At 60.3% G+C, this 56862-nt stretch carries 48 protein-coding genes and 2 tRNA genes (1 of these 50 only partly in view); 23 read left to right on the top strand and 27 right to left on the bottom strand.

Annotated elements, in window-relative coordinates; genetic code table 11:
* Window positions 1-995: the 5' portion of an acyl-CoA dehydrogenase gene (locus Q7C20_RS08000; protein ID WP_375066670.1), read on the bottom strand. 235 nt of this gene lie to the left of the window's left edge; only the first 995 of its 1230 coding nucleotides appear in the window; the start codon lies at window positions 993-995; its stop codon lies beyond the left edge, outside the window.
* Between the two features lie 151 nt (window positions 996-1146).
* Between Q7C20_RS08000 and Q7C20_RS07995 the strand changes: the two genes are divergently transcribed.
* The 3 genes from Q7C20_RS07995 (at window position 1147) to Q7C20_RS07985 (ending at window position 3756) form a co-directional block, all read left to right on the top strand.
* The gene (locus Q7C20_RS07995) at window positions 1147-2082 is read left to right on the top strand and encodes a LysR family transcriptional regulator (RefSeq protein WP_017136514.1); all 936 of its coding nucleotides are present in this window, start codon (window positions 1147-1149) and stop codon (window positions 2080-2082) included.
* Between the two features lie 365 nt (window positions 2083-2447).
* Window positions 2448-2840, top strand: coding sequence for a MerR family DNA-binding transcriptional regulator (locus tag Q7C20_RS07990; RefSeq protein WP_375066669.1), 393 nt, complete (start codon window positions 2448-2450; stop codon window positions 2838-2840).
* 16 nt (window positions 2841-2856) lie between these two features.
* Window positions 2857-3756 (top strand): hydroxymethylglutaryl-CoA lyase, encoded by a 900-nt coding sequence (locus Q7C20_RS07985; RefSeq protein ID WP_375066668.1) that lies wholly within the window; start codon window positions 2857-2859, stop codon window positions 3754-3756.
* 576 nt (window positions 3757-4332) lie between these two features.
* Here Q7C20_RS07985 and Q7C20_RS07980 read toward each other — a convergent pair.
* Window positions 4333-5970 (bottom strand): AMP-binding protein, encoded by a 1638-nt coding sequence (locus Q7C20_RS07980; RefSeq protein ID WP_375066667.1) that lies wholly within the window; start codon window positions 5968-5970, stop codon window positions 4333-4335.
* Between the two features lie 164 nt (window positions 5971-6134).
* On the opposite strand from Q7C20_RS07980, the gene Q7C20_RS07975 reads away from it, so the two are divergent.
* From Q7C20_RS07975 to Q7C20_RS07960, 4 genes are read left to right on the top strand one after another with little or no spacing between them, the layout of a single operon-like run.
* Window positions 6135-7298, top strand: coding sequence for an isovaleryl-CoA dehydrogenase (locus Q7C20_RS07975; protein WP_375066666.1), 1164 nt, complete (start codon window positions 6135-6137; stop codon window positions 7296-7298).
* A gap of 11 nt (window positions 7299-7309) precedes the next feature.
* The gene (locus tag Q7C20_RS07970) at window positions 7310-8917 is read left to right on the top strand and encodes a carboxyl transferase domain-containing protein (protein ID WP_375066665.1); all 1608 of its coding nucleotides are present in this window, start codon (window positions 7310-7312) and stop codon (window positions 8915-8917) included.
* A gap of 14 nt (window positions 8918-8931) precedes the next feature.
* Window positions 8932-9738: a gamma-carboxygeranoyl-CoA hydratase gene (locus Q7C20_RS07965; RefSeq protein ID WP_375066664.1), complete on the top strand. Its 807-nt coding sequence runs from the start codon at window positions 8932-8934 to the stop codon at window positions 9736-9738.
* Entirely contained in the window at window positions 9735-11663 is a 1929-nt protein-coding gene (locus tag Q7C20_RS07960) for an acetyl/propionyl/methylcrotonyl-CoA carboxylase subunit alpha (protein WP_375066663.1), read from the top strand. The genes Q7C20_RS07965 and Q7C20_RS07960 overlap by 4 nt, the downstream gene beginning before the upstream one ends.
* Here the strand turns inward: Q7C20_RS07960 and Q7C20_RS07955 are convergent.
* Window positions 11660-12295 carry a LexA family protein gene (locus tag Q7C20_RS07955; RefSeq protein WP_375066662.1) on the bottom strand — a complete coding sequence of 212 codons (636 nt, stop codon included), beginning with the start codon at window positions 12293-12295 and terminating at the stop codon, window positions 11660-11662. The two genes, Q7C20_RS07960 and Q7C20_RS07955, sit on opposite strands and share 4 nt — an antisense overlap.
* Window positions 12296-12426: 131 nt before the next feature.
* On the opposite strand from Q7C20_RS07955, the gene Q7C20_RS07950 reads away from it, so the two are divergent.
* Together Q7C20_RS07950 and Q7C20_RS07945 are read left to right on the top strand one after the other, a co-directional pair.
* A complete protein-coding gene (locus tag Q7C20_RS07950; protein WP_375066661.1) occupies window positions 12427-12780 on the top strand; it encodes a DUF6124 family protein in 354 nt (117 codons plus the stop codon).
* A gap of 464 nt (window positions 12781-13244) precedes the next feature.
* The gene (locus Q7C20_RS07945) at window positions 13245-14396 is read left to right on the top strand and encodes a M14-type cytosolic carboxypeptidase (RefSeq protein ID WP_375066660.1); all 1152 of its coding nucleotides are present in this window, start codon (window positions 13245-13247) and stop codon (window positions 14394-14396) included.
* A 65-nt stretch (window positions 14397-14461) separates the two neighbouring features.
* On the opposite strand, the gene Q7C20_RS07940 is transcribed toward Q7C20_RS07945, so the two are convergent.
* Together Q7C20_RS07940 and Q7C20_RS07935 are read right to left on the bottom strand one after the other, a co-directional pair.
* Window positions 14462-15001, bottom strand: coding sequence for a cytochrome b (locus Q7C20_RS07940; protein WP_348057099.1), 540 nt, complete (start codon window positions 14999-15001; stop codon window positions 14462-14464).
* Window positions 14998-16080 carry a catalase family peroxidase gene (locus tag Q7C20_RS07935; RefSeq protein WP_375066659.1) on the bottom strand — a complete coding sequence of 361 codons (1083 nt, stop codon included), beginning with the start codon at window positions 16078-16080 and terminating at the stop codon, window positions 14998-15000. The genes Q7C20_RS07940 and Q7C20_RS07935 overlap by 4 nt, the downstream gene beginning before the upstream one ends.
* Window positions 16081-16248: 168 nt before the next feature.
* Here Q7C20_RS07935 and Q7C20_RS07930 point away from each other — a divergent pair, with 168 nt between their 5' ends.
* Together Q7C20_RS07930 and Q7C20_RS07925 are read left to right on the top strand one after the other, a co-directional pair.
* A complete protein-coding gene (locus Q7C20_RS07930; protein ID WP_348057101.1) occupies window positions 16249-16755 on the top strand; it encodes a sigma-70 family RNA polymerase sigma factor in 507 nt (168 codons plus the stop codon).
* Window positions 16752-17489 carry an anti-sigma factor gene (locus Q7C20_RS07925; RefSeq protein ID WP_348057103.1) on the top strand — a complete coding sequence of 246 codons (738 nt, stop codon included), beginning with the start codon at window positions 16752-16754 and terminating at the stop codon, window positions 17487-17489. Before Q7C20_RS07930 ends, Q7C20_RS07925 begins: the two co-directional genes overlap by 4 nt.
* Here Q7C20_RS07925 and Q7C20_RS07920 read toward each other — a convergent pair.
* The 7 genes from Q7C20_RS07920 to Q7C20_RS07890 form a co-directional block, all read right to left on the bottom strand.
* Window positions 17486-18409: a spore coat U domain-containing protein gene (locus tag Q7C20_RS07920; protein ID WP_348057143.1), complete on the bottom strand. Its 924-nt coding sequence runs from the start codon at window positions 18407-18409 to the stop codon at window positions 17486-17488. The two genes, Q7C20_RS07925 and Q7C20_RS07920, sit on opposite strands and share 4 nt — an antisense overlap.
* Window positions 18410-18486: 77 nt before the next feature.
* On the bottom strand, window positions 18487-20781 hold the full coding sequence (locus Q7C20_RS07915; protein WP_375066658.1) for a fimbria/pilus outer membrane usher protein: 2295 nt from the start codon (window positions 20779-20781) through the stop codon (window positions 18487-18489).
* Between the two features lie 140 nt (window positions 20782-20921).
* A complete protein-coding gene (locus tag Q7C20_RS07910) occupies window positions 20922-21710 on the bottom strand; it encodes a molecular chaperone (protein ID WP_348057107.1) in 789 nt (262 codons plus the stop codon).
* 25 nt (window positions 21711-21735) lie between these two features.
* Window positions 21736-22233, bottom strand: a complete 498-nt coding sequence (locus tag Q7C20_RS07905) for a spore coat U domain-containing protein (protein ID WP_375066657.1) — start codon at window positions 22231-22233, stop codon at window positions 21736-21738.
* A gap of 4 nt (window positions 22234-22237) precedes the next feature.
* Window positions 22238-22780 carry a spore coat protein U domain-containing protein gene (locus Q7C20_RS07900; RefSeq protein WP_348057111.1) on the bottom strand — a complete coding sequence of 181 codons (543 nt, stop codon included), beginning with the start codon at window positions 22778-22780 and terminating at the stop codon, window positions 22238-22240.
* Between the two features lie 18 nt (window positions 22781-22798).
* On the bottom strand, window positions 22799-23341 hold the full coding sequence (locus Q7C20_RS07895; protein ID WP_348057113.1) for a spore coat protein U domain-containing protein: 543 nt from the start codon (window positions 23339-23341) through the stop codon (window positions 22799-22801).
* Entirely contained in the window at window positions 23335-23826 is a 492-nt protein-coding gene (locus Q7C20_RS07890; RefSeq protein ID WP_348057144.1) for a spore coat U domain-containing protein, read from the bottom strand. The genes Q7C20_RS07895 and Q7C20_RS07890 overlap by 7 nt, the downstream gene beginning before the upstream one ends.
* A 224-nt stretch (window positions 23827-24050) precedes the next feature.
* Here Q7C20_RS07890 and zapE point away from each other — a divergent pair, with 224 nt between their 5' ends.
* Entirely contained in the window at window positions 24051-25145 is a 1095-nt protein-coding gene (gene zapE, locus Q7C20_RS07885; RefSeq protein ID WP_375066656.1) for a cell division protein ZapE, read from the top strand.
* Between the two features lie 39 nt (window positions 25146-25184).
* Window positions 25185-26486: a protein kinase gene (locus Q7C20_RS07880; protein ID WP_375066655.1), complete on the top strand. Its 1302-nt coding sequence runs from the start codon at window positions 25185-25187 to the stop codon at window positions 26484-26486.
* A 229-nt stretch (window positions 26487-26715) separates the two neighbouring features.
* On the opposite strand, the gene Q7C20_RS07875 is transcribed toward Q7C20_RS07880, so the two are convergent.
* Both Q7C20_RS07875 and Q7C20_RS07870 read right to left on the bottom strand, forming a co-directional pair.
* Entirely contained in the window at window positions 26716-27423 is a 708-nt protein-coding gene (locus tag Q7C20_RS07875; protein ID WP_375066654.1) for a YebC/PmpR family DNA-binding transcriptional regulator, read from the bottom strand.
* Window positions 27424-27523: 100 nt separating this feature from the next.
* On the bottom strand, window positions 27524-28381 hold the full coding sequence (locus Q7C20_RS07870) for a LysR substrate-binding domain-containing protein (RefSeq protein ID WP_375066653.1): 858 nt from the start codon (window positions 28379-28381) through the stop codon (window positions 27524-27526).
* A gap of 112 nt (window positions 28382-28493) precedes the next feature.
* Here Q7C20_RS07870 and Q7C20_RS07865 point away from each other — a divergent pair, with 112 nt between their 5' ends.
* The 3 genes from Q7C20_RS07865 (at window position 28494) to Q7C20_RS07855 (ending at window position 31159) form a co-directional block, all read left to right on the top strand.
* The gene (locus tag Q7C20_RS07865) at window positions 28494-29603 is read left to right on the top strand and encodes a 2-aminoethylphosphonate--pyruvate transaminase (protein WP_375066652.1); all 1110 of its coding nucleotides are present in this window, start codon (window positions 28494-28496) and stop codon (window positions 29601-29603) included.
* A gap of 28 nt (window positions 29604-29631) precedes the next feature.
* Window positions 29632-30459 (top strand): phosphonoacetaldehyde hydrolase, encoded by an 828-nt coding sequence (gene phnX / locus Q7C20_RS07860; protein WP_375066651.1) that lies wholly within the window; start codon window positions 29632-29634, stop codon window positions 30457-30459.
* A gap of 112 nt (window positions 30460-30571) precedes the next feature.
* Window positions 30572-31159, top strand: coding sequence for a cytochrome b (locus tag Q7C20_RS07855; RefSeq protein ID WP_348057127.1), 588 nt, complete (start codon window positions 30572-30574; stop codon window positions 31157-31159).
* Window positions 31160-31202: 43 nt separating this feature from the next.
* Here the strand turns inward: Q7C20_RS07855 and Q7C20_RS07850 are convergent, their stop codons facing one another.
* Together Q7C20_RS07850 and Q7C20_RS07845 are read right to left on the bottom strand one after the other, a co-directional pair.
* Window positions 31203-32087 carry a 1-aminocyclopropane-1-carboxylate deaminase/D-cysteine desulfhydrase gene (locus Q7C20_RS07850; RefSeq protein ID WP_375066650.1) on the bottom strand — a complete coding sequence of 295 codons (885 nt, stop codon included), beginning with the start codon at window positions 32085-32087 and terminating at the stop codon, window positions 31203-31205.
* Between the two features lie 286 nt (window positions 32088-32373).
* Entirely contained in the window at window positions 32374-34413 is a 2040-nt protein-coding gene (locus Q7C20_RS07845) for an FAD-dependent oxidoreductase (protein WP_375066649.1), read from the bottom strand.
* 340 nt (window positions 34414-34753) lie between these two features.
* On the opposite strand from Q7C20_RS07845, the gene Q7C20_RS07840 reads away from it, so the two are divergent.
* The 5 genes from Q7C20_RS07840 (at window position 34754) to Q7C20_RS07820 (ending at window position 40783) form a co-directional block, all read left to right on the top strand.
* Window positions 34754-35194: a hypothetical protein gene (locus Q7C20_RS07840; protein ID WP_375066648.1), complete on the top strand. Its 441-nt coding sequence runs from the start codon at window positions 34754-34756 to the stop codon at window positions 35192-35194.
* 62 nt (window positions 35195-35256) lie between these two features.
* A complete protein-coding gene (locus Q7C20_RS07835; protein ID WP_375066647.1) occupies window positions 35257-37068 on the top strand; it encodes an EAL domain-containing protein in 1812 nt (603 codons plus the stop codon).
* A gap of 208 nt (window positions 37069-37276) precedes the next feature.
* Complete coding sequence (locus Q7C20_RS07830; protein WP_375066646.1) at window positions 37277-38407, top strand: carbon-nitrogen hydrolase family protein; 1131 nt, start codon at window positions 37277-37279, stop codon at window positions 38405-38407.
* A 4-nt stretch (window positions 38408-38411) separates the two neighbouring features.
* The gene (locus Q7C20_RS07825; protein WP_375066645.1) at window positions 38412-39446 is read left to right on the top strand and encodes an AraC family transcriptional regulator; all 1035 of its coding nucleotides are present in this window, start codon (window positions 38412-38414) and stop codon (window positions 39444-39446) included.
* Window positions 39447-39778: 332 nt separating this feature from the next.
* The gene (locus Q7C20_RS07820; RefSeq protein WP_375066644.1) at window positions 39779-40783 is read left to right on the top strand and encodes a pyruvate dehydrogenase; all 1005 of its coding nucleotides are present in this window, start codon (window positions 39779-39781) and stop codon (window positions 40781-40783) included.
* 125 nt (window positions 40784-40908) lie between these two features.
* Here Q7C20_RS07820 and Q7C20_RS07815 read toward each other — a convergent pair whose 3' ends face one another.
* Window positions 40909-41379: a MarR family winged helix-turn-helix transcriptional regulator gene (locus Q7C20_RS07815; RefSeq protein WP_375066643.1), complete on the bottom strand. Its 471-nt coding sequence runs from the start codon at window positions 41377-41379 to the stop codon at window positions 40909-40911.
* A gap of 146 nt (window positions 41380-41525) precedes the next feature.
* On the opposite strand from Q7C20_RS07815, the gene aceE reads away from it, so the two are divergent.
* On the top strand, window positions 41526-44186 hold the full coding sequence (gene aceE / locus Q7C20_RS07810) for a pyruvate dehydrogenase (acetyl-transferring), homodimeric type (protein WP_375066642.1): 2661 nt from the start codon (window positions 41526-41528) through the stop codon (window positions 44184-44186).
* A 1-nt stretch (window position 44187) separates the two neighbouring features.
* On the opposite strand, the gene Q7C20_RS07805 is transcribed toward aceE, so the two are convergent.
* Complete coding sequence (locus Q7C20_RS07805; RefSeq protein ID WP_375066641.1) at window positions 44188-44982, bottom strand: DUF2242 domain-containing protein; 795 nt, start codon at window positions 44980-44982, stop codon at window positions 44188-44190.
* A gap of 89 nt (window positions 44983-45071) precedes the next feature.
* On the bottom strand, window positions 45072-45971 hold the full coding sequence (locus tag Q7C20_RS07800) for a LysR family transcriptional regulator (protein WP_375066640.1): 900 nt from the start codon (window positions 45969-45971) through the stop codon (window positions 45072-45074).
* Window positions 45972-46088: 117 nt separating this feature from the next.
* On the opposite strand from Q7C20_RS07800, the gene Q7C20_RS07795 reads away from it, so the two are divergent.
* Window positions 46089-47273 carry an MFS transporter gene (locus tag Q7C20_RS07795; protein WP_375066639.1) on the top strand — a complete coding sequence of 395 codons (1185 nt, stop codon included), beginning with the start codon at window positions 46089-46091 and terminating at the stop codon, window positions 47271-47273.
* Window positions 47274-47387: 114 nt separating this feature from the next.
* Here the strand turns inward: Q7C20_RS07795 and Q7C20_RS07790 are convergent, their stop codons facing one another.
* The 8 genes from Q7C20_RS07790 to Q7C20_RS07755 form a co-directional block, all read right to left on the bottom strand.
* Entirely contained in the window at window positions 47388-49262 is a 1875-nt protein-coding gene (locus Q7C20_RS07790) for a SurA N-terminal domain-containing protein (protein ID WP_375066638.1), read from the bottom strand.
* A gap of 232 nt (window positions 49263-49494) precedes the next feature.
* Window positions 49495-49767 (bottom strand): HU family DNA-binding protein, encoded by a 273-nt coding sequence (locus tag Q7C20_RS07785; protein WP_003174819.1) that lies wholly within the window; start codon window positions 49765-49767, stop codon window positions 49495-49497.
* 148 nt (window positions 49768-49915) lie between these two features.
* On the bottom strand, window positions 49916-52312 hold the full coding sequence (lon, locus tag Q7C20_RS07780; RefSeq protein ID WP_375066637.1) for an endopeptidase La: 2397 nt from the start codon (window positions 52310-52312) through the stop codon (window positions 49916-49918).
* A 188-nt stretch (window positions 52313-52500) separates the two neighbouring features.
* Entirely contained in the window at window positions 52501-53784 is a 1284-nt protein-coding gene (gene clpX, locus Q7C20_RS07775) for an ATP-dependent Clp protease ATP-binding subunit ClpX (RefSeq protein ID WP_348061873.1), read from the bottom strand.
* Window positions 53785-53895: 111 nt separating this feature from the next.
* Complete coding sequence (gene clpP, locus Q7C20_RS07770) at window positions 53896-54531, bottom strand: ATP-dependent Clp endopeptidase proteolytic subunit ClpP (protein WP_348061872.1); 636 nt, start codon at window positions 54529-54531, stop codon at window positions 53896-53898.
* 91 nt (window positions 54532-54622) lie between these two features.
* Window positions 54623-55933: a trigger factor gene (tig, locus tag Q7C20_RS07765; protein ID WP_375066636.1), complete on the bottom strand. Its 1311-nt coding sequence runs from the start codon at window positions 55931-55933 to the stop codon at window positions 54623-54625.
* A gap of 563 nt (window positions 55934-56496) precedes the next feature.
* Window positions 56497-56572, bottom strand: a tRNA-His gene (locus Q7C20_RS07760).
* Window positions 56573-56648: 76 nt separating this feature from the next.
* Window positions 56649-56733 (bottom strand) — tRNA-Leu (locus Q7C20_RS07755).
* Between the last annotated feature and the right edge of the window lie 129 nt (window positions 56734-56862).

Here is a 56862-nt window from a genome sequence, read left to right as displayed (position 1 = left end):
CTTTTTGCGACTTTGTTACCCACGGTGTCCATCATGTACGCCGCTTTCAGGGTCAGCAGGCGCGCCATGTCGATTTCCATCCGCGAGTCGGCGATCTTGTCGATATTGCCGCCCAAGCGGGCCAACGGTTTGCCGAATGCGGTACGGCTGACGGCGCGTTTGCACATCAGTTCCAATGCCCGTTCGGCCATGCCGACCGAGCGCATGCAGTGGTGAATCCGGCCTGGGCCGAGGCGCCCTTGAGCGATTTCAAAGCCACGGCCTTCGCCGAGCAGGACGTTTTCGTAGGGCACGCGTACGTTGTCGAACAGCACTTCGGCGTGGCCGTGGGGTGCGTCGTCATAGCCAAATACTGGTAAGGGCCGCACGATTTTCACGCCGGGGGTGTCCACCGGCACCAGGATCATCGAGTGTTGCTGGTGGCGCGGCGCGTCCGGGTTGCTCAGGCCCATGAAGATCAGGATCTTGCAGCGCGGGTCGCAGGCGCCGGAGGTCCACCACTTTTTACCGTTGATCACCCATTCGTCGCCCTGGCGCTCGGCGCTGGCGGCCATGTTGGTGGCATCCGATGACGCCACGTCCGGCTCGGTCATGGCGAACGCCGAGCGGATCTCGCCGCGCAGCAGCGGTTCGAGCCAGCGTTGTTTCTGTTCTTCGTTGGCGTAGCGCACCAGCACTTCCATATTGCCGGTGTCGGGGGCGGAGCAGTTGAACGGCTCAGGGCCGAGCAAGGAGCGACCCATGATTTCGGCCAGCGGCGCGTATTCGAGGTTGGTCAGGCCGGCGCCCAGCTCGGATTCCGGCAGGAACAGGTTCCACAGGCCCTCGGCTTTGGCGCGGGCTTTAAGCTCCTCCATGATAGCGGTGGGCTGCCAGCGATCACCTTCGTTGACCTGGCGTTCAAACACCGGCTCGGCCGGGTAAACGTAAGCGTCCATGAATGCGGTGACGCGTTCACGCAGTTGCTGAACCTTGGGCGAATAGGCGAAATCCATGAGCAGCTCCCTTCTCTGAGAGGTTGTTTAGGTCATGCAATCGATGCTAGAACAGCGTTAACCATTTACCTAGCCTATTCTCGGCGTGTATTAACATTCATCACCGATATATGATCGGCGCATGGGCACCTAACAATAAGAGCGCAACGAAATGAATCTGAGCAAGGTCGACCTCAACCTCTTCATCGTCTTTGACGCGATCTATACCGAAGCCAACTTGACCCGCGCCGGGCAGATCGTCGGCATCACCCAGCCTGCCGTGTCGAATGCCCTGGCGCGTCTGCGCGAAACCTTCAACGACCCGCTGTTCGTGCGCACCGCCCAAGGCATGGTGCCCACGCCGATGGCGCAGAACATCATTGGCCCGGTGCGCAACGCCTTGTCGCTGCTGCGCGTGTCGGTGCAGGAAAGCCGGATTTTCAACCCGCAACAGGCGGCCAAGACCTACCGCATCAGCATGACCGACCTCACCGAGGCGGTGATTTTGCCGCTGCTGTTCCAGCGCCTGCGCCGCCTGGCGCCGACGGTAGTGATCGAGAGTTTCCTGTCCAAACGCCGTGAAACCACCAAGGAACTCGCCGCCGGGCGCCTGGATTTTGCCGTGGACGCGCCGCTCAATACCGACCCGCAGGTACGCCACGTCAAGCTGATGGAAGACCGCTACGTCTGCGCCATGCGCAAAGGCCACCCGATGGCGGGCAAGGACAAGTTCACCCTGGATGACTACCTGTCGCTGACCCATATCCATATCTCCAGCCGCCGCAATGGCCTGGGCCATGTCGACCTGGCGCTGGGCAAGATGGGCATTCAGCGCAAGATCGCCCTGCGTTCCCAGCATTACCTGATGGCGTCGCAAGTGTTGCAACAGACCGACATGGTGATGACCGTGCCCGAGCGCTTCGCCCGCCGTCATGAACTGCACTGGTTCAACCTGCCCGTCAACGACGTGCCGCCGGTGGAAACCCATTTGTACTGGCACGAAAGCACCGATCAAGACCCCGCGAACCGCTGGATGCGTGAGCAGATGATTGAGTTATGCCAACAGGTAACGGCGCACGAGAAGAAGCTGGACGGCAAACAGGCCTGAGCCGTGGTGAGCGGGCCAGTTGTGGCGAGACGGCTTTGCGTGGCGAGCGGGCCTGTTGTGCTGACCCGGCTTGTCGTGGCGAGCGGGCTTGTTGTGGCGAGCGGGCTTGCCCCGCGTTGGGCTGCGTAGCGGCCCCAAAACCAGGCTCCGCGTTCTTGTCTGGAAAAATGAGTTGTTTTTATTGGGGCTGCTGCGCAGCCCAACGCGGGGCAAGCCTGCTCGCCACAATAGGCCGTCTCGCCACAATAAGCCTGCTCGCCAGCCGTCTTGCCACAACAAGCCATCGACCCTCAAATACGGCCATGAGCTTGACGTTCACGTCAACCTGCCATTAGCTTAGCGCCAAGACCTTCTTGAGCGCCCCCATGAGCACGACCTACAGCATTTCCGACCTCGCCCGCGAGCTCGATATCACCACCCGCGCCATACGCTTTTATGAAGAACAAGGCCTGCTGGCGCCGGAGCGTCGGGGCCAGGAGCGCATTTACTCGGCGCGGGACAAGGTCAGCCTCAAGCTGATATTGCGCGGTAAGCGCATCGGTTTTTCCCTGGCCGAGTGCCGCGAGCTGATCGAACTCTACGACCCCACCAGCGGCAACCACATCCAGCTCAACAGCATGCTGGCAAAAATCACCGAGCGCCGTGCGCAGCTTGAGCAGCAGTTGCTGGACATCGAACAGATGAAACTCGAACTGGACACCGCCGAAGAGCGATGCACCCAGGCCCTCGCCCACACCATGAGCCAGGTTGGCGATTAATCAGAAGGTAACTGCCATGTCCCTCCCCTCACACGTACGCCTGGTGGAAGTCGGCCCGCGCGACGGTTTGCAGAACGAAGCCCAACCTATCAGCGTGGTTGACAAGGTGCAGTTGGTGGACGCCTTGAGCGCTGCGGGCTTGAGTTATATCGAAGTGGGCAGCTTTGTCTCGCCCAAATGGGTGCCGCAAATGGCCGGCTCCGCTGAGGTGTTTGCGCAGATTCAGCGCAAGCCCGGCGTGACCTACGGCGCACTGGCCCCCAACCTGCGCGGTTTTGAAGATGCGCTGGCGGCCGGGGTGAAGGAAGTGGCGGTGTTCGCGGCGGCGTCCGAGGCGTTTTCCCGGCGCAATATCAACTGCTCCATCAGCGAAAGCCTGGAGCGTTTTGCGCCAATCATGGCGGCGGCCAAGCAACACGGCATCAGCGTGCGCGGCTATGTGTCGTGTGTGTTGGGTTGCCCTTACGAAGGTGAGATTGCGCCGGAACAAGTCGCCGCCGTCGCGCGCGAGCTGTATGCCATGGGCTGCTATGAGGTTTCCCTGGGCGACACCATTGGCACCGGCACGCCGGGCGCCACGCGACGGTTGTTTGAGGTGGTTGGGGCGCAGGTACCACGGGCAAAGTTGGCCGGTCATTTCCATGACACGTATGGGCAAGCGATCGCCAATATCTACGCCAGCCTGCTCGAAGGCATCAACGTGTTCGACAGCTCTATTGCGGGCCTTGGCGGCTGCCCTTATGCCAAGGGCGCCAGCGGTAACGTCGCCACCGAAGATGTGCTGTACCTGCTGAACGGCCTGGGGATCGACACGGGTATCGATCTGGACGCCTTGATTCGTGCGGGCCAGCAAATCAGCCAGGTGCTCGGCCGCCCGACCGGATCACGCGTCGCCAAAGCGCGTAACGCGGTTTGAGTAGCGCGGCTGTGACAATGTGTTACCGCACGCTTACGTTTCGAGTAACACGGGAACATATTTTGTCGAATTTGCTGAAGGCCGTGACCCGCTAAAAACCCAAGCATCTGATTTTTAAGGGATTTAAAAAGTTGGCACGGCTTATGCTATCTCTATTGCATAACAAGAATAAAAAGCACCAAGCCTAATAAAAATAAGACGAAACGACTCTGACATAACAAAAACAACACGGCAGAGACGCAGCTAACAGATTTTTTTGAAGAAGATGTGCTTCGCAGGGTACGGCGTGCCGAAACCCGCAACCGGTTAGAGAAAAATAAAACTACCTCAGGTAGCTACCACGGGTTGGATCGTTAACGAAGTTGCAGATCAGCGTTCAAAAAAATACGTTTGCTCTTGACCCCGGATGGGGGTCGCCAAAAACAGCGGTAAAGGGTAACGGTTGCCAAAAACAACAATAGACCGCCCCTCAATAATAAAAAAAGAGCACGCAACGACACATTAAAGGGGACCTTCGGGTCCCCTTTGTGCTTTCTGCCTGACACTCAGCTGTTCAAACTGTGGGAGCTGGTGTTGTTAGTCGGATTGGGTTCGCAACTCCTCAATAGAAATCTCGCGCATGCGAAATTTCTGAATCTTGCCCGTCACCGTCATCGGAAACTCTTCCACAAATTTGAAATGCTTGGGCGTCTTGAAGTGCGAAATGCGGCCCTTGCACCAGGTTTGCAGGTCCAGCTCATTCGCCGCGTGCCCCGGGTGAAACTTGACCCAGGCGACGATCTCTTCGCCATAACGCGCGTCGGGAATGCCGATGATCTGCACATCCGCCACCGCCGGGTGGGTGAAGAAAAACTCCTCGAGTTCACGCGGGTACACGTTCTCGCCGCCACGAATAATCATGTCCTTGTTGCGCCCGGCAATGCACACGTAGCCGTGCGCATCCATGGTCGCCAAGTCGCCGGTGTGCATCCAGCCGGCGTCGTCGATAGCGTCGCGGGTGCCTTCGGGGTTGTTCCAGTAGCCGAGCATCACGCTGTAGCCACGGGTGCACAACTCGCCGATTTCACCCCGCGCCACGGTATTGCCGTCGGTATCGACGATCTTGTTTTCCAACTGCGGCTGGGTGCGCCCGACGGTGGTGACGCGGCGTTCAAGGTCGTCATCCGCGCCGGTTTGCAGTGACACCGGGCTGGTTTCGGTCATGCCATAGGCGATCTGCACTTCGCCCATGTGCAACTCGCTGATGACCCGGCGCATCACTTCGATGGGGCACGTGGCGCCGGCCATGATGCCGGTGCGCAGGGTGGCGAGGTCGAACTCGCCGCGCCGCGGGTGATCAAGCATCGCGATAAACATGGTCGGTACGCCGTACAGGCCGGTGGCGCGCTCTTCGGCGACGGCGGTGAGGGTCAGCAGCGGGTCGAATCCGTCATTCGGATAAATCATGGTGGTGCCGTGGGTAATGCAACCCAGGTTGCCCATCACCATGCCAAAACAGTGGTAGAGCGGCACTGGAATCACTAGCCGGTCCTGCGCGGTGAGGCCCAGGCTTTCGCCGACCATGTAACCGTTGTTGAGGATGTTGTGGTGACTGAGGGTGGCGCCCTTGGGGAAACCGGTGGTGCCGGAGGTGTACTGAATGTTGACGGCTTGATCGAAATGCAGGCTGGTTTCGCGGCGATGCAATTGCTCGGGCGGGACGCCTGCACCGAGAGCCGCGAGTTCCGACCAGGGCAAGAATCCGGCTGGCGGGCTGGGGTCGAGGCTGACGATGGCGCGCAGGTCGGGCTTCAGCTCCTGCAACATGGCGTGGTAGTCCGAGGTCTTGAATGAACCGGCACACACCAGCCACTGGCAACCCGACTGTTTGAGCACGTATTCCAGCTCACTGCTGCGATAGGCCGGGTTGATGTTGACCAGAATCACCCCGAGCTTGGCGCTGGCGATCTGGCTGATACACCACTCGGCGCAGTTGGGTGCCCAGATACCCAGGCGGTCACCGGCTTGCATCCCAATGGCCAGAAACGCACGGGCGTGCAGGTCAACGGCCTCGGCCAGTTGCCGCCAGGTATAACGAAGGTGCTGATGGCGCACCACCAGGGCCTCGCCATCCGGGACTTGCGCGACGGTTTTATTGAAGGCTTGGCCGATGGTCATGGCCAGCAAGGTCTTGTCCTGAGAGCCACGACTGTAGCTCTGATTCGGTTGATCCATAACGACCCCTTTTGTCTTTTTTGTAAGGTGGACGGCGGTTGCTTGACGTAAACGTAAACTACGATTGACAGCCTCGCAACGCAAGCTTACGTTAACGTAAAGGTGAGCGCCCTCCTCCGGCGCCGTCCACACAAAAACAAAAGCTCACATTAAGGTGCCTGTCCATGAGTTACCCGTCCCTGAACTTCGCCCTCGGCGAAACCATCGACATGCTGCGCGACCAGGTGCAGCACTTCGTGGCCAAGGAAATTGCCCCGCGCGCGGCACAAATCGACATCGACAACCTGTTCCCCGCCGACCTGTGGCGCAAGTTCGGTGACATGGGACTGCTCGGCATCACCGTGCCGGAAGAATACGGCGGCGCGGGTCTGGGCTACCTGGCCCACGTGGTGGCGATGGAAGAAATCAGCTGCGGTTCGGCGTCAGTGGCGTTGTCCTACGGCGCTCACTCCAACCTTTGTGTGAACCAGATCAACCGCAACGGCAGCCACGAACAGAAACTCAAGTACTTGCCGAAGTTGATCAGCGGCGAGCATGTCGGCGCCCTGGCCATGAGCGAACCGAATGCCGGTTCCGATGTGGTGTCGATGAAATTGCGCGCCGACAAGCGCGGCGACTGCTACGTGCTCAACGGCAGCAAAACCTGGATCACCAACGGCCCCGACGCCAGCACCTATGTGATTTACGCCAAGACTGACCTGGAAAAAGGCGCCCACGGCATCACCGCATTTATCGTCGAGCGCGACTGGAAAGGCTTCAGCCGCAGCAACAAGTTCGACAAGCTGGGCATGCGCGGCTCCAACACCTGCGAGCTGTTTTTCGATGACGTTGAAGTACCCGAAGAAAACATCCTCGGCCTGCTCAACGGCGGCGTGAAAGTGTTGATGAGCGGCCTCGATTACGAGCGCGTGGTGCTCTCCGGCGGCCCGACCGGCATCATGCAGGCCTGTATGGACCTCATCGTGCCCTACATCCACGACCGTAAGCAGTTCGGCCAGAGCATCGGCGAATTTCAGCTGATCCAGGGCAAAGTCGCCGACATGTACACCCAACTCAATGCCAGCCGCGCCTACCTGTATGCGGTGGCCCAAGCCTGTGAGCGTGGCGAAACCACGCGCAAAGACGCGGCCGGGGTGATTCTTTACAGCGCCGAACGCGCCACACAAATGGCCCTTGACGCCATTCAGATTCTCGGCGGCAACGGCTACATCAACGAATTCCCCGCCGGGCGCCTGCTGCGTGATGCCAAGCTGTATGAAATTGGCGCCGGTACCAGTGAGATTCGCCGGATGCTGATCGGTCGCGAACTCTTCAACGAAACCCGCTGAAGGAGCGCGCTATGGCCACCTTGCACACCCAACTCAACCCGCGCTCGGCGGAGTTTGCCGCCAACAGCGCGGCCATGCGCCAGCAGGTCGACGCCCTGCACACGCTGCTCGCCCATGTGGCGCAAGGCGGCGGCACGAAAGCTCAGGAGCGCCACACCTCGCGCGGCAAACTGCTGCCCCGCGAGCGCATCAACCGCCTGCTCGACCCGGGCTCGGCGTTCCTTGAACTCAGCCAATTGGCGGCTTATCAGGTGTACGGCGAAGACGTGCCCGCTGCCGGTGTGATCGCCGGGATCGGCCGTGTGGAAGGCATCGAATGCATGATCGTCGCCAACGACGCCACGGTGAAAGGCGGTTCCTACTACCCGCTCACGGTGAAAAAACACCTGCGCGCCCAGACCATCGCCGAGCAGAACCGCCTGCCGTGCATCTACCTGGTGGACTCCGGCGGCGCCAACCTGCCGCGTCAGGATGAGGTGTTCCCGGACCGCGAGCACTTTGGGCGGATCTTCTTCAACCAAGCCAACATGAGCGCCCAGGGCATTCCGCAGATTGCCGTGGTGATGGGCTCGTGCACCGCCGGTGGCGCCTATGTTCCGGCCATGGCGGACGAGGCGATCATGGTGCGCGAGCAAGCCACCATCTTTCTCGCCGGGCCGCCCCTGGTGAAAGCCGCAACCGGCGAAGTGGTCAGCGCCGAAGACCTCGGCGGTGCCGACGTGCACTGCAAAATCTCCGGCGTGGCCGACCACTATGCCGACAGCGACGAACACGCCCTGGCACTGGCCCGGCGCAGTGTGGCCAACCTTAATTGGCGCAAACGAGGTGAGTTGCTGCAACGCGCGCCCGTCGCGCCGCTGTACGGCAGTGAAGAGCTTTACGGGGTGATCCCGGCCGATGCCAAGCAGCCGTTTGATGTGCGCGAAGTGATCGCGCGGCTGGTGGACGGTTCGGTGTTCGATGAGTTCAAGGCGCTGTTTGGCACCACGCTGGTGTGTGGGTTTGCGCACTTGCACGGCTACCCGATTGCGATCCTGGGCAACAACGGCATTTTGTTCGCCGAGGCCGCGCAGAAAGGCGCGCACTTTATCGAGCTGGCCTGCCAGCGCGGGATTCCCCTGCTGTTCCTGCAGAACATCACCGGCTTTATGGTCGGCCAGAAGTACGAAGCCGGCGGCATAGCCAAGCACGGCGCCAAACTGGTGACCGCAGTGGCCTGCGCCAAGGTGCCGAAATTCACCGTGATCATCGGCGGCAGCTTTGGTGCCGGTAACTACGGCATGTGCGGGCGCGCCTATGACCCGCGGTTTTTGTGGATGTGGCCGAACGCGCGCATCGGTGTGATGGGTGCCGAACAAGCGGCAGGCGTGCTGGTGCAGGTCAAGCGCGAGCAGGCTGAACGCGCAGGCGTCGGCTTCAGCGACGAGGAAGAAACCGCGATCAAGCAACCGATCCTCGATCAGTACGAAACCCAGGGCCACCCCTACTATTCCAGCGCGCGCTTGTGGGACGACGGTGTGATTGACCCGCAACAGACCCGCGACGTGCTGGCTCTGGCCTTGTCCGCTTCGCTGAATGCCCCCATCGAGCCGAGCCGCTTCGGCGTGTTCCGCATGTAAATGGAGCCCTACCCATGAGCGACTTCAACACCCTCGAACTGATCACCGACAGCCGTGGTTTTGCCACGCTGTGGCTCAGTCGTGAAGCCAAGAACAACGCGTTCAACGCCCAGATGATCCGTGAACTGATCATCGCCCTCGACCACGTACAGGGCGATGCCTCGCTGCGTTTTCTGGTACTGCGCGGGCGCGGCAAACACTTCAGCGCCGGGGCCGATCTGGCCTGGATGCAGCAGTCAGCCGAACTCGACTATCACACCAACCTGGACGACGCCCGCGAGCTGGCCGAGCTGATGTACAACCTGGCCAAACTGAAGATTCCGACCCTGGCCGTGGTGCAAGGCGCAGCCTACGGCGGCGCGTTGGGCTTGATCAGTTGCTGCGACATGGCGATTGGCGCCGATGACGCGCAGTTCTGCTTGTCGGAAGTGCGCATTGGCCTGGCGCCGGCGGTAATCAGCCCGTTTGTGGTCAAGGCCATCGGCGAACGTGCGGCCCGCCGGTATGCCCTGACTGCCGAACGTTTTGGCGGCCAGCGTGCGCGGGAAATCGGTTTGCTGGCAGAGAGTTATCCGGCTACCGAACTGGATCTACAGGTGGAACTGTGGGTCGCCAACCTGCTGCAAAACAGCCCGGCGGCGATGCGTTCAAGCAAAGACTTGCTGCGCGAAGTCGGCAACGGCGCCCTCACCCCGGCCCTGCGCCGCTATTGCGAAAATGCCATCGCCCGAATTCGCGTGAGCCCCGAGGGCCAGGAAGGTTTGCGCGCTTTCCTGCAAAAACGCCCGTCCAGCTGGCAAGCCCAGGAGCCACGTTCATGAGCACACATTTGACCACCGTGCTGGTGGCCAACCGCGGCGAAATTGCCTGCCGGGTGATGCGCACGGCCAAGGCCATGGGCCTGACCACTGTGGCCGTGCACAGCGCTACCGACCGCGATGCACGGCATAGCCGCGAGGCGGATATTCGGGTGGATTTGGGTGGCAGCAAAGCTACTGAGAGTTACCTGCAAATCGACAAAATCATCGCAGCCGCCCGGGCCAGCGGCGCCCAGGCGATCCACCCGGGGTATGGTTTCCTGTCGGAAAACGCAGGCTTTGCCCGTGCCATTGAAGCCGCAGGGTTGATCTTCCTCGGACCGCCCGCCTCGGCGATCGACGCGATGGGCAGCAAATCGGCCGCCAAGTCGTTGATGGAAATCGCTGGCGTACCGCTGGTGCCGGGCTATCACGGCGAAGCTCAGGACCTGGAAACGTTCCGCGCCGCCTGCGAGCGTATTGGCTACCCGGTGTTACTGAAAGCCACGGCCGGCGGCGGCGGCAAGGGCATGAAGGTGGTTGAAGACGTCAGCCAACTGGCCGAAGCCCTGGCCTCGGCCCAGCGTGAGGCGCTGTCGTCGTTCGGCAATGGGCAGATGCTGGTGGAGAAATACCTGCTCAAGCCGCGCCATGTGGAGATCCAGGTATTTGCCGATCAGCATGGCCATTGCCTCTACCTGAATGAGCGGGATTGCTCGATTCAGCGGCGTCATCAAAAAGTCGTGGAAGAAGCACCCGCGCCCGGTTTGAGCGTTGAGCAGCGCCAGGCCATGGGCGAAGCTGCCGTGCGAGCGGCCCAGGCCATCGGGTATGTAGGCGCGGGGACGGTGGAGTTTTTGCTGGACGCGCGTGGCGAATTTTTCTTTATGGAAATGAACACACGGCTACAGGTGGAGCATCCGGTGACCGAGGCGATTACCGGCCTCGACCTGGTGGCCTGGCAGATTCGTGTCGCGCAAGGTGAGGCGCTGCCGATCACTCAGGAACAAGTGCCGCTGATTGGGCATGCGATTGAAGTGCGTCTGTATGCCGAAGACCCGGCGAATGATTTCCTGCCCGCCACCGGGCACCTGGCGCTGTACCGCGAATCAGCACCCGGCCCAGGCCGTCGCGTGGACAGTGGTGTGGAGCAAGGCGACGTGGTTTCGCCGTTCTATGACCCCATGCTGGGCAAATTGATTGCGTGGGGCGAGGACCGTGAACAGGCGCGCCTGCGCTTGCTGAGCATGCTGGATGAATTTGCGGTGGGCGGGCTCAAGACCAACCTGGGCTTTTTGCGCAGGATCATCGGGCACCCGGCGTTTGCGGCGGCTGAATTGGATACCGGGTTTATTCCGCGCTATCAGGATGAGCTGTTGCCCGTCGCCGGGGAGTTGAGCGATGAATTCTGGCAGGCGGCGGGCTCGGCATTTATGCAGAGTTTGCCGGCCGGTGACGGGCCATGGGCGGATACGCGAGGTTTTCGCGCGGGGTTGCCTGCCCAGGTTTCGCTGCACCTGAGCTGCGCCGGGCAGGACCGTTTGGTGACGCTGGACGGCGGCGCTGCACACTGGCAGGGCGAACAGTTGGTGATCGAAACACACGGCGTACGGCGTGCCCATCTCGCCGTGCGCAGCGAAGGCGCGGTGTATCTGCGCTGGAACGGCGAAGTGCACGCCGTCATCCTGTTTGACCCGATTGCGGCGGTCGAAGCCAACGGCTCCCATCAAGGCGGCCTCACGGCGCCCATGAACGGCAGCATCGTCAGGGTGTTGGTGGAGGTGGGTCAAGCGGTCGAAGCCGGCACGCAATTGGTGGTGCTGGAAGCAATGAAGATGGAGCACAGCATCCGCGCGCCGCACGCCGGGGTGGTCAAGGCGCTGTTTTGCCAGGAAGGCGAAATGGTTGCCGAAGGCAGTGCGCTGGTGGAGCTTGAAGCGGCAGGCTAAAACTTCGCCGTGGCTTGCACCACGACGCCGAGGATTCGGCAGTCGTCGGTGAACAACAGTTTTGGAAACGTTGGATTGAGCGGCACCAGGTAGCGCTGGCCGCTCTCTTCCATCAATTGGCGGAAGGTCGCGTGAGGGCTGTCGGCCCATTGAGCGACCACCAGTTTGCCGGGTTCGGCGTCGATGGCCGGGTCTACCAGAATCATCATGCCTGCGCCGATGCTAAGGCCGCTGGGTGCGGTCATGGCGTCCCCCGTCACGGGCAGCCAGAAGGCTTCGCCCCGGGCGTGGTAATCGGTTAACTCAAACCGCGCTGCACCGTAGGCGGGGCGTTCTTCGCGTATTTCGCAAACGCCTTTCCAGTCGCTGACCGGGTAGCGAAAGTACGGGTTGTAGTGTTGTTGCGGCGCAGGTGCCTCCTCAGCCCGCTCGCGGATCTGCAGGGTGACTTCCAGGTAACCCAGACCCAACTCAGCGAGTACCCGGTTCATGTCGGCCAGGCTCGGCACACGGCGCTTGTTCAGCCAATGGCCCACCCCGCCCTGGGACATGCCCAGGCGTTCGGCCAGTTTGTCTTGCGTGACCTTGCGGTCTTTCATGTTGGCTCTCACCAACGCTATCCAGTTATCCATGGGGCCTGACAATACGTTGCGTACTTTTCAGGGCAATAAACAGTTTGTAGTAATCCATAAAAGGACATAAATACGATACGTACTATCATCGGTTCTATGGTTTTCGACACCCCACCAGAGTACCGACCCTTATGACGATGAGCCCGTGTCTCCTTAACGAAACAGTTGATAACGATGAACTGCACGGCATGCGCAGCAGCGGTGCTGCCAGACGCGCGCTGGATTATTACTTGAAAGAAGATGTGTCAGCGCCAGTGCCGGACGACTGTTTTTTTGATATCAAGCCCGGCATCAGCCATGAAGACGCCTTGATCCACGCCTCGGACCTGTTGCGCAGTGCAGCCGCCACCGCATACGAATCGGCGAGCAACCATAAAGGCAATCAGCGCGACCTGGCGTTTTCAGTGGTGTATTTGATTGATATGGCGAAAGCGATGGTGGAGCGGTCGTTGCAGGCGCCAGCCACACATCAGGCGAACGCATAAGAAGGCGCAACGAAAAATATTTCTATCTCTCGGATAAAAACATTTGACTTGCAAATGATAATGATTATTATTGGGCTCAGCTGATCGCGAGATCAGTCGATAGACCAAGAGACCTTAGGTCGGACTCTTGGAATATCTCCTCATCAGGCTAATCACGGTTTTTGACCCGGCTCTTTGGCCGGGTCTTTTTTTTGCCAGTTTCCTGGCATGGCTTCAGGCTAATGAAGACTGTGTGTTGCTCGATGGCGCGCATGGTAGCAAATGACCATCTCCAAAAGAAAGCCGAACCAACGCTCTAGCCCGGATCTTTGCGAATTAGCGCTTGAGAATCAATCGCATAGATTCTAAGCTGCCGTCGCGTCAAGGACGACGCCCCCTTCCCCGTGCAACATTTTTGCATCAAGATTTTGCCTGACTCCTGTGTAAGATATCCGCCACAACACTCATATTCAGGCAACCAGACTATGACCGTGGCCTTGACCTCCATCAAGATCAGCACCGACTTCGACAGCGGCAACATCCAGGTCCTGGATGCCAGCGATGCCTACCAATTGCTGCTGGCAATCAAACCCGATACCCGCAGCCCGCATTTCCAATGGTTTCACTTCAAGGCCGAAGGCATGCACGTGGGCCACACCCACAGCTTTCGCCTGAGCAACGCGAGCCAGTCGTCCTATAAAAACGCCTGGAGCGGCTATAACGCCGTGGCATCCTACGACCATATCAACTGGTTCCGCGTGCCCACGCGCTTTGATGGCGAGACACTGCACATCAGTCTGCAAACCCGCGAAAAACACGCCTGGTTCGCCTACTTCGAGCCTTACAGCCGCGAGCGTCACGACTGGCTGATCGAGCAAGCCATTCACCGCGCCGGCGCCGAATTGCTCGCCATTGGCAAAAGTGCCGAGGGCCGTGATATCCAGTTGCTGCGTCGCGGCAAAGGCGGCGAAGGCCAGCGCAAGGTGTGGATCATCGCCCAGCAACACCCCGGCGAGCACATGGCCGAATGGTTTATGGAAGGCATCATCGAGCGCCTGCAACAAGACGGTGATGCGCAGCTGAAAAAACTGTTGTCCGTCGCTGACCTGTACCTGATACCGAATATGAACCCCGACGGTGCTTTCCACGGCCACCTGCGCACCAACGCCATGGGCCAGGACCTTAACCGTGCCTGGCAGAGCGCCAGTGAGGAAATCAGCCCTGAAGTGCTGTTCGCTCAGCAGCAGATGGAAACGTATGGCGTCGACCTGTTTCTCGATATCCACGGTGACGAAGAAATCCCCTACGTGTTCACCGCCGGCTGCGAAGGCAACCCGGGCTACACCCCACGTATCGAGGCGCTGGAAAAACACTTCCGCGGCCATTTGAGCGCCCTGACCCGCGACTTTCAGACCACCTACGGCTACACCCGCGATTTGCCGGGCGAGGCAATCATGACCAAAGCCTGCAACGCCGTTGGAGAAAAGTATGACTGCCTGTCGTTGACCCTGGAGATGCCCTTCAAGGACAACGACGACGCGCCCAACCCTCACACCGGATGGTCAGGCAAACGGTCGATGCAGTTGGGCAAGGACGTGTTGAGCAGCGTGGCGGATATCGTCACAATCCTGCGCTGACCCCATCTCCGGCCAGGCACAACCCCTGTGGTGAGCGAGCTTGCTCGCTCACCACAAAACCGGGCTCAGTCCTTGGTGCCGACCATGCTCTGCAGCACACCGTCCCGCCGAATCAGCCCATGGAACAACGCCGCCGCCAGGTGCACCAGCACTGTCAGGAACAGCAGGTAGGCGAGATAACCATGAGCCTTGCGCAACACCGCAAACAACGGCGCATTCGCCCCCACCAGCGCCGGTAATTGCACCGTACTGCTGAGCATCACCGGGTCACCGGCCGCCGAAATCATTGCCCAGCCCAGCAGAGGCAGCACCAGCATCAGCGCGTAGAGCAGCACATGCGAAGCCTTCGCCGCCAACGCTTGCCAGAGTGGCAAATCGGCGGGCAACGGCGGTTGCCGGGTAGAGAAGCGCACGATCAGCCGCACGATCACCAACGCCAGAATCGCAATGCCCAGTGGCTTGTGCAGGTGAATCAACCATTCATGCCGCTCCGAAACCGATGCCGCCATGCCCGCACCGATAAACAGCATGGCGATGATCATCAGCGCCATCAGCCAGTGCAGCAGCCGCGCCAAAGGAGCGAAAAACCGCGGTTGAGCATTCATGGCTTCGACTCCTGAGGGGCACTGTGCAGTGGGCTGACTTCACCCGCGCGACGCACGTACGAACTGGCATAGGCGGCCGAGCGCGCGGCCAGCAACGGGTCGTTTGAGGCTTCAATGCCACTTGGCAGAATCAGCGGGTCAAAGTTGATATCGCGGCAATCGCCGTCCGCTTGCGGCTGGCTGCTTTGCACCACCAGCGTGCCAGCGTTCAGCACCTTGTGCTCACCGGTCCAGGGTTTGCTGGCGTCGTCCAGCGGGTCGCCGGGGTTGGCCAGGGTCATGTTCAACTGCCAACGCAGCGGGCCTGCGGTCAGGCGCTGCAGCACATCTTTTTCGAGGAAGTCATTGCCGGCTGGCGCGGTGTCACCCGCTGCGTCCTGGCTCTGCGGGACCACACCCCACCGCACGGCCTGGCGCTTGCCGTCAGCACCCACCAGGAAAAACGCGTTGATGCCGTTGTAGGTCTCCGTCGCATAGCTGGCCGACGGCTTGGCGGTTTTGACCCAGGCCAGGAACGGCGCCGTCTCCGGATGGGAGGCAAAAAACGCCGGCATGTTCGCCGGGTTCGGCTTGCCGGTGGCCGGGTCTGGCGCGCCCGCTTTGAGCATTTGGTAGAACGCTTCGGGGGTGCCTACCGGGAATACCGGCATGCTGTTCATGCCCGTGCGCCACTGTTGGCCGTTGGCCTGGCTGAATTGCAGGGCCATGCTGCGGATCGGCACACTGCTGTCCGGCGCGTAAGGGTTGCCGCTGGGCAAGGCAAAGCGACCGATCACCGGGGTTTTCGCCTCGCTGAACACTTGGGCGCTGGAGTACGCACGCGCCTCGGGGCTACTCTCGAAGTAACCGGCCACGCACACACCTTTGGCGTGGTTACGGCGAAAGCCAGGGTGTATGCCGTTATTGGTTTCCAGGGCATTGACCAGGGTTTTTGGGCGCAGGCGTTGTGGGTCGAGCGTGCCGTTAACGTAGGCAAATGCCCCGGCAACAACCGCAACCACGGCACCAATCCCGGCGAGTCGCGCGATCAGGCTCGCAGTGCTCAACGGAGAACGGGGCGGTGATGAGTGATCTACCATCAAGTGACTCCAGGGCCAGAGGCCTTAGGGGTGAAACATAAGGTCGGATGATTAAGACGAACACCGATCAGCTCTATTCCAGGCCCTTGAGTTTATTTCTCAGGAAAAGGAATAACCTTCAACGCCAGACGTCTCTCTAGTCCCAGCGTAGTGAACAGTCAGCCGACCATGCATGAACTCGACGAACAGTTACGTGAACTCATCCCCAGGTTGCGGCGTTTTGCCGTGTCCCTGACCCGTAACGCCAGCAGCGCCGACGATTTGGTGCAGTCGACCCTGGAACGGGCGATCATCAGTTGGGCCGACAAACGCATCGAAGGCGACCTGCGCGCCTGGCTGTTTTCGATCCTTTATCGGCAGTTCCTCGACGCCCACCGTCGCAGCCGGCGCTATGCACGCATGCTGGAATTTTTCACCGGCCGTGACGACGCGCAACCCTCAGTGGAACGCACCGTGATGGCCCAATCGGCCCTGCAAGCCTTCGATCAACTCAATACCGAACAACGTGCGCTGCTGCTGTGGGTGTCGGTTGAAGGCTTGAGCTACAAAGAAGTCGCAGAAATCCTCGACGTGCCCATCGGCACCGTGATGTCGCGCCTCTCCCGTGCGCGCCAAGCCTTGCGTCAACTCAGCGATGGCGAAATTACCAGCCCTTCCCTGCGGATACTCAAATGATCAGCCTTCCCCCCAGCGAACGCGATTTGCATGCCTACGTCGACCACCAACTGCTGGAGAGTGATCGTCGCGTGCTTGAAACCTGGTTGGCCGCCCACCCCGATACCGCCGCCCAAGTGCAGGCCTGGCAACAGGACGCACACCTTTTGCGCGCCTCATTGAGCGGCGCCCTGCAACAACCGGCCAACCCCGACCTCGACCCGGCGCTGATTCGCCAACGCATCAAGCATCAATCACGTCGGCACTTTGCCACGGCCGCCGTACTGCTGATCGCCGTCAGCCTCGGTGGTATCGGCGGCTGGCATGCCCGCGAAGTCACCCAGGCGCCGATGCTGCCGATGGCCGATGCGATGCAAGCGTTCCGTCTGTTTGCCCAGGACGGCATCATGCCTGCCGATTACAACGTGCAACATGGCGGCACCATGCAAGCCTGGCTGGACCGCTATTTCAATCAGGCGCATCGCCTGCCAGACCTGAGCCAGTCAGGCTTCAAGCCGGTGAGTGGGCGCCTGCTCACCACTGAGCAAGGCGCCGCTGCCATGGTCTTGTACGAAGACCCGCAAGGTCGGCGCATCAGTTTCTACATCCGCCCACCGGGCCCGGAAAACGGCTTCCTGCCCCGTGGTCGGCGCAGTGCCGACGGCTTGCAGGCCGAGTACTGGTCCGGCGCTGGCTACAACTATGCAGTGGTCAGCCCGGTGGACCAGCCGACCACGCAGATGCTGAAGTTCTAAAACCCCACATCCAGCACCACGTTGTCCAGGTAGGTACCGCCTGGCGGCGTGGTCTGGTCGGTGTAGATCTTGGCGTTGTAGTTGAACACCTGGCTGCCAATGCCCAGGCCGTTGCCGGGGTTGACCTCGGCGGTGCTGCTGGCACGTCGCGCTGCGCCCACACTGCCCCAGCGCGTGGTACCGGCACTTTTGAAAATGTCGTAGGCCAAATAATTGGTGCCCGAGATCATGCGCCGACGCCCGCCCACGCTGACCGGGTTCTGGCCATCGCTCAAACCCACGCTGTAGGCGCTGCCCTTGGTGCAACTGATGTTGATGGTCTGGCCGGAGACAGGGGTAAAACCGCTTACCACCGGCGCGCTGCCAAAGCTGATATTCGGCGCGGTGATCTGGCAATCGTTGGTGACGGTCATGCTGACCGTCAACGACGACGTGCCTGAACCGATATCACGCCCCGCGCAGATGCCACCGATGCCAATCCCGGAGCAGTAGTTCCAGTTCCAGGCAATGCTCAACGTTTCGGTGTAAAGGCCCGCCGCCACGTTACTGCCGGTGATACTGCTCAAATACAGCGGTAGGGTTTTTGCACCCGGCCCGGACACCAGCCCGAGAATTTGGGCGATGCCGCTGGCTGAGCCGAAATCAAACTGCGTGCTGCGCGTGATCGGGTAACTGGTGGTGTTGTTTGCGTACAGCGTGTAACCGATCACATCCCCGGTCGGGCCGACCATTCCGCCCTGGGGCGAGCCGGTCACCGTGGCGTAAAAGTGGTCGGTGGACACCAGCAGCGAAATCAATGTGGCGGTGCAGCGCAACCCCGCGTTGGTGGTCGAGCTGGCCTGCGCAGCGGTGCGTACCGTCATCGAACTGATCGAGCCAAAACTGGCCGGCGACGTCGTGACCACCGAGCAAACCGCCATGGCCTGGCCCGAAAACAGCAGCCCCACGAGATACAGCAATCCTTTGCCCCTCACCCGCCTACTCCTTTCTCAGCCTTTCACTGGCACACCAACGGCCCGATCAGGGGCACATCCTGTTGCTGTTCATCAATATCGAATGTCGCCTGGCAGGTTCGCCCCTCACCCAGGGTGACCTGCAGCGTGTTGTGCGCGCTGAGGTTATCCAGGTACACCAGGCCATCCCAGCCGACCACGGCCTGGGTGTTGCTCTGTTCATGGACCACCAGGCTGCCCAGGGGCAATTCCTGGTGCGTGCTGTCTACCAGCGTGATGCTCGCGGCCAGTACCCGGCGCAGTGGAAACTCCAGCAAATACCCGCTGCCCCGGCGTACTGACACGCGTTGCTCCACATTCGTGCTTTGTACATTCGGCGGCAGGTTCAGCGGGTCTATTTCATATTTGGCTCGGTAATAGGCACTGCTCCACGGCACCAGCAATTTGCCGTTGCGGTTGGTCTGGCCTACCAGCTGGTTTTCGTAGCGCACCGGAATGCCGGCAAACCCCTGGGTGCTCACCACCACAAACGCGTCGTTGATACGGTTGGCGGCAAAGGTGTCGCCGCCCATCCACACCAGCGAGCCACTGGCATCTGCCCAGCGTGTTTCAGCGTCGCTGCTGCCGTACACGCCAGCCTGCAACTGCACCGATTGCAGGCGCCAGGTCAGGTCAGCCTGGCGGTAAGTCGGGCCGTCGCCCTGGGCATAACCGAGGTTGTAACCCACCCCGCCGTCACTCGGCACCGCGCTGCTGTAGTTGACGCGCTGGCGACTCGCGCCGTCCTTGCTGCGCTCGCTGCTCAAGGCCAGGCTGCCATTGATGTCGAAGGGAATGACCAACTGCGCCTGCATGGCCCAGTTGCTGTCGCCGATCTCGCGGTTGGCCGACAGGTAGAAACTGGTGTTGTGCCACAGCGGCTTGCTCCAGCTCAGGTTGAGCAGGCGCGTGCGCGAATCGTCCGCCGCCTGCACGTCAAAATAGCCGAAGCCCAGGCTGCCGAAGCGCTCCAGGTTGAGGCTCAGCGTGACCTGTTCACTGCGCTTGCTGAGGCTGGCGTAAGGCGTGTCGATCAGGGTCAGGTCGGCGTATTCGTCGCGCCGCTGAACCCGTTGATACGACAGGCTGTAGCGCGAGCTGTTGTACTGATAACCCAGGCTCAACTGTTGCCCGGTACGGCCGTCGAACTGGCTTTGACTGACGGCCGTGTTGAGCACGCCGAAGTTACCCAGGCGCAGGTTGCCGCCCAGCCCGCCCAGGGTCAGGTCGCTGGAGGCTTCGGCATGGCTTTCCAGGGTTACTGAGTCGGAATAGCCGTAGCGAAACGTGCCACTGGCGACGCCCGGGCCGTAACCGAAGTCGCGCACGGTGTAATCACGGCGCAACGTCCCGGCGGCCACCGAAAAATCACTCAGACCGTGTTGCAGCAACGTACTCGTCACGTAGAACGGCACCGTGGTCGACACTTGGCGCCCGAGCGCGTCCGTGGTCACCACCACCGCTTCACCGGCGCCATTGATAAACGGGATGTTGGTCAGCGTGTAAGGCCCCGGTTGCAGCAGCGCGCTTTCGGATTTGTAACCGTTGATAAACAGGTCCACCGAGGACGGCACTGCCGCTTCGCCGGCAAATTGCGGTAACGGGTAAGTGACGAGGTCCGGGCGCACTGCAAAATCCCGGGACAATTGCACCCCGCCCAGGCGCACCGAGCTGCTCCAGGGCAATGAACCACTGATGACGTCGCCCGCCTCGTACGTCAGCAACCGCTCATCATCGGAAAACCGCCAGGTGGTGTCGTAGCGCCGATAGCCGTTATTGAGCGTACTGTCGCTGACCCCGCCAATCAGGGTTTGCCGGTACTGCCCGGTATTGGACAAGGTGCCCCAGTTGTCGAACAGGCGCACTTCGTTCCAGGCGGCGAGGTAGCTGCCACCTCCGTCCGTGTCGTTGAAATACACGTCATAGTTGAGCAAGCCGCCGAAGCTGCTCATCGCCTGGGTGCGCGGGTAGGTGTTGCGGTTGCCGATAAACTGTTCCTGCAGCCATGACGGCGGCACATCCACCAACAGGCGTTGACCGTTGCTGTCGTAGTCGCTGTGCAGGCCCGGGACCTTGTCCAAAGCGATGCTGCCGGTGAGGTCGCCGGGCAGTTTCATCCCCACGTCCTGCAGTGCGCTGGCCGGTACGTAAAGTTGCCCGGCGCGCTGGTCCACCGCAATGACCCGGCCAGTGTCCATACTGTTGACCACCAGCTCCAGAAACAGCTGTGCATCGGCGACAGCCTCCATACTGCTTGGGGGCGGCGGAAGGTCACCAGCCACGCCCGGAAGCGCGATCATTGCGCCCCACAGCCCGCTCACCACTGCCACCGCCGGCCACTGACAACGAGCCCGACCACGACTCCATGGCATTGCGTCCTTCAATGGACATCTCCATCCTGTTAGAACCGGGTTTCACCCCGTCCCGCTCCAAAAAACGCTTATCGCTTCGGCGCCAGGCTCTCCAACTGCGGTGCGCCATTGATGCGGACCTGCAACGGTTGATCGGCAGATACTGCGTCCGGCACCGGCCAGCGCATGGTCGCACCCGGCAGCACGTAACCGAGCAAACCGTCCACTATAGGGCGGGGTTGCCCACCCTGCCTGAATGAGGCGTCAGTCAGGCGCGCGTGCACCGCGCCCTGATTGCGTACTTCAATGTAGGAGCGCCCGGCCACCGTGACTTTTTGCCAACTCAGGTCTGGCTTGCCGGCGCCTTTGGGGTCACGTTGGCGCGTCGCGTCGTCCTTGCTCCAAAGGCCCGCGCCGTAGGCAAACAGCGGCACTGAATAGCGCATCTGAAAGCGAATGGCCGCGGCGGTGTTCTTGCCTTCCGGCGGCGGCGGCACCTGAATCGCCGACGGTATTTCATCGATGATGATGCGATACGCCAGCTCCTGCCCCGGCGGCACTTCACGAGTGCGCGTCAGACGCACAAGCTGCTTTTGCCCCGGCTCGATCTTCGCCACTGGCGGGCTGCCGATCACATCGCGCTGGTTCTGGTACTGCTCGTCAAAACCGCTTTGGCTCCAGGCAAACACGCGAATCTGCAGGCTGGCGGTCTCGGTGCCACGGTTTTCCAGCCACAGTGCGCTGGCCTGTTGGTCGGCCTCCAGCACCGGGTCGATCGGCCAGATCAGCACCGAACTGGCCGCTTGCACAAACCCTGCGGTACACGCGGTACACAAGGCCATACCCGCGGCCCACAGCCGCCGGGAAGTTGAACGCATAAACCCACTCCTTATACCCATAGCCCTACCACGTCAGCTGCACCTGCAGCGTGTCGCTGTACGTCCCCCCAGGCTGGTTGCCCGGTAATTGCACCCGTCCGTAAATCGGCAGGCTGATGTTAGTTGCATCGCTGTAGGCCACGTTGACGCTCTGACTGATCCCCAGGCTCTGACTGAACGCCGCATCGCGAAACAATTGGTAAGCCACCCGCGCACTGCCGCTATTGTGCTGCAAATTACGCTCGGTGCTGTTATGCAGGCCGCCGTTGACGCTCATGCTCAAGGTCACGCCCGGCGTGCATTGCAAGGTCACCCCGCCGGTCAGCGCGGCCGTGGCGGTGCCGGTTGCCAGGGCCGAATGACTGCCATAGGCCAGCGCCCCGTAATTGGAGGTACCGCCCACGATCAGGCAGCCCGGCGTGACGGTCGCGCTCACTTGAAAGCTCTGGCTGGTCACCGCCGACAACGGCAGCGGCACGGCCAGGCCGCACACCAGCATTGCTCTTGCCACCAAACGGTTCATGGCTTTAGAACGTCAGTTCAACGGCCACGGTGTCGGTGTAGGTGCCCGCCGGCAGCCCCGCCTTGCCCACCGCACGCCCATACAGGTTCACGCTCTGCGCCACGCCGGTACTGGCAGCCAGGGTGATCACGCCGTCGATGGCCAGAAGCGCCGAATGCCCGCTGTCGGTGTAAAAGTCATAGGGCACAAAGTTGCCCGCACCGTCGGCCAGGGCCCGCGTGCCGCCTGTGGAAGCATTGTCATGCGCCCCGGCGCGCACCTTGATGGTGGGCGTGGTGCCAGCCGAGCACAGCACCGACAGCGCGCCGCCGGTCCCGGTGCCGCCGAGCAGTTGGGCATCGGCGTTGGTGAAAAGGCTGTTGGTGGTACCGAAGTTCAAGCTACCGAAGTTCAGCCCGGTGGCCGCGCCTGAGCCGTTGACCTGGCAGCTGGCAATCAACGTCATGGTCGAGCTGATCTGCCCGGTTACGGTGGTCGCCGCATTGAGGCTGGAGGCCATTGCCAGGCCCAGTGCGCAAACGCCGAGTCGAGATGCAAGTGTGTGCATGATGTAGGTCCTTTTAATTTACCAGTCCAGTGTCACTGTCAAGGTGTCGGTGTAGATCCCTGCAGGCAGGGCCGTCGTATTGGCCACCACGGCGCCCCACACCGGGATGGTCATTTGTTTGCCATCGCTGGCAAAAAAACTGTGTTGCTGGCCGATGCTGTAAGGGACTCGCCCGAGCGGGTCGGCCATCAGTTGATAAGGGATCATTTGCCGCCCGTTGCTCAAACGCCGGGTGGTGCCCGCTGCGTTGGTGCCACCGTCAATGGTCACGGTGAAGCTGGCGACTGTCGGGTTGCACGCCACCGAAAGTGGCGCGTTATCAGTGGCCGAGAGACCTGCTGCCAGGGTGTTGGTCCAGGTCGGTCCCTGGCTGCCAAAATAAAGCATGGCCGTGCCGCCAGTCGGGCCTACCGGCGCCGTTTCAATGTTTTTGGTCACCTCACAACTGGCGGTGATCACCATGCTCGCCTGGATGAACCCGCTGGCGACCGCCCCACGGGCGCTCGGCGAAAGCAGCAACGCGCTGCTCATGGCCAGCACGGCCAGCGCGCGGCTTACCATGTGACCGTGACCTTGAGCAGGTCGGAGTAGCGGCCGACGGCGGGAATGTCTTTGAGGGGTTCGATGCGGCCATAGAGCGGCAAATCGACGGAGCCGGAATCCGGCACGCGGCCGCTGACGGGTACATTCACCGGCAACGGAATCAAGCGTGCGGCGTCGGCGTAGATGCGATAGGGAATGGGTTTGCTGGAAGGGGTGGCAGCGCTCAGGTAGCGCACCTCGCCGACGCCGCCGTGCAGGCCGCCGTCAACGCGCATTTGATAAGGGGTGTCGGGGTTACATTCCAGGCGCGGCTGGCGCTGGCTGATCAGGGCCGCACTCAACGGCCCGGCCGGGTCATCCAGACGCGGGCCGCTGCCAAAATCCAATACACCCAGCTGCTCGATGCCAGCGCTGCGGGTGGTGCCCACCAGCTGGCAACCCCGCTGCACGTCGATACGCACCACCACTTGGAGCTGCGCAGCATCAACCGTACTGCAGAGCATCGCGCCCATGACTGCCAATACCGCTCGTCCCTTCACTGCCCCAATTCCTTATACAGGGGTGACTCCTGTTTATGAGATTAGCCATTAAGACGAAAACTGCCAGTCGGTAAGGGACTACGCGCCCACCATGCCTTTTCGAGATCGCTGGCCGCCCCCTTCTCTATTGGTCAAATCGGCGCGCGCGCCCTAAAGTGAGCAACCACCGAAACACAGAGTGACCCGCCTTGGCCGTGCTTCCCCTGATCCAGCGCCTGCTCGGTAAAAAAACCGAGCGCCCCCTCGATTCGCCCATTCCTGGGTTCTTCCAGGACAAGGCCGAACAACAGGGCTACACCCTCAGCCCCGGCCAAACCCGGGCGATTGCCGCCCTGAGCACTGAAACCGAGCACCTGCTGGCCGGCCAGCCCACGCGCAGCCTGTACCTGCACGGCCCGGTGGGGCGCGGCAAAAGCTGGCTGCTCGACGGTTTTTTTCAGGCAGTGCCGATCGCCGAGAAACAGCGGGTGCACTTCCACGAATTCTTCATGCGCCTGCATCGCGGCATGTTCAAACACAGCCACCAGGACGATGCCTTGGGCGTCACCCTTGATGAGCTGCTGGCGGGCTGCCGGGTATTGTGTTTCGACGAGTTTCACGTCCACGACATCGGCGATGCAATGCTCATCAGCCGGCTGTTCCAGGCGCTGTTCAAACGTGGCGTGCTGGTGCTGGTGACCTCCAATTACCCGCCAGAAGGCTTGCTGCCTAACCCGCTGTATCACCAGCGCTTCAAGCCGGTTATCGACTTGATCGCCGCGCGCATGGACGTGCTGGAAGTCAGTTCACCCGAGGATTTTCGCAGCTTGGCGCAGGCGCAGAGTGCGCAGCACTTTACCCGTGGCCGGTACGTCTGGCCCGGCACGGCGCAACAGCGCGAGGCTTTTGGGCTGCCTGCCCTCGATTGCCCGGCGCAAACCCTGACCGTCGGTAACCGACAGTTGCTGTGTCGCAGCCATCAGGCGCGCACCATCGCCTTCACCTTCGCCGACCTGTGCGAGCAACTCACGGCGGTGATGGATTACCTGCTGCTGTGCGAGGATTACGACCACTGGATCATCGACGGCCTGCCCTTGCTGGCGGACTGCCCCATCGCCGTGCAACAGCGTTTTATCAACCTGGTGGACGTGCTTTACGACCGCGACAAGCAGTTGAGCATGATCGGCACACAACCGCTGGAAACCGCCCTGAGCGGCCAGGCCATCGACCTCGCCCGCACGGCCAGCCGGCTGAACCAATTGCAAACGGTCAACCCGCAACACGCGCCCGACCCGGTATCATGAGCGCCATTTACGCCCTCTAGCCGAGTGACCGCGCCGTTCATGAATACCCTCGCCCAACTCAAAGCCGGCCAATTGGCCGGTATTACGCGCCTGGACCTGTCTTGCGGGCTGACTGAATTCCCCCGGGAAATCTTCGAACTGGCCGACACCCTGGAAATCCTCAACCTCACGGGTAATGCCCTGAGCCGCTTGCCCGATGACCTGCACCGCCTGACCCACTTGCGCGTGCTGTTCTGCTCGGACAACGCCTTCACCGAACTGCCGGAATGCCTGGGTCAGTGCGCGACGCTGAGCATGATCGGCTTCAAGGCCAACACAATCAGCCAAGTGTCCGGCGCCGCGCTGCCGCCACAATTGCGCTGGCTGATCCTGACCGACAACTGCATCAGCCAATTGCCCGATGAAGTGGGCAAGCGGCCGTTACTGCAAAAACTCATGCTGGCCGGCAACCGGCTTTCTCACTTGCCCGAAAGCCTGGCCCAGTGCAAAAACCTGGAATTGTTGCGCATCGCCTCCAACCGCCTGACGCACTTGCCGGAATGGCTGCTGACGATGCCGAGCCTGACGTGGCTGGCCTATGCCGGGAACCCGGTGGAAATGGCGGTGGCCGTCGCCGCAGATGACACGACGCCGGATATTCACTGGTCCGAACTGGTGTTGGGCGAGGTGCTGGGCGAAGGCGCCTCGGGCGTTATCCGCAAGGCCCTGTGGACGCCGCAGGCCAAGCCGGTGGCCGTCAAAGTGTACAAAGGCACGATCACCAGCGACGGCTCGCCTCTGCATGAAATGCAGGCCTGCATCGCGGCGGGGCTGCACCCGAACCTGATCAAGGTGCAAGGACGCGTTATCGGCCACCCTGACGACGGCGCCGCGCTGGTGATGGATTTGATCGACCCGAGCTACCGCAACCTCGCAGCCCTGCCAAGCCTGGCGTCGTGCACGCGTGACATCTATGAACCGGCTACACACTTCAGCGCTGAAGTGGCGCTGCGCATGGCGCGGGGTGTGGCGTCGGTGGCGGCGCATTTGCACCGGCACGGCATCACCCATGGCGACCTGTACGGCCACAATATTCTGTGGAATGCGGCGGGCGATTGCTTGCTGGGGGATTTTGGCGCGGCGTCGTTCCATGCCACGGCAGACACTTTGGAAACCCGGGCATTGCAGCGCATTGAAGTGCGCGCATTCGGCGTGCTGCTGGGGGAATTGCTGGAACGCGTTGACGGGGTGAGCGATGAGGCGCTGAGTGCGCTGCAGGCGCGTTGCTGTCAGCCGGATGTGCTGGCGCGCCCTGGCTTTGAGGAAATCGAAGCGTTGCTGCAATCTATCCAGCACCACTAAACCAATGTGGGAGCGGGGGGGGGGGGGGGGGGGGGGGGGGGGGGGGGGGGGGGGGGGGGAAGGGGGGAGGGGACGAGGCGGCCGCGTCCCCCCCCCCCCCCACTAGGGGATTGTGGGGGGGGCGGGCCGGCGGCCTGTCCTCCCCCCTTTAACACCCCCCCGCCCCCCCCCCCCCCCCCCCCCCCCCCCCCCCGCTCCCACATTTTGAAAGTGTTTTTGCAGGTGGAAATCAGCCAGCCAGACCGACGAACATGTCCTGCACGTCATCATGGTTGTCCAGACCTTCCAGAAAGGCCTCAACTTCAGCCATCTGCTCATCGGTCAAACCACTCACCGGGTTCTTCGCGATATAACCCAGCTTGGCCGACAACACGGTGAAGCCCTGATCCGGCAGCGCTTTTTGCACGGCATCCAGGTCGGTGGTCTCGGTGATGAACAGGGTTGTGTCCTCTTCTTCGCCGTCTTCAAAATCCTGCGCACCGGCTTCGATAGCGGCCATTTCTGCATCAGCGTCCGGCGTCTGCGGCGAGGCTTCGATCAACCCCACATGGTTGAAGTCCCAGGACACCGAGCCCGAAGCGCCCAGTTGACCCTTGCGGAACGCCACACGGATTTCCGCCACGGTGCGGTTGATGTTGTCGGTCACGCACTCAACGATCAACGGCACCTGGTGCGGGGCGAACCCTTCGTAGGTCACGCGGTGGTACTGCACGGTTTCACCCAGCAGGCCGGCGCCTTTCTTGATGGCGCGGTCCAGGGTTTCCTTGGGCATTGAGGCCTTTTTGGCCTGCTCCACCACCAGACGCAGGTGAGCGTTGGTCGCGACGTCGGCACCGTTGCGGGCAGCAATGGTGATTTCCTTTACCAGCTTGCCGAAGATTTTGCCCTTGGCATTGGATGCCGCTTCTTTATGTTTAACTTTCCACTGTGCGCCCATGACTCACTCTCTTCTCGTCCCTCGCGCCGAGACGTCTACTGGCCGGCGCTTTGGGGGCAGAGTTTATAGGGCAAAAAAAAATCGTTCCAGCTAAAAACCGTCAAGACGCCAACTCGAAAAACGCCTGAATCAGGCGCAACGAGCGGCGTCGCTCCATGCAGCCGAGCATGTGCCGGTTGACCAGCCCATCGCCCCGCAAGGCAATGGCCTGCACACGCGGGTCGCGGCCAACCTCCATCGATGACACCACGCCCACCCCCAGTTGCGCCGCGACGGCTTCGGTCACCGCCTCGCGGCTGTCCAGTTCCAGCAACACCTTGGGCTGCACGCCCGCGCTGAGGCAGGCGTCGTCAAAGGTGCGGCGGGTAATCGAACTGGGCTCGCGCAGCACCATAATCACCTCGTGCAACTGTTCAAGGCGGATGCCTTGCGGGTCAGCCAGCCAGGGGTGGCCCGCCGGTACCAGCGCGCAAATCCGCGACTCAACCAAAGGTTGCAGGTGCAGGCCATTGCGCGGTTCGACCTCGGTCAACACCGCCACGTCCGCATGTTCGGACAACAATGCCGCCAGGGTTTCCTGGGCATTGCCCAAGCGCAGGTTCACGGTGATGCCTGGGTAGCGCGCGCGCAGGCTGGCGATCATCGGCATCACCAGGTGCGGCCCATCGGCGGCCACTTCAAGGCGCCCGGTGACCAACTGACGGTTGGCCTCCAGCAGGGTCTGCGCCTCGTCTACCAGGCCGAAAATTGCCCGGGTGATGGCAGCCAGGCGCGCGCCCTCTTCGGTCAACTCCACCCGCCGCGCGGTGCGGCGCAACAAGGGGATCTGGTAGTGCTCTTCCAGGGCCTTGATGTGCCCGGTCACCGCAGGCTGGCTGATAAACAACCGAGCCGCCGCGCGGGTAAAACTGCCCTCACGGGCCACGGCATCGAATGCGCGCAGTTGGAACAGATTCATAGCTATCGGTCTCACTGATAGCTCGCATAACAACAAACAATTTGATTGATGACAAGCCAAACTGCAATTTAGGCGCCGTAGCTTCAACCCCAATGCCTAGCGAGACTTTCAAATGAACACTGCCGCGCCCATCCTGCTGACGCCTGGCCCCCTGACCACATCGAACCGCACACGCCAGGCAATGATGGTCGATTGGGGTTCATGGGATGACCGTTTCAACCAGCTGACCGCCAGCGCCTGCGCGCAGTTGCTGGCGATTCTCGACGCCGCCGAAAGCCACCACTGCGTGCCATTGCAAGGCAGTGGCACCTTCGCCGTGGAAGCGGCCATCGGCACACTCGTGCCGCGTAACGGCAAGGTGCTGGTGCTGATCAACGGCGCCTACGGCAAGCGCCTGGCGAAGATTTGCGAAGTGCTGGGCCGCGAGTTCAGCACCTTTGAAACCGCCGAAGACCAACCGACCACCGCCGCTGATGTGGACCGCCTGCTGCACGCAGACAAAGCCATCACCCACGTCGCGCTGATTCACTGCGAAACCAGCACGGGCATTCTCAACCCGCTGCCGGAAATCGCCCAGGTCGTAAAGAACCACGGCAAACGCCTGATCATCGACGCCATGAGTTCCTTTGGCGCGTTGCCGATTGATGCCCGCGAAGTGCCGTTCGACGCGCTGATCGCCGCCTCGGGCAAATGCCTTGAAGGCGTGCCGGGCATGGGCTTTGTGTTCACCGACAAACACGCGCTGGCCGCCGCCCAAGGCAACAGCCATTCCCTGGCGATGGACCTGTTCGACCAGCACAGTTACATGGCCAAGACCGGCCAGTGGCGCTTCACGCCGCCGACCCACGTGCTCGCGGCCCTGCACGAAGCGCTGCTGCAATACGCTGAAGAAGGCGGCCTGGCGGCGCGTCATCAGCGTTATGCGAGCAACTGCCAGCTGCTGCTGGACGGCATGGCCGAGCTGGGCCTGCGCAGCTTTCTGCCGGCAGCGATCCAGGCGCCGATCATCGTCACCTTCCACGCCCCCAAAGACCCGCGCTACCAGTTCAAGGAATTCTACGAACGGGTCAAGGCCAAGGGTTTCATTCTGTACCCGGGCAAATTGACCCACGTGGAGACCTTTCGCGTGGGCTGTATAGGCCACATCAACGCGGCCGAGATGCGGGCGGCAGTGACGGCCATCGGGCAAGTGCTGCAAGAAATGGAAGTGTTGGACATCTGATTCCCCTATTACCCACAGGATCCAAGCCATGAACTATCAAAACCCCAACACCCTCCAGGCCGTCATCCTCGACTGGGCCGGCACCGTGGTCGACTTCGGCTCCTTCGCCCCCACCCAGATTTTTGTCGAAGCCTTTGCCGAGTTCGACGTGCAAGTGTCCATCGAAGAAGCCCGTGGCCCGATGGGCATGGGCAAGTGGGACCATATCCGCACCCTGTGCGACCAACCGCAAGTGGCCGAGCGCTACCGCAAGGCCTTCGGCCGCACGCCGACCGATGACGACGTGACCGCCATCTACCAGCGCTTCATGCCGCTGCAAATCGAGAAGATCGCCGAGCACTCGGCGCTGATCCCCGGCGCGCTGGACACCATCGCCCGTCTGCGCGTGCAAGGCATCAAGGTCGGTTCCTGCTCCGGCTACCCCAAGCAAGTCATGGACAAGGTCGTCGCGCTGGCGGCCACCAACGGCTACATCGCCGACCACGTGGTCGCCACCGACGAAGTGCCAAATGGCCGCCCGTGGCCAGCCCAGGCCCTGGCCAACGTGATTGCCCTGGGTATTGATGATGTGGCGGCGTGCGTGAAAGTAGACGACACCGTGCCGGGCATTCTCGAAGGCCGTCGCGCCGGCATGTGGACGGTGGCGCTGACCTGTTCCGGCAACGCCCTGGGCCTGACCTACGAGCAGTTCCGCGCCCTCGACGCCGCCACACTGGCCAGCGAACGCAAACGCATCGAGGCCCTGTTCGAAGGCTCGCGCCCGCACTACCTGATCGACACGATCAACGACCTGCCTGCGGTCATCACCGACATCAACAGTCGCCTGGCACGCGGTGAAATGCCACAAAGCCACTGACTGAGGTCAAAACAAGCGCATTTGCGCCAGGCGAGCCACTCAAAACCGGCATACAGTTAACGCACTCCGTCAAAAGAATGGAGGTATGCCCTGATGAGTGAGGAACCCAACGATGCCGTGGAAAAACTCCGATACACGCTACAGCACCGTGTCGATAACGCTGCACTGGTTGATGGTGGTGTTGCTGGCGGTGGTTTACGCCTGCATTGAACTACGCGGCCAATTCCCCAAAGGCAGTGGCGGGCGCACGTTGATCGTCGAAATGCACTTCATGTTTGGCCTTACCGTGTTTGTGCTGGTGTGGTTGCGTTTGTTTGCGCGCAGCCTGGGGGTTGCGCCGAAGATAGTGCCCGCACCACCGCAATGGCAACGCCTGCTGGCCACGCTGATGCACTTCGCGCTGTATGCGTTGATGATCGGCATGCCGATTGCGGGTTGGCTGATTGTCAGTGCCGAGGGGCATTCGGTGATGTTCTACGGAATGGAATTGCCGCCGTTGATTGGCGAGAATAAGGAGCTGGCCAAGCAGATCGAGGGTTGGCATGTATGGTTCGGTAAGGTCGGTTATTGGCTGATCGGGTTGCATGCGTTGGCGGGGATTGCCCACCATTACGTCCTGCGGGATAACACCGCGTTGCGGATGATGCCGGGTAGGTTTGCTCGTGATAGTGGTGGGTCAGTCAGCAAATCTGCCAAATGACCCGGCCCCTTCGCGAGCAAGCCCGCTCCCACAAGGTTGTGTGCTAGGCGGTGAAGCCTCGGCGGCCCTGCAGGCCGCCGGTGTGGACGAAGATCAGGCGGGTGCCGGGGGCGAAGCGTCCGGCGTCGATGTGTTGTTTGAGCGCCAGCAGCGCTTTGCCGGTGTACAGCGGCTCCAGCGGCAAACCGCAGGCACGTTGCGTGGTGTCGATAAAGTCGAGTAGCTGCGGATCTACTTTGGCAAAGCCGCCTCGGCTGGCGTCGAGCAATTCGTAACCGCTGCTCACGATGGCCTCGACGTTCTGCGCCACGCCGTGATCATCCGGCACCGCCATGGCGCCGTAGACGTGATGCGCGCCCGCCTCTGCCATCACCAAACCCGCCAGTGTGGTGCCGGTGCCCGCTGCCAACCACCACGCGTCGTAATCGTCCCAGCCCAGTGCGCTTAACTGCGCGCGAACCTGCTCGACCAACACCGCACAGCCCGTCGCGCCTGCAATACCACCACCGCCCTCGGGCACCGGGTGCAGTTCGGGGTACAGCTCACGCCACGGCAGCCAGAAATCCGGCTCATGGCGCGCGCGATAGCCGCCGTAGCCGAGCCAGTGCAGCTGCATGCCGAACGCTTTCAAGTCGAGAACGGTGGGAGTGTCTTGCGGATGGCCGCGCAACAGGCCAACGGTGGGAAAACCAAAGCGTTTACCCGCCGCCGCCACTGCGTGCAGATGGTTGGAGTAAGCGCCGCCCAGGCTGATGATGCCGCGGGCAGCTTGCGCGCACGCCAGGTGCCCGGTGAGCTTGAACCATTTGTTGCCGCTGATCAGCGGGTCGATGCGGTCCAGGCGTAACACGGCCAGCTCGACGCCCTTGAGCCAATCCAGCGGCAAGGGTTCAAGGGGCGCGTGGGGAAGCCAGTCGAAAGGACCCATCGGGAGCATCTGAATGAGAAAAGGGGCGGTAGTCTACCACCGCCCCTTTTTGGGTCTTACAGCTCGGCGCTTTCAAGGTCTTTGGAATCTACCGGCGAACACTATCCCTGTGGCGAGCGGGCTTGCCCGCGTTGGGCTGCGAAGCGGCCCTAAACCGGAAAAATGCGATGAGTCAGATACTCCTCGGGCGCTGGTTTTGGGGCTGCTTCGCAGCCCAACGCGGGGCAAGCCCGCTCGCCACAGGTACTATCGCCTGTTCTACCTATAGACCTTAAAGAGCTGGGTTTTACAGCTCGGCGGCCAGGCGCGAGCCCTGGTTGATCGCGCGCTTGGCGTCCAGTTCGGCCGCCACGTCGGCGCCGCCGATCAGGTGCACGTTCTGGCCGGCGGCGAGCAGGCCGTCCTGCAGTTCGCGCAACGGGTCCTGGCCGGCGCAAATGACGATGTTGTCCACCGCCAGCAGTTGCGGTTCGCCTTCGGCACCGATGCGAATGTGCAGGCCTTCGTCGTCAATTTTCAGGTATTCGACGCTGTTGAGCATCTGCACCTGTTTGTTTTTCAAGCCGGTACGGTGGATCCAGCCGGTGGTCTTGCCCAGGCCGTCGCCGACCTTGGAAGCCTTGCGTTGCAGCAGGAACACCTCACGCGCCGGGGCGTGGGGCTGCGGCTGGATACCGGCGACACCGCCACGCGCTTCCAATTGGGTATCGATGCCCCACTCCTTCCAGAACGCGTCACGGTCCAGGCTGGTGGACACGCCCTGATGCACAAGGAACTCCGACACGTCGAAGCCGATACCGCCGGCGCCGATCACGGCCACGCGCTTGCCCACCGGCTTGCGCTCCAGGATCACGTCCAGGTAGCTCAACACCTTGGCGTTCTCGACGCCCGGAATCGCCGGCGTGCGCGGCGCGATCCCCGTGGCGAGGATGATCTCGTCATAACCGCCGGCCTTGAGTTGCTCCACATCCACCCGCGTGTTGAGGCACAGCTCGACGTGGGTGGTCTGCAATTTGCGGTTGAAGTAACGCAGGGTTTCAAAAAACTCTTCCTTGCCCGGCACGCGCTTGGCGATATTGAACTGGCCGCCGATCTCGCTGGCCGAATCGAACAACGTCACCTGATGGCCGCGCTCAGCCGCCACGGTGGCAGCCGCCAGGCCCGCAGGCCCGGCACCGACCACGGCGATTTTTTTGATCTGTTTGACCGGCAAGTAGTTGAGCTCGGTCTCGTAGCACGCTCGCGGGTTGACCAGGCAGGTGGTGAGCTTGCCGCCAAAGGTGTGGTCCAGGCAGGCCTGGTTGCAACCGATGCAGGTGTTGATTTCATCGGCACGCCCGGCGGCGGCCTTGTTGACGAAATCCGGGTCGGCGAGGAACGGCCGCGCCATCGAGACCATGTCGGCATCGCCTTCGGCGAGGATCTGCTCGGCAATTTCCGGGGTGTTGATACGGTTGGTGGTGATCAGCGGAATCTGCACCGCGCCACGCAGCTTGGCGGTGACTTTGCTGAACGCGGCACGCGGCACCTTGGTGGCGATGGTCGGGATACGCGCTTCGTGCCAGCCGATGCCGGTGTTAATGATCGTCGCACCGGCCTTTTCGATGGCTTTGGCCAACTGCACGATTTCTTCCCAGGTGCTGCCGCCTTCCACCAGGTCGAGCATCGACAGGCGGAAGATGATGATGAAGTTCGGGCCAACGGCGTCGCGCACACGGCTGACGATTTCCACGGCCAGGCGCATACGGTTTTCGTAGCTGCCGCCCCAACGGTCGGTGCGATGGTTGGTGTGCGCGGCGAGGAACTGGTTAATGAAATAGCCTTCCGAGCCCATGATTTCCACGCCGTCGTATTCGGCGACCTGGGCCAGCAGCGAGCAGGTGACGAAATCCTGGATCTGCTTCTCGATCCCCTCCTCGTCCAACGCCTTGGGCTTGAACGGGTTGATCGGCGCCTGAATTGCGCTCGGTGCGACCTGCTTGGGGCTATAGGCATAACGCCCGGCGTGGAGGATTTGCATGCAGATCTTGCCGCCCGCCGCGTGCACGGCCTGGGTCACGATCTTGTGCTTTTGCGCTTCTTCTTCGGTGGTCAGCTTGGCCGCACCGGCGTACACCCCGCCCTCATCGTTCGGGCCAATACCGCCGGTGACCATCAGGCCCACGCCGCCACGGGCGCGCTCGGCAAAATACGCCGCCATGCGCTCGAAACCGCCGGGTTTTTCTTCAAGGCCGGTGTGCATCGACCCCATCAGGGTGCGGTTACGCAGGGTGGTAAAACCCAGGTCCAACGGGGCCAGCAGGTGCGGGTAGGCAGCAGCGGTCATGGTACAGCTCCACAACGGATCATCACGGGACGTGGAAGGCTCGAATGGCCCGCCATCGGTTTATGTCCCACAGACTAAGAGCCGATGGACGACCGCTCAATGACTGAAACTCACAAGTTATTAACCTAAATGTACAGCGCCGCTGCGCATCCAGATTAACCGCCCGAATTTTATTTAGCGCGCAATCATTTAATGCGCCTATCGCAGCCATACATTTTGCTGACTTCATTAATAGACGCAGCGCCATCATTCTGGCATCAACCGCCGCCCCCAGCGGAATCGGTGGCCGGCCAGCGGCAATTTTTAACTGACAAAAACAGCTACTCCGAGGTGCGCCTTCATGCAACAACTGAACAGCTTTGTTTGCTCTGTAGAGTCGCGGGTAAACGCCGTTCTGGGCGATGTGCAGTCAATCGTCAGCCGGCTCTGTGAAGTGAATGCAGAGGTGGCGGGCTTCCAGGTACGCATCGAAACCCAACAGGCACGGACGGCTCACCCAGACCTGTTGATCTTTCCCATCAATGACCTGCACACCGTGATTGCCACGTTCAACACAGACCTGATTAAACGCTTGGCCATTGCGGGGGTTCAACTCGATAGCATTCGCGATGACGTTATCGCGGCAAAGGCCGAGTTTGAGCCTTCGCCTTCGTCCGAGTGTGTTTTTGTGGCGGTCGATAAGTTGATTGCCGGGCTGGATAACATCTGCCGGTCGATTGCCAACAGCCTCAAGTCGCTCTCCGTCACCTTGAGATCCTTACAACACACGGCCATCTATTAACCCCTCGTCGCGTGGACGGCTCACCCGCAGGCGTCACCTGGTCGATCATTGCAGGATTTTAAATGCCAACTTCCTTTTCAGCGTTCACCGAACTGATGCAACAGGCCGAAGTGCAGCGGCTGACCGCGCATATCGACTGCGACGCCGATGAGGTGTTGAACAGCGTGGTCGCCATGATATCCGCGCACTTCGGTGCTCCCATTGCGGTGGTCAGCGCGGTCAATGATGGCGTCTTGACGTTCAAGGCCAAGGTCGGCTTCGATGTTCAGAGCATGACGCTGACCGAGTCATTCTGTGTCCATTGCCTGCTCACCGAAGGCTTGCTGGAGGTCCACGACACCGCTACGGATGTCCGGTTTGTCGATAACCCCATGGTCACCGGCACACCGTTTATTCGGTATTACGCGGGTGTGCCCCTGGTAACGGCACGCAACCGCGCGTTAGGCGCACTGTGCGTCATCGACCAAAAACAACGCGCGCCCATGAGCGAGCAAGACAAAACCTTTCTGCACAATGCTGCCGCTATCGTCGTTGCACGCCTGGAATCCATTCATCAGAAGCACTTTTTCGACTCGTTGACGGGGTTGCCCAATCGCCTGTGTTTTGAGCAAGACGTCGCCAGAGGCGCGGCTCAACTGCCTCATCGTTGGGCAATATTGATTGAACCGCTGACCGCTGCGGGCATGGACAGGTTGGTGAAAGCGCTGGGATTAGACTGCTTCGTTGAGTTCATGCTGGGCATGAAAAATTTGCTCACTGCCGTACTGCCAGAAGGTGCGCATCTGTATCGAGCCAGCACGATGAGCTTCGCCGTGTTGGTTGAGGATGGTCCTCGCATACAGTTGCCGGTGCTGATCAAAGCGATCAGCAATGCCCTTGCTCAACCGGTGCATTTCAAGAGTATCCCGGTCTTCGCCGATGTCGGTATCGGCGTGCTGAAGTTAGGCCCGAACGCCCTGACGCCTGTCGATAACCTGAGGTTGATGGCCAGCGTCACCGAAACCGCCCGCCGCTCCGAACACCGCTGGTTGTATTACGACCCCAGCGTCGACGCCCGCTCGCAACGCAGTGCGATGTTGCTTCACGCTATCGAGTCGGCACTGCGCTCACCTGACCAGTTGCGAATGGAATACCAGCCCCGGGTCAATCTCGCCGACAACCGGTGCTTCGCTGTGGAGGCGCTTCTACGCTGGAAGCACCCGACGCTGGGCGAAATAGGGCCAGCTGAATTTATCGGCCTGGCGGAGACCACTGCCGCGATCAGGCACATTACCAGCTGGGTAGTGCAAAACGTCTGTAAACAGATTGCCGCGTGGCGCAACCAGGGGCTTGAACTGACCGTCTCACTCAACATTTCGGCAATAGACCTCACCGATGGTCGACTTTATGATCAGGTGAAGCACGCCTTGAGTGAGTTTGACTTGCCGCCACACTGCCTGGAGCTGGAGTTCACCGAAAGCGTTTTGGTGACTGACTTTGAGGCGGTGCAGCACCAATTGAAGCGCCTGCACCTGCTGGGCATTGCCATAGCGATTGACGACTTTGGAAGCGGCTATAGCAATTGGAAGTACCTGCGAGACATACCGGCAAAAATGGTCAAGCTGGACCGTTCGCTGTTAACCGACCTGCAACCCGACAACAGCAACTGGCATATCGTACGAGGCATTATCAGCCTGGCGCGCAGCCTGGATTTGACAGTGGTTGCAGAGGGCATAGAAACCCTGTCGCAGTTCGAACTGTTGCGTGCCTGGCAATGCCATCAAGGCCAGGGATACTTCTTTTCAAAGTCGCTCTCGCCCAAGGACCTTCAGGCGTGGATTGAGACAGGCCATCCCGGCGAGGCCCAGTCGCAAACGCAACTGCTAGCGTCTTGATCAGTAGCAGCACGCGGGCCGAACGCGACAGGAACCAAGCCAGGGGATAGCGCTCCAAGAGCCGTGCGCCGCAAGCAGCGGGCGTCTCACTGAGGTGAAAAGCCGCTGCGTTGGCCCAATAATTTCTGTAACCCACTGACTCTGTGTATCCTCGACCGCAGTTCAACCGAATTTACACACCCGCCTATTGGTCCTTTTTTTGCTCCCCATGCGTAAACTTTTTGCTTTAGCGTTCACCCTGGCCCTGGTTGCCGCCGTCGCCGCGTATCTGGTCTGGACCCAGGAGCGCCCTGTGGCGCATTACCTGTCGGACCTGCGTATTACCCTGGCCGTCAATGAAGGCGTACCTTCCGATCGCGGTAACTTGCTGGGCATCCAGCCGGAGCTGTTCCCGGCCGACTACCAGAGCCTGGAACGCCTGCACCTGAAGCTTGCGGCTTACCTGCAAAAAGCCCGCGAAGAGGGTTTGATCAACAGCAAGACCGTCGTCGTGCTGCCGGAACATATCGGCACCTGGCTGATGCTCAGCGGCGAGAAAAACGAGCTGTATCAGTCCATCCATCTCAAGGATGCAATGAACTGGCTGTCGGCGAGTAATCCGTTTTTGTTTGCTCGGGCATGGCTCAGCGCCACCGGTGAAAACCGCATGGACGACGCCTACCTGCGCATGAAAGCCCCGGCCATGGCCCGCGACTATCAGGCGCTGTTCGGCGGCCTGGCCAAGGAATTTGGCGTGACCCTGGTGGCAGGCTCCATCGCCCTGCCCGACCCCAGCGTGAGCGAAGGGCAATTGCAGGTCGGCCGTGGCCCGCTGTACAACGCCAGCGTAGTGTTTGGCGCCGATGGTTTGCCAGTGGGCCAGCCACAGCGTCAGTTTTACCCGATCTACGATGAGCGCGGCTTTATCGAGCCGGGCGATGAAAACCTCATCAGCGTGGTCGATACCCCTGCCGGGCGCCTGGGCATCCTGATCGGCAGTGACAGCTGGTACCCGGACAACTACCGCAAACTCAACGAGAGAGGCGCGCAACTGGTGGCGGTGCCTGCGTTTGTGACCGGTCGCGACACGTGGGAACGCCCATGGCGCGGCTTCAAAAGCGTGTCCACGCCCACTGAAATCAGCCTCAAGCCCGAAGAACTCAGCGAGGGCGAAGCCTGGCGTCGCCTCACCCTGATCAGCCAACAGCCGATCAGCCAGGCGAGTGCCGGCATGAGCGTGTTCCTGCGCGGGCAATTCTGGGACCTGGGCACTGCCGGGCAAAGCTTCCTCAGCAACAACGGGCAGGTCACCGCTGGCAGCGATGAGCATGGCGCGCGTCTGCTGAATATCTGGCTGTAGCGCTTTGAAACCGGTGCGTCTGGGGGATTTGTCGGTGGGCTTCGTGCAGGCCCTGGCCGATGCGATTCACAGTCATGGCCTGGACCCGCAGCCGCTGCTGCGGCAATACGGCCTGGACCCGGAGCGCCTCGCCGAAGCCGGTGCACGCTTGTCGATCCCGCGCTATATGCGCCTGGGCCACGCGGCGATCCAGCTGACCGGCGACCCAAGCCTGGGTTTGCGCATGGGCCAGCTCAGCCGCTTGAGCCAGGCTGGGCTGGCCGGCGTGACCGCCGCGCAAGCGCCGAACGTGCGCGAAGCCGCGCGCGCACTGACGCGCTTCGAAGCCTTGTACGGCTCCAACTATCGCGGCCAGTCGAGCTTTCATGAGGACGCCGAAGGCGCGTGGCTGCGCTTCTATTCCATCAGCCCCTACAACGCCTACAACCGTTTTGTGGTGGACTCGATTATCGCCGGCTGGCTGCACCAGCTCTCAAGCCTCGCCCGGCAACCGGTGCAGGCGCAGCGCATCGAGATCGAGTTTGACGCGCCTGACTACAGCGAACACTACAGCGCGCTCGGCGACAGCCCGGTGCACTTCGGCGCTGACGCCAACCAACTGCGCCTGAACAAATCCACGCTGGCCCTGCGCAACCCGCAGCACTGCCCAAGTACCTGGAACCTGCTGTTGCAGCTGTGTGAAAGGGAGTTGGAGCAGTTGACCCGCACCCGCAGCCTGCGCGAGCGCATTACCCGGTTACTCGGGCCGATGCTCAATGGCGGCCGGGAACCCGACCTGGAAGAAGTGGCGGCACGCTTGAAGCTGCCAACCTGGACGCTGCGCCGCAAACTGGCCGACGAAGGCACGCAGTTTCGCGCGATTCTCAACGATACCCGCCGCGATTTGGCCATGACCTACATTCGCGACACGGAACTGGCGTTCGGCGAGATCGCCTACTTGCTCGGTTTTGCCTCAGCCCAAGCCTTTCAACGGGCGTTCAGGCGATGGAACAACCAGACCCCAGGGGAATTTCGCCGCAGTCAGCGGCATTCCGCCTGAAGTCGGTGTTACAGCTCGGTGGCGTCATCAACCGGATCCAGTGGATCCATTTCAAACGCGTGGTACTCCAGCAGTTCTTCCTGGTAATCGTCCATGGTGGACTCCTTATTGATTAAAAGCGGTTGCAAATAAATGACCTGCAAACCCAGCCTAAAGTGCCGTGATGACGAAAAAATGTCGGCGTCATGACGTTCCTGCACCTCAAGATTAAACGTAGCCGCGCAGCGTTGATTTAGCCCAGGGACTTTGAGGTGCTATTGCAATCATTGCAATTGCAATCAAATACCCACTTCCATTAGGGTATGGCTATTCGTCGCCAGGTGACCCGCGCCATGCCCCCTCCTACCGCACACGCCGCACAGCTCTGTATCGAGGCTTTGAACACTGCCGGGCAGTCGGACGGCTCGCCGCTGTACGCGGTGATGACCATGGCCAACACCCTGGAGTTCAGTCGACAAGCCTGGGTGATTCGCGGCCAGTCGCGTTCTCGCCGGGTGGGCAACTGGCCGAGTTGGTTCGCACGTAATACCGCCGAAAAACCCATGCTGTACCTGCACAGCGCAGCGTCTTCGGCACAATTGTGCGCACTCTCGGACGAAACGGCGCAACGCGGCATCCTGTGCAATGACATCGAAAACCACCCCTCAGCCTGGCCCAAAGGCACGCAACCTTGCGTGCCGCTTTGGCTGGCAGCCCATCCGCACTGCACGCCGTACGACCCGGCCTGCGCAGCGGAAGCCCGGGCGATTGTGCTCGCAGGGTTGCGCACGCTGTATGTCGACGGCCAACCCGGTTTTTATTACCTGGCGTTGCACGATCAGGACACCAGAAGGCATTTAAGTGCACAGGATCGGGAGGACGCGCTCAAGGGCATGTACCCGATCCAAAGAGGCCGCACCGGCGCAGTGCGCTTGCTCGGCGCCGGTCGCGCGTTTGAGGAAGTCGTGCAAGCCGCGCAATTGCTGGAGCAGGACTGGCAGGTCACGGCGCAGCTGTGGAGTTGCCCCAGCTACACACGCCTCGCCCGTGAGGCTGCGGCCGCTGAGCGCTGGAACCGCTTGCATCCCCTGGCGCCGAAACGAAGCTGCCATTTAAGTGATTGCCTGGCGGGGAATGCTGCGCCGGTGGTGGCGGTCACCGGGTATCCGCAGGCAATTGTCGATCAGGTCGCGGGGTATGTGGATGCGCAGTTTGTCGCCCTGGGAGCGGGGTCAGTGCAAGCAGCAGCGCCGAGCCGGTACTGGATTGTGGTGTCGGCACTCAGGGCGTTGGCGGATGAGGGGCGGGTTGATGCTGAGCACGTGAAATCCGCGATGAGCCGGTACCACCTTCATTGAACTGGAAGGCGAACAACGGTGGGAGCTGGCTTGCCTGCGATAGCGGTAGGCCAGGCACAGGTACGCTGGATGACAGCCCCCCATCGCAGGCAAGCCAGCTCCCACATTGGGATTTTTATCGTTTCTCAGATTTTGCGCCGGCTTCGGGTTTGCACACCCGCCTCCATCGCCAACCCGGCAGCGCGCTCCAGGGTATCGGCGAACAGTTGACGCTGCTCCGGCTCGATCTGCGACACAAACAACTCGTCCACGGTGCTTTCGTAAATCTTCCACATTTTTTTGCGCAACACCCGCCCGGCGTCGGTGATCGAGGCAAATGCCGCACGGCCATCGCCATCGGAGCGCGAACGCACCACCAGGCCGTCCTTTTCCAGGCGGTCAACCAGGCGCGTCAGGTTGTAACGCTCGATCGCCAGCACGTCGGCCAGTTCGTGCATGCGGCGCGTGCCGTCGGGGCCGCTTTCCAGGCCCCATAAGGCGTCGTACCAGGCATAAGGCGGCAAGTCCGCCTCGGCCAGACGGCGTTCGATTTCACGGATGACCGTCCTGTGGGCCCTGACAAAACGGAACCATACATCAGGCTCTTTCGACGACATGCAACACCATCCGGGGAATTTCAAGAAGGTTGCAATAGTAGCTCATCTCGCGCTAGATTCAGGTATGTCGTTGCAATTGCAACTAGATTGGCACTCCTCTCACAAAGAGGTCACCGCTTGAAATCCGCCTACCCCTGGAGCCTCACATGACCCCGAACCACGCAGTAAGACTGGACGACGATCCACAGGAAACCCGCGAGTGGCTGGAGTCCATCGAATCGGTGCTGTCCACCGAAGGCCGCCCCCGCGCCCACTACCTGATTGATCAGTTGCTGGATTTCGACGTGGCGCGGCATGGTGACTTTTACGGGCGGGTGACCACTCCCTACATCAACACTATTGCGGTAGAACGCCAACTGCCCTACCCCGGCAACCTGGCGATCGAGCGGCGCACCAATGCGTTCATTCGCTGGAATGCCATGGCAATGGTGCTGCGTGCAGGCAAACACTCAGGCGTTGGTGGGCATATTGCGACCTATGCGTCAGCCGCCGTGCTTTACGACGTAGGTTTTGACCATTTCTTCCGTGGGCGCACCGATACATTCGACGGCGACCTGGTGTATATCCAGGGCCACTCTTCCCCGGGCATCTACGGGCGCGCCTACCTTGAAGGTCGCATCAGCGAAGCTCAGCTGGATAACTTTCGGCGCGAGGCCGGCGGCGAGGGTTTGTCGTCCTACCCGCACCCGCGACTGATGCCGGATTTCTGGCAATTTCCCACCGTGTCCATGGGGCTGGGGCCAATCACCGCCGCGTATCAAGCGCGCTTCATGCGCTACCTTGAGTTTCGCAACCTGAAACCACACCAGGGCCGTAAGGTCTGGGCTTTTCTCGGTGATGGCGAAATGGACCAACCGGAATCCCTGGCGGCCATCTCCCTGGCGGGTCGCGAAAAACTCGACAACCTGATCTTCGTCGTCAACTGCAACCTGCAACGTCTGGACGGCCCGGTGCGCGGTAACGCCAAGGTGATCCAGGAATTCGAAAGCCTGTACCGCGCCGCCGGCTGGAACGTGATCAAGGTGATCTGGGGCGGCGGCTGGGATGCGTTGCTGGAAAAGGATCAGAGCGGCCTGCTGCGCCAACGCATGATGGAGTGTGTGGACGGCGACTATCAGAACTACAAATCCCAGAACGGCGCCTATGTGCGCGAACATTTCTTCGGCAAATACCCCGAGTTGCTGGCGTTGGTAGAGGACCTGTCCGACGACGACATCTGGAAACTCTCACGCGGTGGTCATGACCCCGACAAGGTCTACAACGCCTACGCCGCCGCCGTGCGCCACAAGGGCCAGCCGACAGTGATCCTGGCGAAAACCGTCAAAGGCTTTGGCATGGGCGAAGCCGGTGAAGGCCAGAACATCAATCATCAGCTCAAAAAGATGGGCGCAGACGCCGTCAAAGCCTTCCGCGACCGTTTCGGCCTGGACCTGGCCGACGACCAGCTCGACGAAATCCCCTACCTCAAGCCTGCCGCCGACAGCGAAGAGGCGCGCTATTTCGCGGCACGCCGCCAGGCCCTGGGCGGTTACGTACCGGCGCGGCACAGTGCTGTGGAACCGCTGCAAATTCCCGACCTGAGCGCTTTTTCAACCCAGCTCAAAGACACCGGCGACCGCGCCATTTCCACCACTATGGCCTTTGTGCGCATCCTCGGCACGCTGCTCAAGGACCCGCACATGGGCAAATTGATCGTGCCTATCGTGCCGGACGAGTCGCGCACCTTCGGCATGGAAAGCCTGTTCCGTCAGATCGGCATTCACTCCGCCGTCGGCCAGCTCTACACCCCGCAAGATGCCGGACAATTGAGCTACTACAAAGAGAGCAAAGACGGACAAATCATGCAGGAAGGTCTGAATGAGTCCGGTGCTATTTCCTCGTGGATTGCGGCGAGTACGTCCTACAGCAACCACGGCTTGATGACCGTGCCGTTCTATATTTTCTACTCGATGTTCGGCTTCCAGCGCGTCGGCGACCTGGCCTGGGCGGCAGGCGATGCGCGGGCGCGCGGCTTCCTGCTCGGCGCCACTGCCGGGCGCACGACGTTGATGGGCGAAGGTTTGCAGCACGACGATGGACACAGTCATATCCTGTCGTCGGTGATTCCATGCTGCGTGTCCTATGACCCGACGTTTGCCTACGAGCTGGCGGTAATTATTCGCGAGGGCATGCGACGCATGTATGTCGAACAGGAGGATATTTACTACTACATCACCCTGCTCAACGAAAACTACCCGCACCCGGCAATGCCCGAAGGCGTGGAAGACGGCATTCTTAAAGGCTTGTATCCGCTGAGCAGCGCAGAGCATGCGCAGGTGCAATTGATGGGCAGCGGGTCGATCCTGCGAGAAGTGATCGCAGCCGCGCAATTGCTCCACAGCGACTTCAATGTGCAAAGCGATGTCTGGAGCGTCACAAGCCTTACCGAGCTACGCCGCGACGGGCATGAGGTTGAACGCTGGAACTTGCTGCACCCGGAAAGTGAGCCGCGCGTGAGCTACGTGCAAGCATGCCTGAAGGCGAAGACAGGGCCGATAGTGGTCGCAACGGATTATATGAAACTGTTCGCCGACCAGATCCGCCCCTTCGTAGACAATCGCCGGTTTGTCGCGCTGGGCACCGATGGTTTCGGGCAATCGGATACCCGTGAAACCTTGCGGGCGTTCTTCGAGGTGGACCGGCACTTCATCGTGCTGGCGGCCTTGAAGGCGTTGGCGGACGACGGAGTGATTGGCCGCGAGAAAGTCAGTGAGGCGATCAGTCGCTACGGGATCAACGTCGACAAGGCGAACCCCGTAGCGGTCTGAATTACTGCGCAGGTGTTGGCAGAGGCTGAATCGCTTCTGTCGGCGCTGGCAACGCCGGGTTAGTCGCGGCAGGTGCAGATGCAGGCGCCGGCTCTTCCTGGGGCGCAATGGGCGCGGCCTCAGGTGGCGGGGCCAGCGGTTCCGAAACGGCAGGCGCAGCGGGCTCTTCCTTGGGCGTTTCAACCTTCTCAGCCGGCGCTGCAACCTTGGGCTCGGGCACACCCAGATCGGCCTTGGGCTTCTCGGGAATATGCTCGGCCTTCTTCACTTCCTGCGGCAGGAATACATCCACCAGTGAGAAGTAACGGTCGTAGAATTTCGGCGCCGAAACGGTCTCGCTTGCGACTTTGACCATCGAATCGTCGGTGGAGCCAATCGGCATCGACACCGAACCCAACACACCCACACCCAGGCTGGCGGAGTTGTTGACCTTCTTCAGCGCATAGCGATCCTGCAAGGCATTGGCGAACATCGTCGAATGATTGTTGCCTTTGCCGTCATCGGCACACACCACGTTGAAACTGATTTGCAGGTGAGTCTCGCCGGTCTGCTGGAAGCTCTTGTTGCCCACCACCAGCTTCGGATCGCTGCTGGTGATGATGTAACCCTGGCTCAGCAGCGCACGCCGTGCGGCTTCGCACGCGGCGACATCGCTGACAGGGTAGTCACGGGAAAACGTACCGGAGTCGTCAAAATTCTCATGTTCATAAATAGCGGTCTTGGGTGACGAGCAGCCCGCGGCGCCCGCCAGCACCAGCGCCAACCCGAGGCTACGCAAGTGAAATGATGTCGACATTGAAAGTCCTGAGGAAAACGGTCCGGGCGGTATTGTGCAACAGAACGAGGCCTTGGCGCGCGCATTCCTGTCGGTAAAACGTCACAGGCCTATGCGACGGGGGCTGCAGGGAAAAGCTCGGCACACATATGGTCGATAAACACGCGCAGTTTCGCCGAGGCATGGCGACTCGATGGCCATAACAGCCAGAAACTGCCTCGGTGCTCGAGGTGATCATCCAGCACCCGCAGCAAGCGCCCTTGCTGCACCGCACGGCTCACCATGAAGTCCGGCAGGCAGGCGATGCCCAATCCCTCCAGCACCACATGGTTGAGGGACTCGATGGTGGTGCTGACCAAGGGCGTACGCAACAGCGGCTCGGGCGCGCCCGCTACATGACGCAGCGGCCAGGGCTCGAGCTTGCCGGTGGCGCAGAATTTATGCCGCAGGCAGGCGTGGCCGCTCAAGTCCTGTGGTCGTTGCGGCGTGCCGTATTCAGCGAAGTATTCTGGAGTAGCCACCAGCACCAACCGGTAATGGCCCAAATGACGTGCCATCAGGCGCGAATCTTCCGGCTTGCCGGTGCGAATGACCGCATCGAAACCTTCCTCGATCACATCCACCATGCGGTCGGAAAAATCCACGTCCAGCTCAATGTCCGGGTAGGCACGCATGAAGTCGCTGAGCACGGGCATCAACAAGCCACGCACTTGCGGCAGGCTCACGCGCAGCTTGCCCCGAGGCGTCACGCTGGCCTGGGTCAACTCCTGCTCGGCCGCCTCGACCTCGGCCAGAATGCGCCGCGAACGCTCCAGAAACAGCGCGCCCTCACCTGTCAGAGTGATGCTGCGCGTGCTGCGATGAAACAGGCGAACGCCCAGGCGCTCTTCGGTGCGCGCAATGCTTTTGCCCACAGCCGAGGAGGAAACGCCCAGCACTCGGCCGGCGGCGGTGAAGCTGCGGGTTTCCGCGACCTGCACGAACACTGCAAGACTGCCCAGACTGTCCATGAACCAACCTGTGTCGATTACGGACGTATAGGTCCGATAAGTTCGGAACCTTAGCCTGTTTTTCCGCCCGGTACATCCTCCTACTCTGCCTTCTTCCCTTTTGTATGGACACAGAGCATGAGCGACTGCCCTTCAATGACCGACGCCGCACCCGTCAGCAAACCTGACGCGCTGCCGCTGGCGGGTTTGCTGGCCCTGGCGTGCGCCGGTTTTATCACCATCCTCACCGAGGCTATGCCTGCCGGGTTGTTGCCACAGATGAGCGAGGGGCTTGAGGTGTCGCCCGCGCTGATTGGCCAGCTGGTGACCCTCTATGCGCTTGGCTCACTACTGGCGGCCATCCCGCTGACGCTGTGGACGCGAGGCTGGCGACGACGACCGTTGCTTCTGATCGCCATTAGCGGCTTTGCCTTGGTCAACAGCGTGACCGCACTGTCGAGCCATTACGGGTTGACCCTGGTGGCACGCTTCTTCGCAGGGGTATTTGCCGGCCTGCTCTGGGCGCTGCTGGCGGGCTACGCCAGCCGCATGGTTGCGCCACACTTACAGGGACGGGCGATTGCGGTGGCAATGCTTGGCGCGCCCCTGGCATTGTCTTTGGGCGTGCCGGCCGGCACCTTCCTCGGGGCTGCCGTTGGCTGGCGAATGAGCTTTGCGATCATGACCGGGCTCACGCTGGTGCTGCTGGTGTGGGCGCGATGGCAGCTCCCGGATTTCGCGGGAGAACAACAGGGCAAACGCTTGGCGCTGCGCAACGTCTTGACCCTGCCGGGTATTCGCCCGGTGCTGTGGGTGACCTTTACCTGTGTGCTGGCCCACAACATTCTTTACACCTACATCGCCCCGTTACTGGTGCCCGCCGGGATGGCCTCGGACATCGATCAAGTGTTGCTGGTGTTCGGCCTGGCCGCCGTGTTGAGCATCTGGCTGGCAGGCGTGTGGATTGATCAATGGTTGCGCACGCTGCTGTTGATCAGTTGCGCACTGTTTGCCATGGCGGCCCTGGCAATGGCGCTGTGGATTACCTCGCCAGCCGTGATTTACGTCGCCGTCGTTGCGTGGGGCCTGGCATTCGGTGGCTTGCCCGCTCTCTTGCAAACGGCGCTGGCCAAATCCGCCGGCCAGTCCGCCGATGCGGCGCAATCAATGCTGGTCACCGTCTGGAACCTGGGCATTGCCGGTGGCGGGCTGGCGGGTGGCCTGCTTTTGCAGGGGTTGGGCGTGGGTTCATTTTCATGGGCGGTCATCGGCTTACTGCTGCTCGCCCTCGCCATCACCGCTCGGGCTCGGCACCTGCGCTGAGCGATTCGTTGTCACGGCATGCCATGAATGCCTGCGAACACAGCTGACCAGTCTAGCGCCCATAAAAAAGCCCCCGGTCTCTTCAGGCCGAGGGCTTTTTTATTCAGGCGTGCATCAGAACTTCTTGATGTCAGCCTTGGCTTCCAACTGCTTGCGGAACGCAGCAAAGTCTTGCTGGCCAATACGGGAAGCGAGGAAGCGGCGGTATTGCGCCTTTTCTTCATCCGTAGGGGCAGCCGCTTCGTTGACGCCGTTCAAGCGCACCAACACCAGGCTACCGTCAGCCAGGGTCACGGTGGTGAAGGTTGGCTTGTCCTTGGCCGCAGGCTTGGGCATGCGGAACAGGGCTTGCAGCACAGCCGGGTCAATCCCTTCCTGGCTACGGGTAGCCGCTTCGGTGACTTTCCAGGCCTGGCCATCAATTGGCTGGGTCAGCGGGGTCTTGCCATCACGCAGGCTGGCGATCAGCTCGTCAGCGTGAGTCTTGGCAGCCGCACTGGCGCGCTCTTTGGTCATCTGGGCACGAATCGCTGTTGACACGCTTTCCAGCGGCAACTGCGAAGGCTTCAAATGCTCCTTGGCACGCAACACGATGATGGTTTCCGGGTCGAGTTCGATGGCGCTGCTGTTCGCACCCTCATCCAACACTTCCGGGCTGAACGCAGCGGTCACCACGGCACGATTTGCCGCAACGCCTTCGCCACCTTCACGGCCAAACGGCGCGGAGGTGTGCACGGTCAACTTCAGGTCCGACGCCGGCTGAGCCAGGTCTGAGGCTTCGAATGCCGCATCTTCCAATTGCTTGGTCGCTTCGACAAAACGCTGCTCAACCTGTTGAGTCTTGAGCTCGCGGGTCAGCTTGTCTTTCAGGCTGGCAAACGTTGGCACTTGCGGTGCTTCCACGCCCAACAGCTTGATCAAGTGCCACCCGAAAGTGCTGCGCACCGGGGCCGAAACCTGGTCTTTGTTCAACGCGTACAAGGCCGTTTCGAAGTCCGGATCGTAGACGCCAGGGCCTGCAAAACCGAGGTCGCCGCCATTGTTGGCCGAACCCGGGTCCTGAGAGAACTCCTTGGCCAGGGCTTCGAACTTCTCGCCTTTGGCCAGGCGCGCCTGGATTTCTTCGATCTTGGCCTTGGCTTGGGCGTCGGTGACCTTGTCGTTGACTTCAATCAGAATATGCGCGGCACGACGCTGTTCAGCGAGGTTGGCGGTTTCTTTCTGATAGGCAGCCTGCAGTTCTTCGTCCTTGACGGTGACCTGGTCGAAGAAAGACGACTTCTTCAATTCCAGGTAGTCGATGACCACCTGGTCAGGGGTCATGAACTCTTTGGCGTGCTGGTCGTAGTAAGCCTTGACCTCGTCGTCGGTGAGTTTCACCGCCGCAGGATCCGCATTGATGTTGACGGTGGCGAAATCGCGAGTCTGTTTTTCCAGACGGGCGAATGCCAGCACTTCGGCGTCAGTCACGAAACCGCTGCCGGCGATACCCGCGCGGATCTGGCCGATGAGCATTTCCTGGGTCATCATCTGACGGAATTGCAGGCGGCTATAGCCCAGTTGACGGATCACCTGGTCAAAACGATCGGCGCTGAACTTGCCATCCACCTGGAATTCCGGCGTCTGCAGGATCACTTGGTCCAGCGCAGCTTCAGAGAAGCCGAACTTGGAATCAGCAGCACCTTGCAGCAACAGCTTGCGATCGATCAGACCCTTGAGGGCCGCATCGCGCAGCAGTTTTTCGTCCAGCAGCGAAGCGTCGAAATCCTTGCCTAGCTGTTGCATCAACTGACGGCGTTGCATATCGACGGCCTGGCTCAGTTCGGTTTGGGTGATTTCTTCACCGTTGACCTTGGCCACGTCCTGCTTGTTGTTGGTCGAAGCCTGAAAAATGGCCTCGATACCGGTGAACGCCATCAATGCGACGATGATCCCGATAATGGTCTTGGCAATCCAGCCTTGTGAATTGTCCCTGATATTTTGCAGCATGCTTCCCCCAGAAACGGTTGAACGTCAAAAATTAGGCAACCGTGGAGCGTGGGTAGAGTCCGGATAGAAGAAAGGCGCATCCGAGGATGCGCCTTCTCGTAACTGGCGGAGCGGACGGGGGTTTGAACCCAACACCCCCGGCGTGGCGACCCGATGGACATGAGGGTCGGCTGCCGCTCCGCTGCCAGGCCAGACCTGCGTCTGACCCGGGTAGGTAAGGCTTGAGCGAGGCTTAGTTAACGGCTTCTTTCAGGGCTTTACCGGCTTTGAAACCTGGTTTCTTGGCAGCAGCGATTTGCAGTGCTTTGCCAGTCTGTGGGTTACGGCCAGTGCGAGCTGGGCGGTCAGTCACAGAGAAAGTACCGAAGCCTACCAGTACCACGGAGTCGCCGGCCTTCAGAGCGCCAGTGACGGATTCGATTACTGCGTCCAGCGCACGGCCAGCAGCAGCTTTCGGGATATCAGCGGATGCGGCGATAGCATCAATCAGTTCCGACTTGTTCACTCTAAGTCCCCTTATATTTCTATTGAGTATGATTCTAAGTTTTTTGGTGAAAGCAAAAACCAGTGCCAAATGGCCTAGAGACACTTAAGAGCCGCTTTATAACAAGGGCTCTAAAAAGCTGTCAAGGAAGCCACCCGGCTTAATCGCATTAATGCGTGCTAATTCTTTCCTTGGAATCAGACTCGCGTTTTTCATCCTTCGCGACGATCTCCGGAGCCACATCCGGCAAGGGCTCCGGCGCGTATTGCAGCGCAATTTGCAGGACCTCGTCAATCCATTTAACCGGTTTAATCTGAAGATCCTGCTTGATGTTCTCCGGAATTTCCTTCAAGTCGCGAACATTCTCTTCAGGAATGATCACGGTCTTGATACCGCCCCGGTGAGCCGCGAGCAATTTCTCTTTCAAACCACCGATGGCCAATACCTGACCACGCAGGGTAATTTCGCCGGTCATGGCCACATCAGCGCGCACAGGAATGCCGGTCAATGCCGACACCAGGGCCGTGCACATGCCTACACCGGCGCTAGGGCCGTCTTTCGGGGTCGCCCCTTCCGGCATGTGGATGTGGGTGTCGTGCTTCTCGTGGAAGTCCAGGGGGATCCCCAGGCTTTTGGCGCGGCTGCGCACTACGGTCTGCGCGGCAGTGATGGACTCAACCATCACATCACCCAGGGAACCGGTCTTGATCAACTGGCCTTTGCCAGGGATCACCGCGGCCTCGATGGTCAGCAATTCACCGCCCACTTGAGTCCACGCCAGGCCGGTCACCTGGCCTACCTGATCCTGCTGCTCGGCCAGGCCGTAGCTGAATTTGCGCACGCCCAGGAAGTGCTCCAGGGAGTCGGCCGTGACCTTCACCGAGAAACGTTTTTCCAGCGCATGTTCCTTGACGGCCTTGCGACAGATCTTCGCAATCTGACGCTCAAGGCCCCGCACACCGGCCTCGCGAGTGTAATAACGCACGATGTCGCGGATCGTCTCGACTTCAAATTCGATCTCGCCCTTCTTCAGGCCATTGGCCGAAATCTGCTTGGGCGCGAGGTATTTGACGGCGATGTTGATCTTCTCGTCTTCGGTGTAACCCGGCAGACGAATCACTTCCATCCGGTCCAGCAACGCTGGCGGGATGTTCATGGAGTTGGAGGTGCAGAGGAACATTACGTCGGACAGGTCGTAGTCGACTTCCAGGTAATGGTCGTTGAAATTGTGGTTCTGCTCGGGGTCGAGTACTTCGAGCAACGCCGAGGCTGGATCGCCGCGCATGTCGCTGCCCATCTTGTCGATTTCATCGAGCAGGAACAGCGGGTTGCGAACCCCCACCTTCGTCATCTTTTGAATCAATCTGCCCGGCATAGAACCGATGTAGGTACGGCGATGACCACGAATTTCCGCTTCATCGCGCACACCGCCCAGAGCCATGCGCACAAATTTGCGATTGGTGGCATTGGCGATGGACTCGGCCAAAGAGGTTTTACCCACACCCGGCGGCCCGACCAGGCACAACACCGGCCCCCGAATTTTCTTCACGCGCTTTTGCACGGCGAGGTATTCGAGGATGCGTTCTTTGACTTCTTCCAGACCGTAGTGGTCAGCGTCGAGAATGTCTTCTGCGCGCGCCAGGTCCAGACGCACTTTGGTCTGTGCCTTCCACGGCACCTGCACCAGCCAGTCGATATAGGAACGAACCACGGTGGCTTCGGCCGACATCGGCGACATTTGCTTGAGCTTGTTCAGCTCGGCATTGGCTTTGGTCAGGGCGTCTTTGGGCAGGCCAGCGGCATCGATGCGCTTTTTCAGCTCTTCGATTTCGTTGTGGCCTTCGTCGCCGTCACCGAGTTCTTTCTGAATGGCCTTCATCTGCTCATTCAGGTAGTACTCGCGCTGACTGCGCTCCATTTGTTTCTTCACACGGCCACGAATGCGCTTCTCGACCTGCAGCAGGTCGATTTCGCCATCCAGCAGGGCCAGCACGTGCTCAACACGGGCCGACAGGTCGATGATCTCGAGGATGTCTTGCTTTTGGTCGATCTTCAGCGCCATGTGCGCGGCCATGGTGTCGACCAGGCGGCTTGGCTCATCAATGCTGTTGAGGGACGACAGGACTTCAGCCGGGACTTTCTTGCCCAGTTGCACGTACTGCTCGAACTGCGAGAGCAGGCTGCGCACAAACACTTCGGACTCGCGCTCAGGGGCTTCGACTTCGTCGATCAGCGCCACTTCAGCGCGCAAGTGACCATCCACTTCCATGAAACGCTCTACCGCACCGCGTTGCTCGCCTTCCACCAACACCTTGACGGTGCCGTCGGGCAGTTTGAGCAATTGCAGCACAGTGGCAACGGTGCCGACGCGATACAGGGCGTCTTCGCCTGGATCATCATCAGCAGGATTCTTTTGGGCCAACAGCAAGATCTGCTTGTCGCCCGTCATCGCGGCCTCGAGGGCTTCGATAGACTTCTCGCGCCCCACGAACAGCGGGATAACCATGTGCGGATAGACGACGACATCACGCAACGGCAGGAGAGGCAATTCAATGGTTGTCTTCATGATTTCGCCTCTATGACAGTTGAAAAAATAACTTGAAACCAAGATGGGGGCTGCATGCAAAAAAAACAAGCTCAATGCCAGCAGTTAAACGTATGAATAAACGCAAATTTAAAAGCTGCACCCAACAATTGGCTCAAAAAATAAGGGGCCCCGAAAGGCCCCTTGTTTGTACTGCAACTGCATAACGCTTAGGCGTCGGGTGCAGCCTTGGCAGCCGGCTCATTGTTTTCGTAGATATACAATGGCTTGGACTTGCCTTCGATAACGCTTTCGTCGATCACCACTTTACTCACCTCGGACTGCGAGGGGATTTCGTACATGGTGTCGAGCAACACGCCTTCGAGAATCGAACGCAGACCCCGTGCACCGGTTTTGCGCTCCAGTGCCCGCTTGGCCACTGATTTGAGAGCATCGGAACGGAATTCGAGGTCTACACCTTCCATTTCGAACAGCTTGGCGTACTGCTTGGTCAGCGCGTTTTTCGGCTCGGTGAGGATCTGAATCAGAGCCGCCTCATCGAGTTCGTCCAACGTCGCCAGGACCGGCAGACGGCCAACGAATTCCGGGATCAGACCGAACTTGACCAGATCGTCAGGCTCGACTTCACGCAGGGACTCGCCCACCTTCTTGCCTTCTTCCTTGCTGCGCACTTCCGCACCGAAACCGATGCCGCCGCGCGTGGAACGCTGCTGAATGACCTTTTCCAGCCCGGAGAACGCACCACCACAGATGAACAGGATGTTGCGCGTATCAACCTGAAGGAATTCCTGCTGCGGGTGCTTGCGGCCGCCTTGTGGCGGTACGGAAGCGACCGTGCCTTCAATCAGTTTCAACAGGGCTTGCTGCACGCCTTCACCGGAGACATCACGGGTGATCGACGGGTTGTCGGACTTGCGCGAAATCTTGTCGATTTCGTCGATGTAGACAATACCCATCTGGGCCTTTTCTACGTCGTAGTCGCACTTCTGCAGCAATTTCTGAATGATGTTCTCGACATCCTCACCCACGTAACCAGCCTCGGTGAGGGTGGTGGCGTCGGCGATGGTGAACGGAACGTTGAGCAGGCGAGCGAGGGTTTCTGCCAGCAGGGTTTTACCCGAGCCGGTAGGACCGATCAGCAGGATGTTGCTCTTGCCGAGTTCAACTTCGTCGCCTTTCTTGTCACGCTGGTTCAAGCGCTTGTAGTGGTTGTACACCGCTACGGCCAAAACCTTTTTTGCACGCTCTTGACCAATGACGTACTGGTCAAGGATGCCGCTGATTTCTTTAGGCGAAGGCAATTTATGCGCGCTGCTTTCGGCCTGGGCTTCCTGCACCTCCTCGCGGATGATGTCATTGCACAGGTCGACGCACTCGTCGCAGATAAACACCGAGGGACCGGCGATCAATTTGCGTACTTCATGCTGGCTTTTGCCGCAGAAGGAGCAATAAAGCAGCTTGCCGTTGTCCTCGCCGTTGCGGGTGTCAGTCATTCGTTCGATCCAAATCCGATAGGCTTGCAACACAAGATGAAGGCTTATGCGGGCTTTTTCAAGCCCGCAGGTGGTCGGATACGCCGACCAGCCTTATTTTGAGCAGCTTAATTAAGCGGGGCGTCTTTCAATCACGGCGTCGATCAACCCGTATTCACGTGCTGCTTCTGCGCTCATGAAGTTATCGCGGTTGGTGTCGCGCTCGATCTCTTCCAGGGTGTGCCCGCTGTGCTTGGCCATCAAGGTATTGAGGCGTTCGCGAATAAACAGGATTTCCTTGGCGTGAATCTCGATGTCCGACGCCTGGCCCTGGAAACCGCCCAGTGGCTGGTGAATCATCACACGCGAGTTAGGCAGGCAGAAACGCTTGCCTTCAGCACCGGCCGTCAACAGGAAAGCGCCCATGCTGCACGCCTGACCGATGCACGTGGTCGATACGTTCGGCTTGATGAACTGCATGGTGTCGTAGATCGACATACCTGCCGTCACCGAACCGCCCGGGGAGTTGATGTAAAGATGGATGTCCTTGTCCGGATTTTCCGCTTCAAGGAACAGCAGCTGCGCGCAGATCAGGTTGGCCATGTAGTCTTCTACAGGGCCGACCAAAAAGATGACTCGCTCCTTGAGCAGGCGCGAGTAGATGTCATAGGCGCGTTCGCCACGAGCAGATTGCTCGACAACCATCGGGACCAGGCCGCCAGCGGCCTGGATATCAGAGTTCTGCTGAATATAAGAATTACGGAACATGCTCTGCAGTTACTCCCAAATAGTCATGTCTTGAAAACGCATAAGCCAGCGCGAGGCTGGCTTATGGTTGAATTTCCAACGAGTTGGACAATCAGTCGGCTTGTGCTGCTTCCGCCGGCTTGACTGCTTCTTCGTAAGAGACCGCTTTGTCGGTCACCTTAGCCTTCTGCAGAACAGTATCCACAACTTGTTCTTCCAGCACAACCGAACGTACTTCGTTCAGCTGCTGGTCGTTCTTGTAGTACCAGGACACAACCTGCTCAGGCTCCTGGTAGGCCGAAGCCATTTCCTGGATCATTTCACGAACGCGATCTTCGTCAGGCTTGAGGTCGAACTGGTTGACCACTTCGGCCACGACCAGACCCAGCACAACGCGGCGCTTGGCTTGTTCTTCGAACAGCTCGGCAGGCAGTTGATCAGGCTTGATGTTGCCACCGAACTGCTGAACCGCTTGAACGCGCAGGCGATCCACTTCGTTGGACAGCAGAGCCTTGGGCACTTCGATCGGGTTGGCGGCCAGCAGACCGTCCATTACCTGATTCTTGACCTTGGACTTGATGGCCTGACGCAGCTCGCGCTCCATGTTCTTGCGAACTTCGGTGCGGAAGCCTTCGATGCCGGTTTCCTTGATGCCGAACTGGTTGAAGAACTCTTCGTTCAGCTCTGGCAGTTTAGGCTCGGAAACGCTGTTGACGGTCACGGTGAACTCGGCGGCTTTGCCAGCCAGGTCCAGGTTCTGGTAGTCAGCAGGGAACGTCAGGCTCAGCACGCGCTCTTCGCCGGCTTTGGCGCCAACCAGGCCGTCTTCGAAACCCGGGATCATGCGGTTGGAACCCAGCACCAGCTGAGTGCCTTTGGCGGAGCCGCCAGCGAAGACTTCGCCGTCAACCTTGCCAACGAAATCGATGTTCAGCTGGTCTTCGTTCTGGGCAGCACGGTCGGCCACTTCGAAACGAGTGTTCTGCTTGCGCAGGATTTCCAGCATGTTGTCCAGGTCGCTGTCAGCCACGTCAGCGCTCAGGCGCTCAACTGCGATCGAATCGAAACCGGCAACTTCGAACTCTGGGAACACTTCGAATACGGCAACGTATTCCAGGTCTTTGCCAGCTTCCAGGGACTTTGGCTCGATCGAAGGCTGACCGGCAGGCTTCAGGTTTTGCGCTTCAACGGCTTCGTAGAAGGAAGCCTGGATCACGTCACCTACAGCGTCCTGACGCGCATCGGCGCCAAAACGACGCTTGATTTCGCTCATTGGCACTTTGCCTGGACGGAAGCCAGCAATCTTGGCCTTTTGGGCAGTCTGCTGCAGACGCTTGTTGACCGCAGTCTCAATACGCTCTGCCGGCACGGTGATGCTCAGGCGGCGCTCGATAGCAGTAGTATTTTCAACAGAAACTTGCATGAATATTCCTCGTTGCACAGACGTTAGCCGGCCGTTTCCGACCCCAGAATCAAGGGCATGCATTCTAGTGGGTCAAACTCAAGAAGTCACCCTACTGAAAACGGGTAGAAAAACAGCAGGTCATTTATGGGTTCCAGTGCACGCGTGCACCTCATCCCGTTAGCAAATACAGCTCATCACGCCAAGGCTCTGCATCAGCCCTTCTATATATAGAAGGGCCCGGATGCAGGCCCCGGCTACCGACCTTGCGTACAAGACCGGAGGGCACGGCAGCAGCATCGAGAAACACAAATACGATGAAACGCCCTGCCCTGAAACTCCAAAACACGTAAACAAAAACGGCACAGCCCTTGTTCAGGTACTGCGCCGTTATTCGCTATTAAATAGCTGTCCTGTTCCGGATATAGCCTCGGACCAGTTATACACGCTCAAAACCGGCAACGATTCTAACGCCAAGGCATTGAGAATGCTTGTTTTTTATTGGCGTCACCCAGCCACATCCTGCAGGCATTTTTTGGATGCAAAAAAAAGCGCCAGATCATTGATCTGGCGCTTTTTAAATATGGGGTGGACGAAGGGGATCGAACCCTCGACAACGGGAGTCACAATCCCGTGCTCTACCAACTGAGCTACGCCCACCATTTTGCGTCGACAAAGAACTCAACCATCTTCTTTGTCTGGCCTCACTCCGCCCTAAGGCCGAATGATGCTTGATTGGTGCGGATGAAGAGACTCGAACTCTTACGCCTCGCGGCGCTGGAACCTAAATCCAGTGTGTCTACCAATTCCACCACATCCGCGCGTAAAGCTTTTAAAACAAAGGCGCCAGACAATTAATCTGGCGCCTTTTAAAAATATGGGGTGGACGAAGGGGATCGAACCCTCGACAACGGGAGTCACAATCCCGTGCTCTACCAACTGAGCTACGC

It is taken from the genome of Pseudomonas sp. AMR01 (assembly GCF_041946035.1).
GTDB classification, from domain to species: domain Bacteria; phylum Pseudomonadota; class Gammaproteobacteria; order Pseudomonadales; family Pseudomonadaceae; genus Aquipseudomonas; species Aquipseudomonas antarctica_B.
The sequence above is the reverse complement of the archived record's forward strand: the minus strand, read 5'-3'. Positions and strand labels throughout refer to the sequence as shown.

What these genes read in the sequence shown, in the direction of transcription:
- Q7C20_RS07995 (WP_017136514.1), top strand. Translation starts at nt 1,147, where the DNA reads ATGAATCTGAGCAAGGTCGACCTCAACCTCTTCATCGTCTTTGACGCG.
- Q7C20_RS07990 (WP_375066669.1), top strand. Translation starts at nt 2,448, where the DNA reads ATGAGCACGACCTACAGCATTTCCGACCTCGCCCGCGAGCTCGATATC.
- Q7C20_RS07985 (WP_375066668.1), top strand. Translation starts at nt 2,857, where the DNA reads ATGTCCCTCCCCTCACACGTACGCCTGGTGGAAGTCGGCCCGCGCGAC.
- Q7C20_RS07980 (WP_375066667.1), bottom strand. Translation starts at nt 5,970, where the DNA reads ATGGATCAACCGAATCAGAGCTACAGTCGTGGCTCTCAGGACAAGACC.
- Q7C20_RS07975 (WP_375066666.1), top strand. Translation starts at nt 6,135, where the DNA reads ATGAGTTACCCGTCCCTGAACTTCGCCCTCGGCGAAACCATCGACATG.
- Q7C20_RS07970 (WP_375066665.1), top strand. Translation starts at nt 7,310, where the DNA reads ATGGCCACCTTGCACACCCAACTCAACCCGCGCTCGGCGGAGTTTGCC.
- Q7C20_RS07965 (WP_375066664.1), top strand. Translation starts at nt 8,932, where the DNA reads ATGAGCGACTTCAACACCCTCGAACTGATCACCGACAGCCGTGGTTTT.
- Q7C20_RS07960 (WP_375066663.1), top strand. Translation starts at nt 9,735, where the DNA reads ATGAGCACACATTTGACCACCGTGCTGGTGGCCAACCGCGGCGAAATT.
- Q7C20_RS07955 (WP_375066662.1), bottom strand. Translation starts at nt 12,295, where the DNA reads ATGGATAACTGGATAGCGTTGGTGAGAGCCAACATGAAAGACCGCAAG.
- Q7C20_RS07950 (WP_375066661.1), top strand. Translation starts at nt 12,427, where the DNA reads ATGACGATGAGCCCGTGTCTCCTTAACGAAACAGTTGATAACGATGAA.
- Q7C20_RS07945 (WP_375066660.1), top strand. Translation starts at nt 13,245, where the DNA reads ATGACCGTGGCCTTGACCTCCATCAAGATCAGCACCGACTTCGACAGC.
- Q7C20_RS07940 (WP_348057099.1), bottom strand. Translation starts at nt 15,001, where the DNA reads ATGAATGCTCAACCGCGGTTTTTCGCTCCTTTGGCGCGGCTGCTGCAC.
- Q7C20_RS07935 (WP_375066659.1), bottom strand. Translation starts at nt 16,080, where the DNA reads ATGGTAGATCACTCATCACCGCCCCGTTCTCCGTTGAGCACTGCGAGC.
- Q7C20_RS07930 (WP_348057101.1), top strand. Translation starts at nt 16,249, where the DNA reads ATGCATGAACTCGACGAACAGTTACGTGAACTCATCCCCAGGTTGCGG.
- Q7C20_RS07925 (WP_348057103.1), top strand. Translation starts at nt 16,752, where the DNA reads ATGATCAGCCTTCCCCCCAGCGAACGCGATTTGCATGCCTACGTCGAC.
- Q7C20_RS07920 (WP_348057143.1), bottom strand. Translation starts at nt 18,409, where the DNA reads ATGGCGGTTTGCTCGGTGGTCACGACGTCGCCGGCCAGTTTTGGCTCG.
- Q7C20_RS07915 (WP_375066658.1), bottom strand. Translation starts at nt 20,781, where the DNA reads ATGATCGCGCTTCCGGGCGTGGCTGGTGACCTTCCGCCGCCCCCAAGC.
- Q7C20_RS07910 (WP_348057107.1), bottom strand. Translation starts at nt 21,710, where the DNA reads ATGCGTTCAACTTCCCGGCGGCTGTGGGCCGCGGGTATGGCCTTGTGT.
- Q7C20_RS07905 (WP_375066657.1), bottom strand. Translation starts at nt 22,233, where the DNA reads ATGAACCGTTTGGTGGCAAGAGCAATGCTGGTGTGCGGCCTGGCCGTG.
- Q7C20_RS07900 (WP_348057111.1), bottom strand. Translation starts at nt 22,780, where the DNA reads ATGCACACACTTGCATCTCGACTCGGCGTTTGCGCACTGGGCCTGGCA.
- Q7C20_RS07895 (WP_348057113.1), bottom strand. Translation starts at nt 23,341, where the DNA reads ATGGTAAGCCGCGCGCTGGCCGTGCTGGCCATGAGCAGCGCGTTGCTG.
- Q7C20_RS07890 (WP_348057144.1), bottom strand. Translation starts at nt 23,826, where the DNA reads ATGCTCTGCAGTACGGTTGATGCTGCGCAGCTCCAAGTGGTGGTGCGT.
- Q7C20_RS07880 (WP_375066655.1), top strand. Translation starts at nt 25,185, where the DNA reads ATGAATACCCTCGCCCAACTCAAAGCCGGCCAATTGGCCGGTATTACG.
- Q7C20_RS07875 (WP_375066654.1), bottom strand. Translation starts at nt 27,423, where the DNA reads ATGGGCGCACAGTGGAAAGTTAAACATAAAGAAGCGGCATCCAATGCC.
- Q7C20_RS07870 (WP_375066653.1), bottom strand. Translation starts at nt 28,381, where the DNA reads ATGAATCTGTTCCAACTGCGCGCATTCGATGCCGTGGCCCGTGAGGGC.
- Q7C20_RS07865 (WP_375066652.1), top strand. Translation starts at nt 28,494, where the DNA reads ATGAACACTGCCGCGCCCATCCTGCTGACGCCTGGCCCCCTGACCACA.
- phnX (WP_375066651.1), top strand. Translation starts at nt 29,632, where the DNA reads ATGAACTATCAAAACCCCAACACCCTCCAGGCCGTCATCCTCGACTGG.
- Q7C20_RS07855 (WP_348057127.1), top strand. Translation starts at nt 30,572, where the DNA reads ATGCCGTGGAAAAACTCCGATACACGCTACAGCACCGTGTCGATAACG.
- Q7C20_RS07850 (WP_375066650.1), bottom strand. Translation starts at nt 32,087, where the DNA reads ATGGGTCCTTTCGACTGGCTTCCCCACGCGCCCCTTGAACCCTTGCCG.
- Q7C20_RS07845 (WP_375066649.1), bottom strand. Translation starts at nt 34,413, where the DNA reads ATGACCGCTGCTGCCTACCCGCACCTGCTGGCCCCGTTGGACCTGGGT.
- Q7C20_RS07840 (WP_375066648.1), top strand. Translation starts at nt 34,754, where the DNA reads ATGCAACAACTGAACAGCTTTGTTTGCTCTGTAGAGTCGCGGGTAAAC.
- Q7C20_RS07835 (WP_375066647.1), top strand. Translation starts at nt 35,257, where the DNA reads ATGCCAACTTCCTTTTCAGCGTTCACCGAACTGATGCAACAGGCCGAA.
- Q7C20_RS07830 (WP_375066646.1), top strand. Translation starts at nt 37,277, where the DNA reads ATGCGTAAACTTTTTGCTTTAGCGTTCACCCTGGCCCTGGTTGCCGCC.
- Q7C20_RS07820 (WP_375066644.1), top strand. Translation starts at nt 39,779, where the DNA reads ATGCCCCCTCCTACCGCACACGCCGCACAGCTCTGTATCGAGGCTTTG.
- Q7C20_RS07815 (WP_375066643.1), bottom strand. Translation starts at nt 41,379, where the DNA reads ATGTCGTCGAAAGAGCCTGATGTATGGTTCCGTTTTGTCAGGGCCCAC.
- aceE (WP_375066642.1), top strand. Translation starts at nt 41,526, where the DNA reads ATGACCCCGAACCACGCAGTAAGACTGGACGACGATCCACAGGAAACC.
- Q7C20_RS07805 (WP_375066641.1), bottom strand. Translation starts at nt 44,982, where the DNA reads ATGTCGACATCATTTCACTTGCGTAGCCTCGGGTTGGCGCTGGTGCTG.
- Q7C20_RS07800 (WP_375066640.1), bottom strand. Translation starts at nt 45,971, where the DNA reads ATGGACAGTCTGGGCAGTCTTGCAGTGTTCGTGCAGGTCGCGGAAACC.
- Q7C20_RS07795 (WP_375066639.1), top strand. Translation starts at nt 46,089, where the DNA reads ATGAGCGACTGCCCTTCAATGACCGACGCCGCACCCGTCAGCAAACCT.
- Q7C20_RS07790 (WP_375066638.1), bottom strand. Translation starts at nt 49,262, where the DNA reads ATGCTGCAAAATATCAGGGACAATTCACAAGGCTGGATTGCCAAGACC.
- lon (WP_375066637.1), bottom strand. Translation starts at nt 52,312, where the DNA reads ATGAAGACAACCATTGAATTGCCTCTCCTGCCGTTGCGTGATGTCGTC.
- clpX (WP_348061873.1), bottom strand. Translation starts at nt 53,784, where the DNA reads ATGACTGACACCCGCAACGGCGAGGACAACGGCAAGCTGCTTTATTGC.
- clpP (WP_348061872.1), bottom strand. Translation starts at nt 54,531, where the DNA reads ATGTTCCGTAATTCTTATATTCAGCAGAACTCTGATATCCAGGCCGCT.
- tig (WP_375066636.1), bottom strand. Translation starts at nt 55,933, where the DNA reads ATGCAAGTTTCTGTTGAAAATACTACTGCTATCGAGCGCCGCCTGAGC.